Here is a 56,398-nt window from a genome sequence, read left to right as displayed (position 1 = left end):
GAAGTGTCTAACAACACTCCGCTCGATCATCAGCACCGCACAAGAGCGGGGGCTCGTCCAGCATAACGTCGCGCGAGATGTCAAACTACGACGAGCCGAACGTCACGACCCGGATCGAGTGTTCCCAACGAAAGATGAGATCAAAGCACTAATCTCCAAAGCGCCTGAGCGACACAAGCCTCTCATCATGACCGCGTTGCTCACAGGCATGCGTATGTCGGAGCTGCGCGGGCTCACCTGGGACGCGATCGACTTTCAGAGGAATATCATCACGGTGAGAAAGCGCGCCGATCGATATTGCGATATGGGTAACACCAAGAGCCGATCAGGTCGACGTGACATACCGATGGGGCCGCAGCTCTCGAAGGTTCTGAAGGCCTGGAAGATTGCATGCCCGAAGGGCGACCTTGAGCTGGTCTTTCCAAACGGCGCAGGCAATGTCGAGACGCACTCGAATATCTACAATCGCATTTTCAAACCGCTCATGGTGAAGTGTAAAATCGTGGACGGGGAAGGCGCGCCGCGGTTCTCATTGCACGCCATGCGGCATGCTGCCGCTTCGCTCTTCATTGAGCAGGGTTGGCCGCCGAAGAAGATTCAGACCATGCTAGGACACTCGTCGATCACAATGACCTATGACGTCTATGGTCACCTGTTTCATGATCCCGCAAAGGACGTGGACCTCATGAGCGAGATGGAGCGCGATCTTTTGGCTGCTTAACGTGTATGCACGGCAGAAGCCGACATTTCGCTACTGCCCCCGAAGGCGCACAAAGATAACTAAACGCCGACGGCAATTTTTCGCTGCGAATGCACGAGCGAGCCGATTGCGCAAGCAACGGCGTTCTCCGCGCCTTGCGGGTCTGGCAGACGACCAATCAAGGTAATTTTGAGGCGATACTTGCCGATCTCACTCGTTCCGAAGCTGATCCGGCAACGAGCACGTTGATTTCGGGAGGAGGCCACGACTCCTGTGTCTCCGTTTCTTTCGGCCAGCGCCATTTCCGCGGTTTCTAACAGTTTCTTGTTCATGGCGAAGATGTCGATATCAGGCTCGAAGGTCATCTCGAAGGCGTGCTCGATAATTCCCCCTGTGGGAGGAAGGACTTTTGCAGGCAGAGTGAACAGCAAGCTGTATGGAAGGGTAATCGTGCGGCCTGTCGGCACAATCGATCCGTCTTTGCTTTCGAATTCCTTCAGCCGCGTCGCCAGCAGGTTGAGATCGAGAACCTCGCCTTTCGTCGTGCCTACCTCAACCACGTCTCCCATCGAGAATGCGCGCGTGAAAGTACGAAGCGCCGCGCCGGAAAGGCAAAGGATCAGTTCCTTGGTTGCCACAACAATGGCAACTGCGACCGCCGTAAGCGACAGGGCGAAAGTTCGCAGCTGCGGTGCCCAGATCATGATGAGACCGATCACCGCGACGAGGATAAGCACGTTGCGGAAATTCGCTGTCCAGCGGCGCGCAACCTGCTCTGTGAGATCGTCTCTTCGCCGCAGAGCGCGGCCTGCGATCAGCCTCGCGACAAGCAGGACGAGGATAAGGGAACCCGACGCAAACACATCGGAAGTGTAGAGGCCTGAAGGAATCTCGAATTTCATTTGCTCTCCGTCGGGAAAACGTAGACCCACGCCTGTCTGCGGCTCTGTTCAAAATGTGAACTGGTCGACGGGGCAGCTCTTGTAAACCTTCGCGGCTCTCATATCTGACGCGGGTTACCGGGCCCCTCTGGCGATAGTTTCCCCTGCATCGCGATGTCGGAACAAGTGGTTTTCCAAAGTCATTTGCTCTGACAAGGTTCGAGATGAAATTTGCAAATATAGCTTTCCTTGCACAAATCCGTTGGTTCGGAGAGCTTCGATGGAGTTAGCGCTCTACGTGCTGGACGTGACCATTGTTGTGGCGGCGGTAATGTCGGCCTGGTTCTGGCTGCAAGCCGCAGGGAAGCCCCAGCGCAGAGTCAGCAAGTTTGAGGATTTCAACCATGCGGATCTGAATCGCCTAGTAACCGCGCTCAACCGCGCTCGCATCCTGAATGCTCGCGCTGCGGTGGCAACTGCTATTGCCGCCCTACTCGGAGGCATCCGTGTCGCATTGGACCTCCTGTTATGACATACCTGCTGCTTGCTGCCGGCCTTGTCCTGCTGATCGGGGGGGGGTGAACTCCTTGTGCGGGGCGCTGTACGGATTGCCGAACAGCTCGGTCTTTCGCCGATGCTCATTGGTCTCACGATCGTCGGAATGGGTACTTCCATGCCCGAGCTGGCGGCGAGCGTTCAGGCCGCACTGGCCGGTTCGCCGGGTATCGCTCTTGGCAATATTGTTGGCTCGAACATCGCCAATCTGCTTCTTATCCTTGGTCTGGCCGTTGTGCTTTCTCCATTCGCCGTGCCCCGCGGGGTTCTCTGGCGCGATGGCGGTGTCGGGTTGGTCTGCGCAGTGATGCTCATCGCAGCCGGGTACACACTCGGTCTTACCCGGGGCGTTGGCATGCTCCTAGTGATGGGGATGTTTGCCTACGTCTATCTTGCCTTTCGGCAAGAAAAGGCGGGGGCGGATCATGGGGCGGCTTACGACAAGGCTCTGGCACTCGAAGAGATTGATCCGGCTCTCGTTCCTTCTGCCAAGCCTCACGGATCAATTGTCATGGCGGCTCTGTTCTTGCTTGCGGGCATAGTTCTCATCATTTCGGGAGGCAGCTTGCTCGTCGATGCTGCTATCGCGATTTCGGCGAGACTCGGCGTTTCTGACGAGGTGATCGGCTTGACGGTTGTGGCCGTCGGAACATCCCTGCCGGAACTGGTGACGTCCGCAATTGCTGCGATAAAGCGCCAGGGAGAGATCGCTCTCGGTAACGTCCTTGGCTCAAACATCTACAACGTTCTCTTTATCGGCGGGGTGACAGGAATCGTGGCCCCAGCCAAAATTCCAGGGGGCATTCTCCAATTTGACCTATTGGTGCTGCTTGCCGTTTCCGCAATTGTGATGCTCTTCGCCTTTACCGGCGGCAGGCTCTCCCGTCTTGAGGGTTCCTTGCTGGTGGCTGTCTATGCAGGTTACACCTCGGTCACCGCCGACCTCATATGATCCACAGCTTAAGCAGCGGACCGGCGAGCGCCTGTTTTAAGACGACAAGCTAACAAATCGGCAGCGAGTTGGGCGGGTCTGCCTCAGGCGTTAAACTGACAAATACTAGTCTACGTAGACGCGTCTACATAGCACTTCCGTTGGAATCATAATCCGCGTGTCGGGGGTTCGAGTCCCTCCTCCGCTACCATTCTTCCGCGACATTGGTTCTCCTCGCGATCCGCCTGGCCATGCAGGTTGGTTCGGTCCCGGTTGCGAAACATCGTAATCTAGCTCACCATGTCGACGAGCGTAGCACGCCGATCCCGGCGAAAGCACGCATGGCGATAGGTGGCGCCGGGAAGCGGTGCGTGGGGGAGAGCGGAATGAGCACGAGAAGCGACTTGCTGGCGGGCAGGGTGATCATGGTAACCGGGGGCGGGAACGGCATTGGCCGCGCCAGCGCGCTGCGCTGCGCAGAGGCGGGTGCTGCCGTGGCCGTCACCGATCGCGACCTGGCATCGGCGGAGGCGGTAGCGCGCGAAATCGCCGATGCGGGAGGTATGGCATATGCATTCAGGCTCGACGTGACCCTCGAGGAGGAGGTTCGCGAAGCGGTCGAGAAAGCGGTATCGCGGTTCGGCAAGCTCGATGGCGCGTGCAATGCGGCAGGTGCGACTTTCAAGGGCGTCCCGATGCATGAGGTCGATACCGAGTTCTGGGACTTCGTCCACGCGGTCAACTTGCGCGGATTGTTTCTCTCGATGAAGTATCAGGTCGCGGCGATGCTGGACGCGGGCGCTGGTTCTGTCGTCAATATCGCATCGACCGCTGCCATCGCGGCGATCCCCTCCGGTTCGGAATACTGCTCGGCCAAGGCCGGCGTTGCAGGAATGACGCGGGCTGCGGCCATCGACTACGCGCGCAGCAATATCCGGGTCAACGCAGTGCTGCCGGGCGGAACGCGCACTGCGATGATGGAGCACGCATTCGACCTGATCGAGGAGCTGCGCGAAATGGTGCCGGAGGCCAATCCTATGGGCAGGCTCGCCGAGCCCGACGAAATGGCGATGGCCGTTCGCTGGCTGCTCTCTGACGAGGCGAGTTTCGTCAACGGGGTGCTGCTGCCGGTCGATGGCGGCCTGACGGCTCAGTAGGGAGAACGGCTCGTGACCGATGAATTGCGCTTCGACGGACAGGCGGCCGTCGTCACGGGTGCTACCAAGGGCATCGGCCGCGCCATTGCGCTGCTGCTTGCCGAGCGCGGGGCGATGGTCGTGGTGAACGGCAATGCGCGGCCCGGCGGGAAGGGGCCGGAAGAGGACGTCGTCGCCGAGATACGGGGCAAAGGCGGGACGGCGGTAGGTGTCAACGGCAGTGTCGCCGAGGACGCTGCCTGTCGCGCGATGGCGGACGCGGCGATCGCGAATTTCGGGCGGCTAGACATCATCGTCAACAACGCTGGCACTACCGACACCAAGTTGCGCATACAGGATGCCCCGAGCCCGGTGATCGACGAACAGTTCGCCATCCACGTGAAGGGTCCGCAGCAGCTATTTCGCGCAGCCTGGCCGCACCTGAGGGATTCGGGCCACGGGCGCGTCGTCAACCTGGGATCAGCCTCCTCGCTCGGCATCGAAAGCATGCACGGCTGGGGTGGATCGTACGCTATCGTGAAGTCGGCCCTGTACGGCATGACGCGACAGATGGCCGGTGCCGGGGCGGAGCATGGCATCAGCGCGAACCTCATCATGCCCTACGCCTATTCGACCATGGTCGAGACATCGTTCGGCGGCACCGATTTCGGCAACTGGATGGAAAGGCATTTCGATCCCTCGATGATCGCGGTCGCGGCGCTCTACCTGATGCATCGCGAGTGCCCCGTGAGCGGGCAATTCTTCTCGATGGGCGGAGGACGAATGGCGCGCGTGGTCTTCGCCTCGCGCGACGGAATCTTCGATCCCGACCTTTCGCCCGAAACCGTGCGGGAGCGCTGGGACGAGATCATGGGGCCGGAGGAGGCGGACCAGATGCTGGGCGACGGCTACTTCGAGCTTCCGTCGCAAAAGCGCGACGGCCTTGCATTCAGCAAGGTACTCGACAGGTAGTGATCCGCACGCCGTACATGGAATCATGGATCGTGTGTCGGGCGGGCATCCGTCCCGGGCATCCTCGTCGGCCGCCATATGGAAACGTCCGGTCCTGTCGCACGTTGTCGGGCACACGGTTGGAAAAAGTGGGGGGGTAAGCGAGATGTTTGACGGCGATACCGATCGAGCAGCGAGGCTTGTCGGGACGCCGCGTTTCGGCGGCTTGTTGATCGTCGCCGACCATGCATCGAACCGTGTGCCCGACGATATCGACCTCGGCATCGACGCCGGGCTGATGCGTGAACATATCGCCTACGACATCGGCGTCGCCGCAGTGGCGGAGCGGATGGCGCGCAAGGACGGCATTGCGGCATTCCTCGGCAACGTCAGCCGCCTGGTGTGCGATACCAACCGCCACGCCGACGATCCCGCCGCGATTCCCGAGCGCAGCGACGGTCGCACCATTCCTGGCAATGTCGGGATCGACCGGGAGGCGCGCCTCTCGCGGTTTCACGCGCCCTGGCACGAAGCGCTCGACCGGATGCTCGCCGAGCATCCGCCGATGCTGACGCTCATCCTGCACAGCTTCACGCCGCAACTGGCCAGCGATCCCGACAGCTCGCGCCCATGGCAGTGCGGGCTTCTATACGACCGCGACGCCCGCGGCGCGCGGCTTGCACAGCCGCTGCTCGAGGCCGACGGGCTCCACGTGGGCGACCAGCTTCCCTACTCGGGCAAGGACTACAATGCCGTCATCGCCCGCCATTTCGAGAACGAGGGCAGGCCTTATCTCTACCTCGAAATCCGGCAGGACCTGATCGCCGATGCACCCGGACACGACGAATGGGCCACGCGGCTTTCGCGGATTTGCAACGAAGTTGCGCTTTCGCTCACTTGACCGCACCCCTAAACCTCGCAAGAGCGGCGGCGAGGAAGGGGAAGTCACGTGACAGCCAAGTTCGACAAGTCGAAACTGCCCAGCCGCCATGTCTCGGTCGGGCCGGAGCGCGCGCCGCACCGCAGCTACTACTATGCGATGGGGATGACCGAGGAAGAGATCGCGCGCCCGTTCGTCGCGGTCGTCTCGGCAGGCAACGACAGCGCGCCGTGCAACACCACGCTCGATGCGCAGGCCGATATCGCGCGTGGCGGGGTGATAGAAGGCGGCGGCACTCCGCGCCGCTTCAACACGATCACCGTCACCGACGGCATCGCGATGGGCCATCAGGGCATGAAAAGCTCGCTGGTCAGCCGCGAAGTCATCGCCGATTCGGTCGAGCTTTCGGTTCGCGGCCATTGCTACGACGCGATCGTCGGCTTCGCCGGCTGCGACAAGTCGCTGCCGGGCATGATGATGTCCATGCTGCGACTGAACGTGCCTTCGATTTTCGTCTACGGCGGCTCCATCCTTCCCGGCCACTACAAGGACCGCGACGACCTTACCGTGCAGGACGTGTTCGAGGTCGTGGGGCGTTACGCAGCCGGCGGATGCCCGCTTTCGGAAGTGCACGCGATCGAGAAGGCGGCCTGCCCGGGCCACGGAGCCTGCGGCGGTCAGTTCACCGCGAACACGATGGCCTGCGTTGGCGAAGCGATCGGATTGTCGCTTCCCAACAGTAATATGGCCCCTGCTCCTTACAAGTCGCGTGAGGAAATCGCGGTTGCGGCGGGTCGGCAGGTCATGACCCTGCTCGAGCGCAACATCCGCCCGCGCGACATCTGCACGCCGGCTGCCTTCCGCAATGCGGCGCGCGTGGTCGCCGCGACCGGCGGGTCGACCAACGGGGCGCTGCATCTGCCCGCGATGGCAAGCGAATGCGGCATCGAATTCGACCTGTTCGACGTAGCCGAGATATTCAGGTCGACGCCCTATGTTGCCGACCTCAAGCCCGGCGGAAAGTACGTTGCCAAGGACATGCACGAAGCGGGCGGCGTCTACATGGTGATGAAGACCCTGCTCGACGGCGGGCTGATCGATCCCGAACCGATGACTGTCACCGGCAAGACGCTGGGCGAGAACATCGAGGAGATCACCTGGAACCCCGACCAGAAGGTAATCTACGACGTGAAGAGCCCGATCACGCCGACCGGCGGCGTCGTCGGCCTGCGCGGCTCGCTCGCTCCGGACGGGGCGATCGTGAAGGTCGCGGGCATGAAGACGCTTCAGTTCAGCGGCCCTGCGCGCGTGTTCGAATGCGAGGAGGACGCCTTCGCGGCAGTCGAGGCGCGTAACATCGTCGAAGGCTGCGTCATCGTGATCCGGAACGAAGGCCCGAAGGGCGGCCCGGGCATGCGCGAGATGCTAGCCACGACCGCGGCGCTATACGGGCAGGGCATGGGCGAGTCGGTCGCGCTCATCACCGACGGTCGCTTCTCGGGCGCGACACGCGGCTTCTGCATCGGCCATGTCGGCCCGGAAGCGGCGGTCGGCGGACCCATTGGCCTGATCGAAGACGGCGACGTGATCGCCATCGATGCCGAGGCCGGCACCATCGAGCTGGAGGTCGACGAAGCCACGCTTGCCGAGCGCCGCAAGGGCTGGAAGCCGCGCGGGACGGATTACAACTCGGGCGCGCTGTGGCGCTATGCTCAGAACGTCGGCCCCGCCAGCAAGGGCGCGGTGACCCATCCCGGCGCGAAGGCCGAGACCCATGTCTTCGCGGACATCTAGCCTCGCCCTCCTGTCGCTCGCGACGACGCTGGCTGTTGCCGGCTGTTCGTCCTCCGCAGACATTCCCGAAGTCGCGGAAGGCGACGAGCACATCGAGTGCGCGGTCGCGGGAGCGACCGATTTCGCGGAAGCCTGCGCCGTCGACCGGGTTTCGAGGGACGGCGCGCTTTCGCTGGTGGTCCGCCATCCCGACGGCGCGTTCCGGCGCTTCGATGTGGTCAGGGACGGGCGCGGCGTCACCGTGGCGGACGGGGCCGATCCGGCGCAGACGCAACTGGCGGACGGCAAGCTGGAAGTCGCGGTAGGCGAAGACCGCTATCGCTTTCCCGCGACCATGAGGTCGAATGAGCAGGAGTGACGCCCAGATCGTCACCGTCGCGCAGATGCAGGCGGCGGAACAGGCGTTGATGGATGCGGGCATCGATGTCCATGCGTTGATGCAGATCGCCGGGCGGGGCGCTGCGGACTTTGTCTGGCGACTGGCCGCGCATCGCCCGGTGACGGTCCTGTGCGGGCCGGGAAACAACGGCGGCGACGGGTATGTCATCGCGGAGGCGATCCGCGAGCGCGGCGGCAGTGCGCGCGTTATCGCGGCAATCGAGCCGAAAACCGACGCGGCCCTTCGCGCGCGATCGCTTTTCGGCGGCGAAGTGCTCGGCCCCGACGCCGACCCGCACGGCGAAGTGCTGGTCGATTGCCTTTTCGGTAGCGGTCTTGCCCGACCACTTGGCGACGATCTCGCGGCGTTGCTTTGCAGGCTTGCAAAGCATCATCGCCACTCGGTCGCCATAGACCTGCCCAGCGGGGTCCGGTCCGACAGCGGCATGCTGCTCGACGAGGGATTGCCGCGCTACGATCTCACCGTTGCTCTCGGGGCCTGGAAATACGCGCATTTCCTCATGCCGGCGAGCGCGAACATGGGCGAGACGCGGCTCGTGCCCATCGGGATCGAAGCGGTCTCCGGCGCGGCCCGGCGGATCGAAAGACCGCGCATCGCCGCGCCTGCCGCCGATGCGCACAAGTACAAGCGCGGGTTGCTCGCGGTCGTCGGCGGCGACATGCCCGGAGCCGCCGTGCTGGCATGCATCGCCGCGCAAGGAGCCGGGGCGGGCTACGTCAAGCTGTTCGGGCAGGGCGCGGCAGGCGCCTCTCCCGATCTGGTCGTTGATGGCGGCAAGCTGTCGAGCGTGCTTACCGACGACCGCAACACCGCCGTTCTCGTCGGTCCGGGCCTCGGGCGAAGCGGCACTGCGCGCGAGCGGCTCGCAACCGCGCTGGCCGATCCGGTGCCGGTGGTGCTCGATGCCGATGCGCTCGTGTTGCTGGGCGAACGGCAGCTTTCCGAACGGCAGGCAGCGACCGTCGCGACGCCTCACGAAGGCGAACTCGCCACGCTGGAGCGCAATTTCGGGCTCGAAGGCTCTGGCTCGAAAGTCGAGCGGGCGAGGGCGCTTGCAGCGGACAGCGGCATGGTGATCGTCGCCAAGGGGCCGGATACGGTTGTCGCGGCCCCCGATGGACGGATCGCTTGCGCCGGCCCGGCGACAAGCTGGCTTTCCACGGCCGGCACGGGCGACGTGCTGGCGGGCATTGTCGCCAGCCGCGTGGCGGCGGGTGCCGAGTCGTTCGAGGCGGCTTGCGAGGGCGTCTGGATCCATGCCGAAGCGGCGCGCGGGCTTGGACCCGCCTTCACCGCCGGCGAACTCGCGAACGCGGTCCCCACGGCGCTTGCCGCCTGCCTGTGACCGATTCCGGCACGATTGTTCGCGTCGCCGCCAGGGGCGACGGCGTAACCGGGGACGGCCGCCACGTGCCGGGCGCAGCTCCGGGCGACGTTCTTGAGGCGGATGGTTCGCTGCGACACGGCCCCCACCATGCCGAAGCGCCGTGTCGTCACTTCGGGAAATGCGGCGGCTGCCAGCTCCAGCATCTCGACGAGGAAACGCTTGTCGGTTTCGTGACCGACCGCGTTATCAACGCCGCACGGGGACAGGAGATCGAGCCGAGCGAACTGCTTCCATCGCATCTCTCGCCGCCTTTCTCGCGCCGCCGGGCGACGCTTCACGCGGCACGCGTCGGCGGTCGCATCGCCATCGGCTTTCGCGAGGGCGGCTCGCATCGCATCGTCGACATGGCCGAATGCCACGTACTGGACCCGCGCCTTTTCGCACTCGTGGATTCGTTGCGCCGCATGCTCGCCCGGCTTGACGGCCGGCTTGCCGTCGATGTCGATCTCGCGCTGACCGAACAGGGCGTCGATGTCGGACTGAAAGGCCTCACCGTCGAAGGGCTGGCCGCGACCGAAGCGATGCTCGATTTCGCCCGGGACAATGGCCTTGCGCGCCTCGTGCTCGACCAGGGATATGGCCCGGAAGCGATGTGGGAGCCGAACCCGGTCACCGTGTCGCTCGCCGGAACCAGCGTTCCGTACCCGCCGGGCGCGTTCCTCCAGGCGACCGCCGACGGCGAGGCCGCGCTGGCCGAAGCCGCGCGAGAATGGCTCGATGGCAGCGAGACTGTCGCCGACCTGTTTTCAGGACTGGGCACCTTCGCGTTCGCGCTGGCGGGCCCGGCGAAGGTGCTCGCCGCCGAAGCCGCGCGCGACGCGCATCTGGCCTGCAAGGCAGCAGCGGGAAGCTCCCGCAAGCCCGTCCATTCGCTTCACCGCGACCTTTTCCGCAACCCGTTGCAGGTGGACGAGCTAAACCGCTTCGCAGCCGTCCTGCTCGACCCGCCACGTGCTGGCGCGAAGGAACAGGTGAGCCTGATCGCGCAAAGCAAGGTGCCGCGCGTGGTCTACGTGAGCTGCAACCCGTCGAGCTGGGCGCGCGATGCCGCAGCGCTCGTCGAGGGCGGGTACGAACTTGCGGAACTGAGGCCCGTCGGCCAGTTCCGCTGGTCAACCCACGTCGAGATGGCAAGCCTTTTCGTCAAAAAACCGCCAGCAGCAACCTGATGATCAGGACCATCAGCACGAGGCTGGAGACGAGGAACAGCGTCGCGCGTACCGGGACGGTGTTGATCGAGGCCTGCCAGATCGAGTGGACGACGCGTAGCGCTACGTAGACCCAGGCAAGCATGATATCGAGCGGCGCGGCCCCGACGAGCGCGAATATGAGCACCGTCGGATAGAAGATCGTCGGCTGTTCCATTAGGTGCGCGTAGTTGTGGGCCGCCCAGTCCCGGAAGTCCGGGTTCTGCGCGGCGAAGTCGGGTCCGCGCGTTCCGGGCTTGGCGTTGGCGATGTCCACCTTTCCCTTCTTGAAGCCGCTCGCGCGCTGGACGGTCATCCAAAGCAGCACGAGCATGGTCCAGACCAGCAGCGCCGCCGCTGGCTGCAGGATTTCCAGTCCGATCATCGAATCTCTCCCCCTCGTCCGCACCGGGGCGGACATCGGCGCGGAGAGTGTTGGCGGGCAATGGCCTTGTCAATCGCGCTCGAACTTCACGCGCCGCTTGTGAGCACCTTGGCAAATGCCGAGGGATCCGTGTTGCCGCCAGACAGGATGACGACGGTCGCTTCGTCGGCGCGCTCCTTACCGGCCATCACCGCCGCGAGCGCTGCCGCACCGCCCGGTTCGACTACGAGCCGAAGACGCTGAAATGCCAGGCGCTGCGCTGCTTCGACTTCGCATGGCGAGACGGCAAGGCCATAGGCGCATCGCTCCTTGATGATCGCGAAGTTGATCTGCTGCGTGGCCATCGGTTGCAGCGAATCGCAGGCGGTCGGCGGAGGGTTAGGCCCGACGTCGACGATCTCGCCCGCCGCGATGCTGCGCTTTACGTCGTCCCAACCCTCGGGCTCGACCGGCACGATCTCGGCATCGGGGCAGGCGAGCGCCAGGCCTCCCGACAGCCCGCCACCGCCGCACGGCGCGACAATGCGACGCGGCTCGCCAAGCCCGCGTTCGGCCATCTGCCGGGCGATCTCGATGCCGGCGCTGCCCTGTCCCTCGATCACCCACGGATCCGCGAAGGCGTGGACGAGTGTCGCCCCGCGTTCCTCGGCAAGCGAACGCGCGATCTGCTCGCGGTTGCCGGTCAAGCGATCGTAGGTGACGATCTCCGCGCCGAGCGCCCTTGTCCCCTCGATCTTCACCGGAGGCGCATCGGAAGGCATCACGATGGTGGCCGCGATGCCCAGCTGGCGGGCGGCCCAGGCCACGCCCTGTGCGTGATTTCCGCTCGACACGCCGACGACGCCCGCCGCGCGCTCGGCTTTCGAAAGGTCGGTCAGACGGTGCCAGGCGCCCCTGATCTTGAAGGCGCCGACCGGCTGCAGGCATTCGGCCTTGCACCAGATCGTGGTCCCCGCAATTTCAAGCGGGAGCAGCGGAGTGGGTGGCAGGATCGCCGCGATCTTGTCCGCCGCGCGGCGAACGCCTTCGGCCGTCGGCGAGCGCATCGGTTGAGTTGTCATGGATGGGGCCTATATCGCCCGGCACGGTAATTCCGAAGGAGAATGGTGTGAGCAAGGTCCTTGTCATCGGCGCTGGCGGCGTCGGTTCGGTAGCGGTCCACAAGATGGCGATGAATCCGGACATCTTTTCCGAAGTGCACCTTGCCAGCCGTACCGTTTCCAAGTGCGACGCCATCGCCGCCTCGGTGAGGGAGCGCACCGGTGTGACCGTACCGACATACGCCGTCGACGCCGAGGAAATCGCCGAGATGACGAAGCTGATCGAGAAGGTCGACCCCAGGCTCGTCGTCAACCTCGCACTGCCTTACCAGGATCTCGCCATCATGGAGGCGTGCCTCAGGACCGGCGTCGACTACATGGACACCGCCAATTACGAACCGCGCGAGGAGGCGAAGTTCGAATACAGGTGGCAATGGGAATACCACGACCGCTTCAAGGCAAAGGGCCTGATGGCGCTGCTCGGCTCAGGCTTCGATCCCGGCGTCACCAGCGTGTTCGCGATGTGGCTCAAGAAGCACAGGCTGAAGACCATCCGCACGCTCGACATTCTCGATTGCAATGGGGGCGATCACGGACAGGCGTTCGCGACGAACTTCAACCCGGAGATCAATATCCGAGAAGTCACAGCACCCGCACGTCATTGGGAGAACGGCGAGTGGGTGGAAACGCCTGCCATGGCGGTGAAGCGAGAGTTCGACTTCGAGGCGGTCGGCCCAAAGAACATGTACATGATGTACCACGAGGAGCTCGAAAGCCTCGCCCGCTTCGTGCCCGAGATGGAACGCGCGCGGTTCTGGATGACCTTCGGCGACGAGTACATCAAGCACCTGACCGTGCTGCAGAACGTCGGGATGACCCGCATAGACCCGGTGATGTATCAGGGGCACGAAATCATCCCGCTGCAGTTCCTGAAGGCCGTTCTTCCCGAACCCGCCAGCCTCGGTTCGACGACGAAAGGCAAGACGAACATCGGCGATATCGCGACGGGAGAGGCGCTCGACGGATCGGGCGAGAAGACCTTCTACATACGTAACATCTGCGATCACGAGGACGCCTACGCGGAAACCGGGAACCAGGCGGTGAGTTACACCACCGGCGTGCCCGCGATGATCGGCGCGGCAATGATGCTTACCGGCAAGTGGAAGGGGGAGGGCGTCTTCAACATGGAACAGTTCGATCCCGATCCGTTCATGGACATGCTGAACGAACACGGACTGCCGTGGAAGGTCGAGGAACTCGACGGACCACTGCCGTTCTGATGGAAACCAGGGCTGGCGATCCGGGCGCATTCGCGCGTTTCGACCTGTCGCGCGTCGACAGTCCCGCGTTCGTGGTCGATGCCGCGAAGCTTCGGGACAATCTGCGGATGCTCGCCGACGTGCGCGACAGGGCCGGGATCAGGATGCTGTCCGCGCTCAAGGCCTTCTCGATGTGGTCGGTTGCGCCGATCATCGGCGAATACCTCGACGGGGTGTGCACCTCCGGCCTGTGGGAGGCGCGGCTTGCATCCGAATTCTACGACGGCGAAATCGCGACGTACTGTGCCGCGTACAAGCCCGACGAGCTCGTGGAAATCTGCCGCCTTTCGGATCACGTCATCTTCAATTCGCCGGCTCAGCTTTCCCGGTGCTGGGCGATCCTGGAGCAGGGCAGGGCAACCGGCGGCGACTTCGACCTGGGGCTGCGTGTGAATCCGCTCCATCCGGAAGGAGACGTGTCCCGCTACGATCCCTGCGCCCCGCATTCGCGACTGGGCTTCCCGGTCGACCAGCTCGACGACGAACATGTCGAACTGGTCGACGGCATCCACATGCACACGTTGTGCGAGCAGGACTTCGCGCCGCTCGAGCGCACGTGGGACGCACTCGTTCCGCACATCGAGCAGTGGTTCGGGCACTTCAAGTGGATCAACCTGGGCGGGGGGCACCACATCACCCGCAGCGACTACCAGCGCGACGAGCTGGTCGATTTCCTCCTGCGCATTCGCGAGGAAACGGGCGCGGAGATATACATGGAGCCGGGCGAGGCAGTGGCGCTCGATGCGGGAATCCTGGTCGGCACGATCCTCGACACGCACTGGAACGGCATGCCGCTTGCCATCACCGACATCTCCGCGACCTGTCACATGCCCGACGTGCTGGAAGCGCCCTATCGTCCCGCGATGCTCGGCGAGGAGCCGGTCGAGGGCACGTTCGCCGATGCGAGCGACGATTCCATCGACGCGGGCGCGGTCAGGCTCGGCGGGCCGTCGTGCCTGGCGGGCGATGTCATCGGCGACTACCGGCTTCCGGTTCCGGCGGAGCCGGGACGCCGCATCGCCTTTCTCGACCAGGCGCATTACTCGATGGTCAAGACGACGACCTTCAATGGTGTCCCGCTTCCGTCGATCTGGCTGTGGGATTCGGAGACCGACGCGCTCGAGTGCGTGAAGCGATTCGACTACCCGGACTTCCGCGACCGGCTCAGCTGAACTCGACCGGTTTCCGCCCCGCATCGTCGGATCGGGCGGTTCGGGTCGGAACTTGCGTCCGACACCGTGCGTTGCCCCCTCCAAGTCGCCGCCAGCGCGCCGATGCGTGGCTCGTCGGCATAGTGCGACGGTTGTCTGACAGCCCCGTGACGGAGGGGAGCGAAATTGTTGCAGTTTTGTGAAAACACGACCCCATTTTCGCTTGCGATTCACTCGCACGGCCCTATATCCGCCCTCCGCTGCCCCAAGGGGACTTCCAAACCGCAAGGCAGCCATTGTTGAACTTACCGTTGGGGGTCCCTTGAGTTGTACATCCATCCTGACGCATCGGCTGTAGTTGGCGCTGTAGCGCCCGATGAACCCGTAATCCTGAACCGCCCGCACGCTGCGGGTCGCGCCGCCCGATTCTTCGCGCAGAAGTTTCCGGGCAAGTCGCTCTATGCGGTAAAGGCCAATCCCTCGCCGGACCTGCTGCCCATCCTGTGGGCGGCGGGCATCACGCATTACGACGTCGCCTCGATCGCCGAAGTCAGGCTGGTCCGCGACGCGCTCCCCGAAGCGACGCTGTGCTTCATGCACCCGGTCAAGACCGCGAGTGCCATTCGCGAGGCGTACTTCAGGCACGGGGTCAGGACGTTCAGCCTCGACAGCACGGAAGAGCTTGCGAAGATCGTCGCTGCGACCACCGACGAGCAGGGCAACGAGGCTGCGGACCTGCGCCTGTGCGTTCGTTTGCGCGTGTCGTCCGAATATTCCGAACTGAGCCTCGCCTCCAAGTTTGGCGTCGACCTCGTCGATGCGCCGCCGCTTCTCCAGGAGACGCGGCAGGTGGCGGACTGGCTGGGCGTGTGCTTCCACGTCGGCAGCCAGGCGATGACGCCCTTTGCCTATGTCCAGGCGCTCGACCGCGTCCGCGCAGGGATTGCCGATGCGGGCGTCGTCATCGACATGATCGATGTCGGCGGAGGCTTTCCGTCTGTCTATCCGGGCATGGAACCGCCCCCGCTCGAAGACTACTTCGCGATCATTCACCGCCACTTCGAGGCGCTTCCCATCGCCTACAACGCCGAGCTCTGGTGCGAGCCGGGGCGCGCGCTGTGCGCCGAGTACAACTCGCTCATCGTCAGGGTGGAAAAGCGACGCGGCAACGAACTCTACATCAACGACGGCGCCTATGGCGCCTTGTTCGACGCAGCGCACGTCGGCTGGCGTTTTCCGGTTCGCTGCCTGGCCGAGGGCCGGGACGAGTCGGTGGAGGACTTCGCGTTCTACGGGCCGACCTGCGACGATGCGGACTACATGGAAGGTCCTTTCGTCCTGCCATCGGACATCCGCGCGGGCGACTACATCGAAATCGGCATGCTGGGCGCTTATGGTGCCGCGATGCGGACCGCGTTCAACGGTTTCGGCCAGGCCGAGGCCTTCGACGTCGCGGACGAGCCGATGGCCAGCCTTTATCGCGGCGACCGTCCCGATCCGCGCGCATCGGATAACGTCGTTTCGCTTCGCTGAGCTCGGATTCGGGCCTGTGCTTTCCGGAGAATTGCCGGAAAACGGTTGATTCCTGTTCCGATCCGGGCACCTTGCGGCCTGAACCGGAACAGGAGGACCGTCCATGACCGCAGGCCCGATCGTCGTTGCCACCGATCTTCATTCGCGAAGCGATCGCGCGGTCGACCGGGCGGTGCGACTGGGTCGCAAGACGGGGCGGCCGGTCAAGGTTGTCCATGTCGTCGATCCCGACAGCGCGTCGGCCGAGCACGAAGAACGGACCATCGCTCAGGTCCGTGATGCAATGCCGCTGGGCGAGGACGAGGTGGACATCATCCTGGCCCACGGATCGCCTCCCAAGGCTATCTGTCAGGCAGCCGACGATCAGGGTGCCTACGTGATCGTCGTCGCGGTGGCGCGCTACAACGACTTGCGTGACTATTTTCTCGGCACCGCCGTGGATCACGTCATCAGGAATGCCAAAGCACCGGTCATCGTCGTCAAGCAGCGCCCGCACGAGGACTATCGCAAGATTCTTGTGCCCAGCGACTTCTCGAAGCATTCCAAGGAGGCGCTGATCGCTGCTGCCAGGCTGTTCCCGAAGACGACGATCCACGTCCTCCACGCCTATCACGTGCCCTATGAAGGCTGGCAGACCGCCGACTACGTGAAGGACGATGCCAAGGAATCGAACCAGCGCGAACTCGATGAATTTCTCTCCGATCCGGACATCGTCGCGGCGCTTGGCGAGCGGATCACCGGGAAGATCGCCTACGGACCCGTGGACAAGGCCGTGGCCGATGCGGTGGAAGAGGACGAGTATGATCTCGTCGCGCTCAGCTCGCACGGGCAGGGCGGCCTGCGCGACCTTACGCTCGGCAGCACGGCAAGCACGCTGTTGCAGACGGTACCGGCCGATACGCTGATGGTGCCGGCCAGGGACTGATCGGACGCCGCCGTCAGGCGGCCAGCTTCATTTCCATCCGGTCCCAGATCTCGACGAGCGCTTCTGTCAGTTCCCGCATCATTTCCGGAGTGTGGGCCGGACCGGGCGTGAAGCGCAGGCGCTCGGTACCGCGCGGAACGGTCGGGAAGTTGATCGGCTGCACGTAGACGCCGTACTCGGCAAGCAGGATGTCGCTGATCCGCTTGGCCATGACCGGATCGCCGACCATCAACGGCACGATGTGTGTGGTCGAATCCGTCACCGGCAGGCCGGCTTCGCGGAACATCGCCTTCAGCGCCTTGGCCGCCGCCTGCTGCCCGTCGCGTTCCTCGCTCGATTGCTTGAGGTGGCGGACCGAGGCGAGCACGCCCGCGACGAGTACCGGCGAAAGCGAGGTGGTGAAGATGAACCCCGGCGCATAGGATCGGATGACGTCGATGATCCGCGTGTCGGCGGCGACGTAGCCGCCCATGACACCGAACGCCTTGCCCAGCGTACCCTCGATGATGTCGATGCGGTGCGCGGCCTCGTCGCGTTCGGAAATGCCGCCGCCGCGCGGGCCGTACATGCCGACCGCGTGGACCTCGTCAATATAGGTCAGCGCATTGTACTTGTCGGCAAGGTCGCAGATGTCGTGAATTGGTGCCACGTCGCCGTCCATCGAATAGACGCTCTCGAACGCGATCAGCTTGGGCCGGTCGGGATCCTCGGCGGCGAGCAATTCTTCGAGGTGTCCGACGTCGTTGTGACGGAACACGCGTTTCTCGCAACCCGAATTGCGGATGCCCGCGATCATCGACGCGTGGTTCAGCTCGTCGGAGAAGATGACGCAGCCCGGCAGCAGCTTGGCCAGCGTGGACAGGGTCGCGTCGTTCGAGACGTAGCCGCTGGTGAAGAGCAGCGCGCCCTGCTTGCCGTGCAGATCGGCAAGTTCGCGCTCCAGCTCGATGTGGTAGTGCGTGTTGCCGCCGATGTTGCGCGTTCCGCCCGATCCGGCGCCCACGTCGTGGAGCGCCTCTTCCATGGCGGCGACCACCTTCGGGTGCTGGCCCATCGCGAGGTAGTCGTTCGAACACCAGACGGTGATCGGTTTCGGCCCGTTGTGACCCGCAAAGCAGCGTGCATTGGGGAAAGCGCCCTTGTTGCGCAGGATGTCGATGAAGACGCGGTACCGTCCTTCGGCATGCAAGCGCTCGATGGCCTGGTCGAAAACCTGATCGTAATTCACTGTCGGCAGTCCATTGCTGTGCCTTCGCGCCCCGCGCGGCTGGCTCATCGGCTGCGCATTACCGGATCGCCTCGCGCATTTCCAGCGCCTTTTCCGATGCTTCCGGTTGCGGGAATGGATAGCCGATCCCGGTCTTCGTCTTCGGCGATACGACGCGTCCGAAATCGCGGCCGGCGATGATGCGGACCTGCGGGTTTTCGGCCTTCAGCCGCCTGATCCAGCGCAGCCATGCGAGCGTGGCAGAGCGGTCGATTTCCGAGCGGAACAGGTCGACGTACCGCGCCGGAGGACGCGCCTGCATCCAGCTTATCGACAGCGGCGCGACATCGCCTGCCAGGAGGTATTCGCGCCCGTCGCGAAGCCGCACGTATGCCATCGCGTTGCCTTGCGAGGGGGCATCCGTCCTGATCAGGACCACGCCGGGCGCCACGGCGTCGAGGCGATCGTCGGACTGCACGGAATCCAGGCGGAAAACTGCCTGCGACGACGCACGCGCGATCTCGAGGCGTTCGCGCGAAACCGGATTGCCCGGGTCGCCCGCCGCCTCGCCGCTGGTCTCGACGACGACGGGCGCGCGGTCCTCGAAGCTTGCCAGGAAGGCCATCTCGGACAGCTTGTCGAAACGCAAACCGGCTCCGGCAGCTACGATGTTTCCCATCTCGTTTTCGGTGCGGGTTCGTTCCACGCGCAGGGACACGGGCAGTTCGCCACCAGGAAGCGCTGCGACTTCGCGCAGATCGGCTAGCGTAATTCGCGGAAGTTCGACCTCGCTTGCGCGCTTGTCGAGAAACACGATAAAATATGCAGGAACGATTACGATCAGCGCCGCCAGAAGCCAGACGTTGAAGCGCTTGGTCAAATCGTTTCGGTCCTCTCCAAACCGTACCGCCTTGCGGTTTCGAGCAACGCGGATTCTTCTCCGCCGTCCGCCGTGAATACCAGCAAATCGGGCTTTTTGCGCGCGAAATCCTGTCCCTGCGTCAGCGAAGCGATCCGGCGGGCTATGCCCTTGGCACCATGCACGAACACGATGCCGTCGCCAAAGGCCGAGGCAAGCTGGCCCTCGACCAGCGGGAAGTGCGTGCAGGCGAGCACGACCGTATCGATCTCGTCCCCGCCAGGCTGGCTGCGCAGGCCTGCAACGGCTCGCTTGAATACGTCAGGATCGGCTTCGACCCCGCGCAGCGACGCTTCGGCCGCCTCGACAAGTTCGGGGGCTGCATGGCGAAGCAGCGATTTCCCTTGCGCAAATTCATGCTCGAGATTGTCGACGTAGGCTTGCCGGATCGTCGCCTCGGTGCCGAGCAGTCCTATCGTGCCGGAGCGCGTCAGGGCGGCGGCGGGCTTGATGGCGGGCACGGTTCCGACGATCGGCACGTGCAGCACCTCGCGCACCATCCCCAGCGCGATCGTCGATGCGGTGTTGCAGGCGATGCAGGCAAGGCGGGGGCGATAGCGCTCGGTCAGCCGTCCAAGCAGCCCCGCGACCCGGGCCGCGACCTGCGCTTCGGTCTTGGTGCCGTAGGGCAGGCCGCCGTTGTCCGCGACATAGATGACCGGGGCCTGCGGAATGAGGCTGCGAACTTCCGCGAGAACGGAAAGGCCACCGACACCGGAGTCGAACAGGAGGATAGGCGATGCGGGGTCAATGCTGTCGTTCAAGGGCCTGAAATTCCGTTCGCTCGCATCCTCCGTCGCCTCTTAGGGCCTCGATGCGCAAAAGGGAATCCGCAGGCTTCGCTATTCTCTTCGAATCGGTTTAGGGAATCGGAATGGACTGGCTCTTGGCCCTGCTCACCGGGTACGCACTCGGCTCGATCCCCTTCGGCTTGCTCCTCACCCGGATCACCGGCACGGGCGACCTGCGCAAGATCGGTTCGGGCAACATCGGCGCGACGAATGTGCTGCGGACGGGGCGCAAGGGCCTGGCCGCGGCCACCCTGCTGCTCGATCTCGCCAAGGGGTACTTCGCGGTGTTTCTTGCCTGGCAGTGGTTTCCCGAGTTCGTCTCATTCGCGGCGGGCGGTGCCTTCCTCGGCCATTGCTTTCCTGTGTGGCTGCGCCTTCGGGGAGGCAAGGGTGTTGCGACCACGGCGGGCATATCCCTCGGCCTCGCCTGGCCGGTGGGCATCGCCTACGCGCTCGTCTGGCTCGCGATGCTGGCGATTACGCGTATTTCCTCGCTGGCCGGGATGACCGCCGCGATCGTCGCGCCGCTTGCCGCTGCCGCGACCGGGCACGCCCGCTTCGTGTCGGTGCTCGCACTGATCGCGCTGGCCGTGGTCGTTCTTCATCGGGCCAACATCGCGCGTATTCGCGCCGGCACCGAGCCCCGCGTCGGAGGATCCGGACCTTGAGCGAGCAGACTACGATGACGCGCGACGAGGCCTTCGCCCGCATCCGGCTGCTGCGCTCGCCGAATATCGGGCCGGTAAGCTATCGACAGCTCCTTGCCCGCTTCGGAAACGCGGCGAACGCGCTCGATGCGTTGCCCGACCTCGCGGCGCGTGGCGGCAAGGCCTATCGCGCCGCGCCCGCCGACCGGATCGAGGACGAGATCGCTGCGGTGAAGAAAGCGGGAGCGCGCTACCTTTTCCTCGGTTCGCCCGAGTATCCTCCGCCGCTCGCTGAAATCGAGAGCGCTCCGCCGATCCTCACCGTGCGCGGCGACGTTTCGGTTGCGGGGAGGCCCGCCGTTGCGATGGTCGGTGCGCGGAACTGCTCGGCGGCGGCCGTCAAGCTGGCACGGGATTTGGCCACTGCGCTGGCCGAAGAGGGCTTCGCGGTCGTGTCGGGGCTCGCGCGCGGCATCGACGGTGCTGCGCATCGCGGCGCGCTGTCTGCGGGTTCGGGCGGTGGCGGCACCGTCGGCGTGATCGCCAGCGGCATCGACATCGCCTATCCTCCCGAGCACGCGGACTTGCAGGAACAGGTGGCGAGCGAAGGTCTGCTTGTCGCCGAACAACCCCCCGGCACCGAACCGCTTGCGCGCCATTTTCCTTCGCGCAACCGCATCATCGCCGGGCTCGCCGCGGGTACGCTCGTCGTCGAGGCCGCGCCCAAATCGGGCTCGCTCATTACCGCGCGGCTTGCCGGCGAGGCCGGGCGCGAGGTGATGGCGATACCCGGATCGCCGCTCGATTCGCGCAGCCGGGGGTGCAACCAGCTCATCCGCGACGGCGCGATCCTGGTACAGTCGCCCGAGGACGTCATCGAGTTGCTCACGGGCTTCGACGGGGCGCGGCGATCCACCTTTCGCGAAGCGGTGCCGACATGGATTCCGGAAGATGCACCCGTCGCGGACGAGGGGCCCGCCGATATTGCCGGGCTGCTCACCACCGCGCCCGTGTTCGTCGACGAGATCATCCGCCAGTCGGGCGAGGGCGCGGCGGCGGTCCAGCTTGCCCTGCTCGAACTCGAGATCGCCGGTCGCCTCGTGCGCCATGCCGGCGGTAGAGTTTCGCTCTCCTCTTGACGAAACGGGCGGTGCGTTCCCACCCTCGTACGTGCGTACACGCGTAAGGGATCTTTCCGGAACACAATGCAACTGGTCATCGTCGAATCGCCCGCGAAGGCGAAAACAATCGAGAAGTACCTCGGCAAGGACTACAAGGTCCTCGCTTCGTACGGTCACGTCCGCGACCTGCCGCCCAAGGACGGCTCGGTCCGCCCGGACGAGGACTTCGCGATGGACTGGGAGCTATACGGCGACAAGCAGAAGCAGGTCCGCGCGATCACCGACGCGGCCAAGAGCGCCGACAGCCTGATCCTCGCCACCGACCCCGACCGCGAGGGCGAGGCGATTTCGTGGCACGTTCAGGAACTGCTCGGCAAGCGCCGCGCGCTGCCCAAGGACGTGCGGCGCGTGACGTTCAACGCGATCACCAAGGATGCGGTCACGTCCGCGATGGCGAAGCCGCGCGAGCTCGATCAGGACCTGATCGATGCGTACCTGGCGCGCCGCGCGCTCGACTACCTGTTCGGCTTCACGCTTTCGCCGGTCCTGTGGCGCAAGCTTCCCGGTGCGAAGAGCGCGGGGCGGGTGCAGTCGGTGGCGCTGCGCCTGATCGTCGACCGCGAGCGCGAGATCGAGGCGTTCAGGCCGCAGGAATACTGGTCGGTGGTAGCCCATCTCGAACAGGACGGCACCGCGTTCGACGCGCGCCTCGTGCGCTTCGAGGGCGAGAAGCTCGAGCGGCTGAGCATCGGTGAGGAGGGCACGGCACAGCGCGCGAAGGCGGCCGTCGAGAGCGGCGCGTTCAAGGTCGAGGATGTCGAGACCAGGCCGACCCGGCGTAACCCGCAGCCGCCGTTCACCACCTCGACGCTGCAGCAGGAGGCTGCGCGCAAGCTCGGCTTTTCTGCAAGCCACACGATGCGCGTTGCCCAGACGCTCTACGAGGCGGGCGCGATCACCTACATGCGAACCGATGGCGTCCAGATGGACCCCTCGGCAATCTCGGCCGCGCGCAAGGCGATCAGCGACCGCTACGACGGGCACTACCTTCCCGAAAAACCGAGGCATTACAGCACCAAGGCGAAGAATGCCCAGGAAGCGCACGAGGCGATCCGGCCTACCGAATTCACCAAGGACCGTCACGGTTCGGGAGACGAGGCGCGGCTCTACGACCTGATCTTCAAGCGTGCGATGGCGAGCCAGATGGCATCCGCCAGCATCGAGCGCACCACCGTGACCATGCGCGATGGCACGGGCCGGCACGAATTGCGCGCGACCGGGCAGGTAGTGAAGTTCCCGGGCTTCCTCGCGGTCTACGAGGAGGGCCTGGACGACAAGGGTTCGGGCAAGGACGGCGATGAGGACAGCGGCCTGCTACCCGCGCTTTCGAAGGGCGATGCGCCGGCAAAGAAGGGCGTCGATGCCAACCAGCACTTTACCCAGCCGCCGCCGCGCTATTCGGAGGCCTCGCTGGTGAAGCGGCTCGAGGAGCTGGGCATCGGCCGGCCCTCGACCTATGCAGCCACGATCCAGGTCCTCAAGGACCGCGACTATGTACGCACCGAGAAAAACCGTTTCTTTGCAGAGGAATCGGGGCGACTGCTGACAGCATTTCTGGAGCGTTTCTTCCCCACCTACGTGGCTTACGACTTTACTGCGGGGCTGGAGGACGAACTCGACGACGTTTCGGGTGGCAGGGCCGCGTGGAAGGCTGTGCTCGATGCCTTCTGGCGCGATTTCAAGCCGAAGTCGGACGAGGTCATGGAGCGCATGCCCTCCGAAGTGACCGAGGCGCTCGACGAGTTCCTGTCCGAGTACCTGTTCCCGCCGAAGGACGACGGCACCGATCCTCGCGCCTGCCCGCAATGCGCCGATGGCAAGCTGTCGCTGCGCGGCGGACGGTACGGCGCGTTCATCGCCTGTTCGAACTATCCTGAGTGCAAGTACACTCGCAAGTTCGCACAGCCCGGAGGTCCGGAGGCAAGTGCCGACGATGGCGAAATCGGCAAGCACCCGGAAACGGGCGAGCCGATCATGCGCAAGACCGGGCGGTTCGGCCCCTACGTTCAGATGGGCGAGGGCAAGGAAGCGGCACGCTCCTCGATCCCGAAGGATATCGACGAGCTGACGCTCGACTGGGCGGTGAAGCTTCTCAGCCTGCCGCGCATCGTCGGGCAGCATCCGGAAACGGGCAGCGACATCGAAGCGAACATAGGGCGTTACGGCCCATACCTCAGGCACGATGGCAAGTATGCGCGTCTCCAGTCGACGCGCGACGTCTTCGATACCGGGATGAACGCGGCCGTAACCATGCTTGCGGAAGCGGCGCAGAAGGGCGGGCGCGGGCGGCAGAAGGCCGAGCCGATCAAGACCTTCGGTGCCCATCCGACCAGCGGCGGCGAGATCAGGCTGATGTCGGGCCGGTACGGGCCTTACGTGACCGACGGCAACGTCAACGCCACGCTGCCGCGAGACAGCAAGCCCGAAGACCTGACCGAGGAAGAGGCGGTCCGCCTGATCGACGAGAAGGCCGCAAAGGGGCCGGCGAAGAAAAAGCGCAAGAAGGCCGCTCCGAAGAAGACCGCCGCGAAAAAGGCTCCGGCCAAAAAGGAAGCGGCGACCAAGAAAGCGACGGACGGCGAATAGGGGCCGCGCCTACCTGACCCAGTCGAGCCCGATGTCCTCGTAGAGGTCGCGGGCCTCGGCCCAGTTCTCCTCGACCTTCACGTGGAGGAAGAGGTGTACCTTCTGGCCGAGCAGCTCGGACAGTTCCTTTCGCGCCGCCTCGCCGATCGCCTTGATCTTCTGCCCGCCCTTGCCGAGCACGATGGCGCGCTGGTTGTCGCGCACGACCACGATCTGCTGGCGGATCTCCACCGATCCGTCGCGCCGCTGCGTGTAGCTTTCGGGCCGCACCGCACTGTCGTAGGGCAGTTCCTCGTGAAGCTGGCGGTACAGCTGCTCACGGGTGATCTCGGCGGCCAGCAGCCGCTCGCTGGCATCGGAGACCTGGTCTTCCGGGTAGTGCCACGGGCCTTCGGGCATCATGGCGGCCAGACGGTCCCTGAGGTCGGCGATGCCGTCCCCGGTCAACGCAGATACGAAGAAAATCTCGTCGAAAGAGGCAAGTCCTGCCAGTTCCTGCGCCAGTTCGAGCAGCGGCTCCTTCGCGCTTGCATCGACCTTGTTGATAGCCAGCAGCTTGCGCTCGGGACGGTCCTTCAGCGCCTCGATCAGCGGCAGGAGTTCGTGGCGGCGCTGTTTCACCGGATCGACCACCAGCAGGATCGCATCGGCTTCCTGCGCGCCTTCCCACGCCGCCGAGACCATCGCGCGATCGAGCCTGCGCTTCGGCGCGAAGATGCCCGGCGTATCGACGAGGATCATCTGGGTTTCGCCGGCAAGCGCGATTCCCATCAGCCGCGCGCGCGTAGTCTGCGCCTTGGCCGAGACGATCGCGACCTTCTGGCCGACCAGTGCGTTGACGAGCGTCGACTTGCCTGCGTTGGGCGCGCCGATCACGGCGACGAGACCGCATCGTGTCATGCGAATTTCCTCATGAATTCGGCGGCGGCCTGGGTTTCGGCTTCCTGCTTGCTCGATGCGGTCGCCCGGGCATCGCCGACACCGTTCACCGCAACCTCAACGGTGAACTTCGAGGCATGGTCGGGGCCGGAGCGATCGACGAGACGATATTCGGGCATCCTGCGCCGGTTGCCTGCCGCCCACTCCTGCAACGCCGACTTGGGGTGCTTCGAACTTCCGGCCTTGCCCTCGACTTCCTCGTCCCAAAGCGCCCGGACCATCTCGCGCGCCGCTTCGAAGCCGTTCTCGACGAAGCAGGCGCCGATCAGGGCTTCCATCACGTCTCCCAGGATGTTCTCGCTGTCCTGCCCGCCGTCGTCGCGAGCCTGCTTGCCGAGGCGGATGTGCGGGCCGAGTTCGTGTGCGCGCGCGATCCTGGCGCACATGGCCCTGCTTACCAGCGCGTTCAGGCGCTGCGAGAGCTTTCCTTCCGCCGCGCCGCTTTTCTCGAACAGCCATTGTGCGACAACGAGGCCGAGGACACGATCGCCGAGAAATTCAAGCCGCTGGTAGTCGCGCGGCTCGCCGGTGCTGCCGTGGGTGAGCGCCTCGGCCCAGACGGCTTCGTCTTTCGGCTCCTGTCCGGCCAGTCGCACAAGAAAGTTGCGCGTCGCATCCTCGATCATGGTCGTCAGAACGTGCCGCCGATCCGGTTCCAGCGTGCCGCCGTGAACCATGTCCAGGGCAGCAGCCATTCGGCCGAACCGTCGGTGGAGAACATCATTACCGCCGCCTTGCCGACGAGATTGTCCTGCGGGACGATCCCGATGCCCTGGCCCGGAATTGCGGGGAACCGGCTGTCGAGCGAATTGTCGCGGTTGTCGCCCATCAGGAACATGTGGCCGGCGGGCACGACGAACGGGTCGAAATTGTCCTGCGGCGTCGTGCCGAGGTCGAGGATGTTGTAGCTCTTGCCTCCGGGCAGGGTCTCGCGGAACTGGGGGTAGCTGCATACTTCGGTACCGTCTGCGCTTCGCTCCTGAAACCGGGAGACGTAGCAGCGGGTGTTGGGCGATACCGGCACCTGGAAATTGCCGATGCGTTCGCGCGGGATCGCCTTGCCGTTGAGCCACAGCCGCCCCTCGCGCATGGCGACGGTATCGCCCGGAAGTCCGATCACGCGCTTGATGTAGTCGGTGTCGTTGCCCGGCGGGGCCTTGAAGATAACGACCTCGCCGCGATCGGGCTCGCTCGCGAAGATCCGGCCCGGGATCAGCGGCACACTGAACGGCAGCGAATAGCGCGAAAAGCCGTAGGACCATTTCGAGGCAAGCAGGTAATCGCCGTTGAGCAGCCGCGGCAGCATCGATTCGCTGGGAATGTTGAACGGCGAAAAGAAGAAGCTGCGGAAGATGATCACGATCAGCGCGAGCTTCAGCAGGTAGACGAAGAAGCTCTCCTCCTTCTTCTCCGGTTTCGCATCGGTATCTGGAGCCTCGGCAGGGGCGGTGTCGGTCATGGGCAGGTCCATGTTGGGCGCGGCTCCTTCCGTCAAGCCTTATGCCGGGAAAGGGCCGGCTTCTGTCCCACTGCGGCGCATTTGGCACCCGGGCGGTGAACCGGGCGTTAGCGATGAACTGGATGCGCCTTTGCCTTGCAACGCGCAACCTGCATATACCGCGACGCATCAAACTGGAGGACGACATGGCCCGACCCGCAAGCGAAATCTGGCAGGAGCTGGAGGAACTTCCCAAGCCCACGCTCACCATGCTCTTCGCTGGCGAGAGCGACCGGCTGGCCTCGCTGTGCTCGACGCTCGATGTGCCGGGGGGGTCGATTCGGTTCGACTGGGCCAAGACCCATCTCGACGAGGTGCACCTCAAGGCCTTTGCCGAGCTCGCCCGGACGATGGACTTCGCCGGCAAGCGCAAGGCGCTGCTGAGCGGAGAGGTCGTCAACGTGACCGAGGGCAGGGCTGCCGAACACACCGCGCAGCGTGGCCTCGGGGCCGAGGAGAGCGTCGCCGAGGCGCAGAACTTCCACCGGCGCATGGCGTCGCTCGTTTCGGCGATACACCAGGGCGCGCTCGGCGAGGTGAAGCACCTCATTCACGTCGGCATCGGCGGTTCGGCGCTCGGACCGGCGCTTGCGGTCGATGCGCTGGCGCGCGACGGCGCGATGGTCGACGTGCACGTCGTATCGAACATCGACGGTTGCGCTCTGGAGGAGGCTTTTGCCGCCTGCGATCCTGCAACCACGCTCGTCGCCGTGGCCTCGAAGACCTTCACGACAATCGAGACGATGACCAATGCGCGCAGCGCGCTGGCGTGGCTGGAGGAGAACGGCGTTTCGGACCCCTACGGACGCGTCGTCGCGCTCACCGCCTCGCCCGGAAAGGCAGTCGAATGGGGTGTCGACGAAACACGCATACTGCCGTTTCCGGAAAGCGTGGGCGGGCGCTATTCGCTGTGGTCGTCGATCGGTTTTCCTGTCGCGATCGCGCTGGGCTGGCCCGACTTCGCCGAAATGCTCGAAGGTGCGGCGGTCGTCGACCGGCACTTCGCCGAGACGGACGGCGCGGACAATCTGCCGCTGCGTGCGGCATTCGCGGACCAGTACTACACGCGTTTGCGCGGTTGCCAGACACGTGCGGTATTCGCCTACGACGAACGGCTGGCGCTGCTGCCCGACTACCTGCAGCAGCTCGAAATGGAATCGAACGGCAAGTCGGTGACCGCCGGGGGGGATGCCGTCGGCGGTCCAACCGCGCCGATTACCTGGGGCGGCGTCGGCACCGACGCCCAGCACGCGGTGTTCCAGCTACTCCATCAGGGTACGAACCTGGTCCCTGTCGATTTCATCGCGGCGATTGCGCCGGGCGACGAACTCGATACCGCCCATCACCGCATCCTTCTTTCGAACTGCTTCGCGCAGGGAGCGGCGCTGATGGCGGGCAAGGACAGCGACGATCCGGCACGCGCCTATCCGGGCGACAGGCCTTCGGCGACGATTCTGCTCGACGAACTCACTCCGGCCACGTTCGGCGCCATCGTCGCCTTTCACGAGCACCGGACGTTCGCCAACGCGGTTCTGATGGGCATCAACCCCTTCGACCAGTTCGGCGTCGAACTGGGCAAGGCCATTGCCAAGCAGATCGAGGCGGGCAACACCAGCTTCGATGCGTCGACCGAGGCGTTGCTCGAGGCGGCGGGAATCAAATAGCGCGCCGGTCCGTTCGAGGGCCGGACTTTCAGGCAATCAGGCAAGCAATCTGGAGCATTCGATGGCGGAATACGACTACGACCTCTTCGTGATCGGGGCAGGCTCGGGCGGCGTTCGCGCCAGCCGGGTCGCGGCCTCTCACGGCGCGAAGACGGCTGTGGCGGAAGAGCACAGGGTCGGCGGGACGTGCGTGATACGCGGCTGCGTGCCCAAGAAGATGCTCGTCTACGGCGCGCAGTTCGCCGAGGACCTCGAGGACGCGCGACAGTTCGGCTGGGACGTCGGAGAGTGTACGTTCGACTGGGTACGGTTGCGCGATCACGTGCTGGGCGACGTCGATCGCCTGAACGGCCTCTACACCCAGACGCTCGACAACCACGGGGTCGAGATCATCCACGAACGCGCCACGATCAGCGGGCCGAACGAGATCACGCTGGCCGGCGGCAAGACGGTTTCTGCCAAGTATATCCTGATCGCCACCGGCGCGCGACCGCACGTACCCGATTGCCCGGGACACGAACTGGGCATCACTTCGAACGAGGCGTTCCATCTCGACGCTCTTCCGCCGCGCATCCTGATCGCGGGGGCGGGCTACATCGCGAACGAGTTCGCCGGCATTTTCCACCAGTTCGGCAGCAAGGTCACGCTGATCAACCGTTCGGACCAGTTGCTTCGCGGCTATGACGAGAGCTTGCGCGACCGGTTGCTTCAGATTTCATTGATGAAGGGGATCCAGTTCCGCTTCAATGCCGAATTCCGCGGCATCGAGAAGACCGACAATGGTTGCCTGAAGGTCGAGATGACCAACCACGAGCCGCTGGAAGTCGATTGCGTCATGTTCGCGACAGGCCGCGTGCCCAACACCGAGGAACTCGGCCTCGAGAATGCCGGGGTCGAACTGGGCGACAAGGGCGAGATCAAGGTCGACAGGTTCTCGAAGACCAACGTCGAGAACATCTATGCGGTCGGAGACGTCACCGGTCGCGTCCAGCTGACCCCCGTCGCAATCCGCGAGGGGCAGGCCTTTGCCGATACGGTCTTCGGCAACAAGCCGACCAGCGTCGATTACGGATGTATCCCGTCCGCAGTATTCAGCCATCCTCCGCTTGCGGGCGTGGGCCTGACCGAGGGTGAGGCGCGCAACCAGTACGGTTCGATCAAGGTCTATGAAAGCGACTTCCGTCCCATGAAGCACGTGGTCGCGGGGCGGAACGAGCGCGGCCTCTACAAGATGGTATGCGACGCCGACACCGGCAAGATTGTCGGCCTGCACATGATCGGGCCGGAATCTCCCGAAGTCATGCAGGCTGCCGCCATCGCGGTGAAGGCCGGGCTAACCAAGGAGGATTTCGACGCCACCGTCGCCATCCACCCGACGATGGCCGAGGAACTCGTGCTGATGCGCTGAGGGCCGAATCGCGCAAATCAGGGCGAATATGGCCTTCAGGTTGCGGTTTTGCGTCGACAACCTGATCTTATGGCCGGGGCTAGGCTATTGACGGTCCCGCCCCAACCGTGCCTTAGGCGCACGTACTTTCAATCGCCGGGAGGATTCCGCACCCATGTCAGCCAACATCGCCGAAATGGAGAGGCGCCGCGATGCGGCCAAGATGGGCGGGGGACAGAAGCGGATCGACGCCCAGCACGCCAAGGGCAAGCTGACGGCGCGCGAAAGGCTGGAAATCCTGCTCGACGAGGGAAGCTTCGAGGAATTCGACCTTTACGTCGAGCACAACTGCATCGATTTCGGCATGCAGGAACAGCAGATTCCCGGCGACGGCGTGGTCACCGGATCGGGCACGATCAACGGGCGGCTGGTCTTCGTCTACAGCCAGGACTTCACCGTCTTCGGCGGCTCGCTTTCCGAACGGCACGCGCAGAAGATCTGCAAGATCATGGACATGGCGCTCAAGAACGGCGCGCCGGTCATAGGCCTCAACGATTCGGGAGGAGCGCGCATCCAGGAAGGCGTCGCCTCGCTTGCCGGATATGCCGAAGTGTTCCAGCGCAACGTCCTCGCCTCCGGCGTCATCCCGCAGATCAGCCTCATCATGGGGCCTTGCGCGGGCGGCGCGGTCTATTCTCCCGCTATCACCGACTTCATCTTCATGGTGAAGGACAGTTCGTACATGTTCGTGACCGGACCCGACGTCGTGAAGACCGTTACCAACGAGGTCGTCACGCAAGAGGAACTGGGCGGTGCGATCACGCACACAAGCAAGACCTCGGTCGCCGACCTCGCGCTCGAGAACGATATCGAGACGCTGCTCGCGGTACGCGACTTCTTCGATTACCTGCCGCTTTCGAACCGCGAGGAAGTGCCCGCGCGGCCCAGCGCGGACCCGTGGGACAGGCAGGAGACGAGCCTCGACACGCTGGTACCGGCCAACGCCAACCAGCCTTACGACATGCACGAACTCATCCGGAAGGTCGTGGACGAGGAGGACTTCTTCGAAATCCAGCCATCCTTCGCAGGCAACATCATCTGCGGCTTCGGCCGGGTCGAGGGCCGGACCGTCGGCGTCGTTGCCAACCAGCCGATGGTACTGGCAGGCGTGCTCGACATCAATGCCAGCCGCAAGGCAGCGCGGTTCGTGCGTTTCTGCGACGCATTCAACGTACCGATCCTGACTTTCGTCGACGTGCCGGGCTTCCTTCCGGGCACCGACCAGGAGCACAAGGGCATCATCAAGCACGGCGCGAAGCTGCTCTTCGCCTATGCCGAGGCTACCGTGCCCAAGATCACCGTCATTACCCGCAAGGCCTACGGCGGCGCCTACGACGTCATGGCTCCCAAGCACTTGCGCGGCGACCTCAACTACGCCTGGCCGACCGCCGAGATCGCGGTGATGGGCGCCAAGGGCGCGGTCGAGATCATCTTCCGCCGCGATGCCGACGATCCGGAAAAGATCGCGCAGCGCACGCAGGAATACGAAGACGCTTTCGCCAACCCCTTCGTCGCTGCAAGCCGCGGCTACATCGACGAAGTCATCTACCCGCATTCCACGCGCCGGCGTATCGCGCTCGGACTTCGCAAGCTGCGCAACAAGCAGCTCGAGAACCCGTGGAAGAAGCACGACAACATCCCGCTCTGAGGAAACAGCCATGAACGAAGTCGTCATCCTTTCCGGCGCCCGCCTTCCCATCGGAAGCTTCGGCGGATCGCTGAAAGGTTTTCGCCCCGCCGAACTCGGCGAAATCGCCATTCGCGAGGCGATCTCGCGCTCGGGCCTCGAGGCCTCCGACGTGCAGCAGGTCGTCGTCGGCAACGTCGTTCCCTCGCAACCGGCCGACGCCTACATCGCGCGTGTCGCTGCGGTAAAGGCCGGTATCCCGATCGAGGCGCCTGCGATGACCGTCAACCGCCTGTGCGGTTCGGGCCTGCAGGCCATCGTCTCGGCGGCGCAGTTCCTCAAGCTGGGCGAGGCACAGGTCGCTGTCGGCGCTGGCGCGGAGAGCATGTCCAATGCCCCGCACATGACATCTGCCGCGCGCTTCGGCAGCAAGATGGGCTCGATCGAGCTGACCGATGCGATGCTCGGCGCGCTGCACGATCCGTTCGAGAACATCCACATGGGCATTACGGCGGAAAACATCGCCGACCAGTGCCAGATCACGCGCGAGCAGCAGGACGAGCTGGCCGTCGAGAGCCAGAAGCGCGCCGCCAAGGCCGTGGCCGAGGGCTACTTCAAGGAACAGATCGTCCCGGTAGAGATCAAGTCGCGCAAGGGCACGACCGTCTTCGACCACGACGAGCACGTACGCGGCGATGCCACGATCGAGGCGATGGCCGGCCTGAAGCCCGTGTTCAAGAAGGACGGAACGGTCACGGCGGGGAATGCATCCGGTCTGAACGACGGCGGCGCGGCAGTCGTGCTCGCTACCGCCGAGGCGGCCGAGAAGCACGGGAAGAAGCCGCTGGCGCGCATCGTCTCGTGGGGCCACGCGGGCGTCGAACCTTCGGTCATGGGCCTCGGCCCGGTCAAGGCGGTGCCGATCGCGCTCGAGCGCGCCGGACTCTCGCTCGACCAGATGGACACGATCGAATCGAACGAGGCGTTCGCGGCGCAGGCCTGCGGCGTCGCCAAGCAGCTCGGTTTCGATCCGGCGAAGACCAATCCCAACGGTTCGGGCATCTCGCTCGGCCACCCGATCGGCGCGACCGGCGCTATCCTCACCGTCAAGGCGATGTACGAACTCAAGCGCATCGGTGGCCGCTACGGCCTCATCACCATGTGCATCGGCGGCGGCCAGGGCATCGCGATGGTGATCGAGAACGTCGAATGAAGCTTGGCAGGATGAACCACATCGGCGTCGCGACGCCGGACCTCGATGCGTCGATAGCGTTCTATCGCGACGTGATGGGCGCGACCGACATTACCGAGCCGTTCGTCCTCGAAAGCCAGAAAGTGCGCGTCTGCTTCGTCAACACGCCGGGCGAGAATGGCCCAAATGGCGAACCGACTGCCGGCACGCAGGTAGAGCTGCTCCAGCCGACCGAGGCCGACTCGGCGGTGGGCAAGTGGCTCGACAAGAACCCCTTGGGCGGCCAGCACCACGTCTGTTACGAAGTGCCCGACATCCACGAGGCGAAGGCATGGTTCGAAGGCCTTGGCAAGCGCGTACTCGGCGAGCCGCGCATCGGGGCTCACGGCACCCTCATCTTCTTCGTCCATCCCAGGGACATGGGCGGACAGCTGACCGAGATCATGGAAACCCCGAAAGAGGCGCACTGAGCCGAAACCGGCATCACGGGACGTGGATGCCGAAACGAGTTCAGCATGACAGTATTGCGAGTGTAGAGCGATGACCGACAAACCGACCACCGAAGACTGGAAAACCCTTGCCGACAAGGAGGTGAAGGGCCGCGACCTGACCTGGCACACGCCCGAAGGCTTCGCGATCAAACCGCTCTACACCGAAGAGGACTCAGCCGATCCGGGCCTGCCGGGCTTCGCGCCGTTCACGCGCGGCGTGAAGGCCAGCATGTACGCGGGCCGCCCATGGACGATCCGGCAGTACGCGGGTTTCTCGACCGCCGAGGAGTCGAATGCGTTCTATCGCCGCAACCTCGCCGCCGGGCAGAAGGGGCTTTCGGTCGCCTTCGACCTCGCGACGCACCGGGGCTACGATTCCGATCATCCGCGCGTCGTCGGGGACGTCGGCATGGCGGGTGTCGCGGTCGATACGGTCGAGGACATGAAAATCCTGTTCGACGGCATCCCGCTCCAGGACATGTCGGTATCGATGACGATGAACGGCGCGGTTATTCCCGTGCTCGCGTTCTTCATTGTCGCGGGCGAGGAGCAGGGCGTCGACCAGGCGCAGCTTTCGGGAACCATCCAGAACGACATTCTCAAGGAGTTCATGGTCCGCAACACTTACATCTATCCGCCCGAACCCTCGATGCGGATCGTGTCGGACATCATCGCCTACACGTCCGAGAACATGCCGCGCTTCAACTCGATCTCGATCTCGGGCTACCACATGCACGAGGCTGGCGCGACGGCGGTACAGGAGCTCGCCTACACCATCGCCGACGGCAAGGAGTACGTGCAGCGCGCGATGGCCGCGGGGCTCGACATTGACAAGTTCGCCGGCCGCCTCTCGTTCTTCTTCGGCATCGGCATGAATTTCTTCATGGAAGTCGCCAAGCTGCGTGCCGCGCGCAAGCTGTGGTACCACGTGATGGACGATCTCGGCGCGAAGCAGGATCGCTCCAAGATGCTGCGCACCCACTGCCAGACTTCGGGCGTCTCGCTACAGGAGCAGGATCCCTACAACAACGTCATCCGCACCACGATCGAGGCGATGGCCGCGACGCTGGGCGGTACGCAGTCGCTCCACACCAACGCCCTCGACGAGGCGATCGCGCTGCCGACCGACTTCTCTGCCCGGATCGCGCGCAACACCCAGATCGTGATTGCCGAGGAAAGCGGCATCGCCAACGTCGTCGATCCGCTGGGCGGCTCGTACTACGTCGAGGCGCTTACCCAGCAGCTTTTCGAGGACGCCTCGAAGCTCATCAAGGAAGTCGACGATCTCGGCGGTATGACCACGGCGGTGGCGAGCGGCCTTCCCAAGCAGCGGATCGAGGAAGCTGCCGCCGCCAAGCAGGCGCGTGTCGACAAGGGCGAGGACGTCATCGTCGGCGTCAACAAGTACCGCAAGGATGAGGAAGACCCGATCGACACACTCGAGGTCGACAACCACAAGGTCCGCGAATCGCAGATCGCCCGCATCAGGCGCAACCGCGAAGCCCGCGACGAGGCGAAGTGCCGCGCCGCGCTCGAAGCGCTGACCGAAGGTGCGAAGGCCGATGGCAACATGCTCGCGCTCGCGGTCGAGGCCGCGCGCCAGCGCGCGACGCTCGGCGAGATTTCGGACGCGATGGAAGCTGCGTTCGGGCGCTACGACACGGTCCCGACGCCGGTGAAGGGCATTTACGGCAAGGCCTACGCCGAGGATGATCGCTACCGCCAGGTCGTCGAGGGTGTCGAGGCCGTGGAGCGCCGTCTTGGCCGCAAGCCGCGCCTGTTCGTCGCCAAGATGGGCCAGGACGGACATGATCGCGGCGCCAACGTGATCGCGTCGGCCTTTACCGACATGGGCTTCGAAGTCGTCTCCGGTCCGCTGTTCCAGACGCCCGAAGAGGCGCAGAAGATGGCGATCGAGAACGACGTCGACGTGGTCGGTGCCTCCTCGCTCGCAGCCGGTCACAAGACCCTGATCCCCGAGCTGATCCAGCACCTGAAGGGTGCGGGGCGTGCCGATATCAAGGTCGTCGCGGGCGGCGTTATCCCGCCGCAGGACTACGAATTCCTCAAGAGCAAGGGCGTGCAGGGCATCTACGGCCCCGGCTCAAACGTGGTCGAGGCCGCCGCAGACGTGCTGCGCCTCCTTGGCCACAACATGCCGCCTGTCGGAGACGAGCTGGAAGCCGCCGAGTGACACTCGGCTTCGGCGCGGCGGCGCTGCTGCCCCGTGCCAGGGGCGGAGGCGTCCTGCGCATGGGGCTGTCACGGCTTTCCGAGGAGGGGTGGCTGGACCCCACACCCGATCTTTCGGTCCGGGCCGGCCATTTCGACGAGCACCCTGACAGCGTGGAAGTCCGTCCGGAGGGGGAAGACGCGGCGCGGGAAGTTGCCGAACTGCTTGGCGTCGCCGGTGGTCTCGAAGATGCGGCGCGCTCGGTCTGGGAAGACCTTTGCGTTCTCACGCGCGATGCCGGCGGGACCTATCGCCTGACCGGCGGCGCGGTCGCCTTTCCGACCGACTGGCGGCTAGGCGACAAGATGGGCCTGACGTTGCCCGAAGTTCACGCACCGATTCAGGGTTATGCCGAGCAACTTGCAGCGGGAGTCGACAGGTTTATCGAAAACCTCCGACCCGGCGAAATATGGGGGCGTGCGAACTGGTTCGTGGTTGCCTCCGACAACCTGCGCTACTTGCCGGCGGACGATCCCGCAGAGCGTTTTGTGCATGTCACGCCCGCGAATGCCGGCGATGCGCTTTTCCTGCGCTGCGAACGCCAGACGCTGCGTCGACTTCCCGCAACCGGTGCGGTCCTCTTCACCATTGGCGTCTATCGGTGCCCCTTGCGCGACCTCGACGACGCAGCGCTGAACCGAATCTGCGACGCATTCGCAAGTTTGATAGAAGGAGAGGGCGACAGGCGCGGGGTTCCGCACTATACCGAGGCCCTTCGGGGCCATGCCGCCGCCCGCTCGGGGCCGGCGCGCGCGAACAGGGAGGCGATTTCATGAGCGAGAAACCGGAAACCCTTGCCGTCCATGCAGGGTGCGAGCCCGATCCCACGACGAAGGCGCGGATTACCCCGATCTACCAGACCGCGTCCTACGTCTTCGACGATGTCCATCATGCCGCGCGGCTGTTCAATCTCGAGGAATTCGGGAACATCTATTCGCGGATCATGAACCCCACCAACGGCGCGCTCGAAATGAAGATCGCCGCTCTCGAGGGCGGTGTCGGCGCGCTGGCCGTCGCTTCCGGTCACGCCGCGCAACTCGTGGTCATGCACACGCTGATGGAGCCGGGCTGCGAGATCGTGGCGGCGAAGAAGCTGTACGGCGGCTCGCTCAACCAGATGGGCCACGCCTTCAAGCGCATGGGCTGGACCACGCATTTCGTCGATGCCGACGATCCCGCGAACGTCGCGGCCGCCATCAACGACAAGACCCGCGCGGTCTTCATCGAAAGTCTCGCCAATCCCGGCGGCATCGTCTCCGACATCGAGGCAATCGCGAAAGTCGCGCACGAGGCGAAGGTGCCGCTCGTGGTCGACAATACCATGGCAACGCCGTTCCTGTGCCGTCCGATCGACCATGGCGCCGACATCGTCGTCCATTCGGCGACCAAGTTCCTCAATGGCCACGGAAACGCCATCGGTGGCCTGATCGTCGATTCCGGCAAGTTCGACTGGAAGGGGGCGGGCAAGTACCCGTACCTGACGGAGCCGAACCCATCGTATCACGGCATGACCTTTACCGATGCGCTCGGCGAACTCGGCTTCATCGTCGCCTGCCGTGCGCTCGGCTTGCGCGATCTCGGGCCGGCGCTCTCGCCGATGAACGCGTTTCTCGCACTCACGGGTATGGAAACGCTGGCGCTGCGCATGGAACGGCACTGCATGAACGCGCTCATGCTCGCCTCCTGGCTCAAGGAGCACCCGAAAATCGAATGGGTGTCGTATGCCGGACTGCCGACCGATCCGTACAACGTGCTCGCTCAGAAGTACCTGGGCGGCAAGGGCGGGGCGGTGTTCACTTACGGCCTGAAGGGCGGGTACGATGCCGGCGTAAAGCTTGTCTCGGCGGTAGAGATGTTCAGCCATCTCGCCAACATCGGCGACACCCGCTCGCTCATCATCCATCCCAGCTCGACCACGCATCGCCAGCTTGAGGAAGGCGCGCAGATCGAGGCCGGAGCCGGGCCGGACGTAGTGCGCGTCTCGGTAGGGATCGAGCATATCGACGACATCATTGCCGACTTGTCGCAAGCCCTCGACCAGGTCTGACTGCAGTGCTGGTCGCTATCCTGCTTGTCGCGGCGCAGCCGCAATGGAATTGCGACGATCCGCAGGTGCAGCAGGAAATGAACTGGTGCGCCGCGAAGTCCTACGAAGCTGCCGACGCAGCACTCAACCGGCAGTGGCCGAGGACTGTCGCGGCGATGAAAGAGCGCGATGCGCGCCTCGATCGCGCATACGACGACCGTCCGGGCTACTTCGAAACGTTGCTTGAGGCGCAACGGGCCTGGCTAAAATATCGCGACGCCCATTGCGCCAGCGAAGGATTTTGGGCACGGGGCGGCTCTCTCGAGCCTCTTCTCGTCGCGACGTGCAAGCGCAAGCTGACCGAGGAGCGGACCCAGCAATTGCAATATCTGGTCGAACAATAGGAAGCCGATGTTCAAGAAGATCCTGATTGCCAACCGCGGCGAAATCGCATGTCGTGTCATCAAGACCGCCCGCCGCATGGGAATCCAGACCGTCGCAGTCTACTCGGACGCCGATGCGCGCGCGCCCTTCGTCGAAATGGCGGACGAGGCAGTGCACATCGGCCCGCCCCCGGCTTCCGAAAGCTATCTGATCGCCGACAAGATCATCGAGGCGTGCAAGCAGACCGGAGCCGAAGCGGTCCACCCCGGCTATGGCTTCCTGTCGGAGCGCACCAGCTTCGCCGAGGCTCTTGCCGAAGCGGGCATCGAATTCATCGGCCCGCCGGTGAAAGCGATCGCCGCGATGGGCGACAAGATCGAATCGAAGAAGCTGGCAAGGGAAGCCGGCGTCAACGTCGTGCCGGGCTTCGTCGGCGAAATCCGCGATACCGACCATGCGGTCGAGATATCGAACGACATCGGCTACCCGGTGATGATGAAGGCCAGCGCCGGCGGCGGCGGCAAGGGCATGCGCCTTGCCTATACCGAGAAGGATGTTCGCGAAGGTTTCGAGAGCGTGAAGCGCGAAGGGCTCAATTCCTTCGGTGACGACCGCGTCTTCATCGAGAAGTTCATCGAGGACCCGCGCCACATCGAAATCCAGATCCTCGGCGACAAGCACGGCAACATCCTTTACTTGAACGAGCGCGAATGCTCGATCCAGCGGCGCCACCAGAAGGTGGTCGAGGAAGCGCCATCGCCGTTCGTCACGCCGAAGATGCGCAAGGCGATGGGCGAGCAGTGCGTCGCGCTGGCCGAAGCGGTTGGCTATTACAGCGCGGGCACGGTCGAACTGATCGTGTCGGGCGCGGACAAGACGGGCGAGAGCTTCTACTTTCTCGAGATGAACACGCGCCTGCAGGTCGAACACCCGGTTACCGAGGCAATCACCGGCGTCGACCTCGTCGAGCAGATGATCCGCGTCGCCGCGGGCGAGAAGCTCGAAATGACGCAAGCCGACGTGAAGATCGACGGCTGGGCAATCGAGAACCGCGTCTACGCCGAAGACCCTTACCGCGGGTTCCTGCCGTCCACCGGGCGGCTTGTCCGCTACGGTCCTCCCGTTCCGGGCTGGGTCGACGATGGCGAGGACGACGATGCCTACAACGCGCGCGGCGTGGGCGGGGTGCGCGTGGACGACGGCGTCACGGAAGGCGGCGAAGTCTCGATGTTCTACGACCCGATGATCGCCAAGCTCGTTACCTGGGGCGAAACGCGCGACGAGGCGGCGGACCTGCAGGTCGCGGCGCTCGACGCCTTCGTGATCGAGGGGCTGGGCCACAACATCGATTTCCTCTCCGCGATCATGCAGCATCCCCGTTTCCGCGCGGGCGAGCTGACGACCGGGTTCATCGCCGAGGAGTATCCCGATGGTTTCCAGGGCGCCGAGGCGTCCGAGGACCTGCACGAGAAGATTGCCGCCGTCGCCGGCTTCATCGCCGCAGCGCGCTCGGACCGCGCGCGCCGGGTAAACGGCCAGCTTGCCGAGAACCTCGAGCCGACAGTTTCGTGGACCGCCACCCTTGCCGGAACGTCCTACCTCGTCGAGATCACCGACGAGGCGCTGCTCCTTGACGGGGAGCCGGTCGAACTGGCGATGGAATATTCGCCCGGCGACAAGCTGGTCGCGGCCGAAGTTGATGGCGAGCCGCTCGGCATCAAGATCGAGCCGACGCGCACGGGCCTCAGGATGACGACGCGCGGCGCGGTCCACAAGGTCGACCTCCTGCCGTCGACGGTGTCGCACCTTGCCGATCACATGATCGAGAAGATCCCGCCCGACATGTCGAAGTACCTCGTGTGCCCGATGCCGGGGCTGCTCGTCTCCCTCCACGTCGAGGAAGGCGACAGCGTCGAGGCAGGCCAGCCGCTTGCGGTCGTCGAGGCGATGAAGATGGAGAACATCCTGCGCGCCGAGAAGGCGGGCACGGTGAAGAGCCTGAGCGCCAAGGCGGGCGACAGCCTCGCCGTCGACGAGATCATCCTCGAACTCGAATAATGCATCTCGAACACGATCCCGAGGCCGAGGCGGCACCGGAGATAGGTTTCGACGATTTTCTGGCTGTGGACATCCGCGTCGGAACGATCGTCGAGGCCGAGCCCTATCCCGAGGCACGCAAACCGAGCGTCAGGCTGAAGATCGATTTCGGTCCGGCGATCGGCATCAGGAAAAGCTGTGCGCAGATCGCGGCTCTCTACGCGCCGGTCGAACTTGCCGGCAGGCAGGTTGCGGCGGTCGTTAACTTTCCGCCGCGCCAGATCGGCAAGGCGCTGTCCGAAGTCCTGACCCTCGGCTTCGCGGACGAGGAAGGGCGCGTCGTCCTCTTCGCGCCGGATCGCAAGGTTCCGAACGGCGCGCGCCTTTTCTGACGATCAGTCGTCGTCGACGTGCTCGGGTTTCCCCTTGCGCTCGGTCTCGGCAAAATCCTCGAGCTGGTCCTCGCTCATCGAATCGTACATTTCCTTCGAGGCGCCCTGAAGGTCGCTGACCTTGGTGTCGCCGCGCTTGGCGGAAAGTGCCGCCCCGGCGGCTTTTTGCTGTGCTTTCGATTTGGCCGGCATGGTCGGTCCTCTTTTGCGTTTCCCTTGCAAGGTCAACGCGCCGGCATGCTCTACCGTTCCTGCGGCTTCACTGCCGCGCCAGCTCCGCGTCGAGGAAGGCGGACACGTCGTCGAGGTCTACGTCGCGCGCCAGGAAGGCCTTTCCTATCCCGTTCATGAGCACGAACGGCAGGGTGCCCGCGTCCATCTTCTTGTCGTGAAGCATGTGGCCCACCAGGGTCCTGCCGTCGCAATCGAGGCCGAGCGACGTGAGTTCCGAGCGCAGTCCCGCTTCTGCCAGATGCGACGCGACATGCTCCGCGCTCGCATGCGCCATGTGTCCGCGCCGTGCGGAATAGCGTGCGGCCAGGACCATTCCGAGGGCCACCGCTTCGCCATGCAGCAGGATCGAGGAGAAACCGGTTTCCGCCTCCAGCGCATGTCCGAAAGTATGGCCGAGGTTGAGAAGTGCGCGCGTCCCGCTCGTCTCGCGCTCGTCCTCGGCCACGATGCGCGCTTTCGCCCTGACACTGGTGGCGACGGCGTATTCGCGCATCTCCGCCTCGCCGGAGAGCAGGGCATGACCGTTCGCGTCGCACCACGCGAAGAAATCGGGATCGCCGATGAGGCCGTACTTCACGACTTCGGCGTAGCCTGCCAGCAGTTCCCGATCCGGGAGGGTGTCAAGCACGGCAAGGTCCGCCAGCACGAGCGCGGGCTGGTGAAATGCGCCGACGAGGTTCTTGCCCGCGCCGGTATTGATCGCGGTCTTGCCGCCTACGCTCGAATCGACCTGAGCGAGCAGGGTGGTGGGCAGCTGGATGAAGTTGCAGCCTCGTTTAAGGATCGCCGCCGCGAATCCGGTAAGGTCACCGATGACGCCGCCCCCGAGTGCGAGGACGTGGTCGCCCCGCTCGACACCCAGATCGAGAAGCCAGTCGACGAGGCTCGACAGGTGGTGCCAGCTCTTGCTTTCCTCGCCCGCCGGGAGGATGCGCCAGCGCGGTTCGTGCCCTGCCGCGCGCAGCGCGCCGTCGACCATGTCGCCCCAGGCGTTGTGCACGTTGCGGTCGGTTACGATCGGGACGTCGCGCTTGCGCAGCAGGACCTTGCAATGCGGCACGAGTTCGGCAAGCAACCCCGCCTCGATCCTGACCTCGTAGGGTCGGGCCGCGATATCGACGGGCACTACAGCCATTGCGCGATCCCCTTCAGGACCTTCGCGACGGTATGGGCATGCGGCCCGCTTTCGCTGATGACGTGGATCGGCGCGCGCGAATAGAAGGGCTCACGTTCGCTGCGCAGCCTTGTGAGAATCTCGCGCGGGTCGCCTTCCTTCAGCAGCGGGCGATTGTCCTTGCGCGATGTGCGTTCGACCAGCGTATCGATATCGCTGTCGAGCCATACGGGGATCGCCTTGTCGAGGATCAGCGCCCGGGTCTCCTCGTTGCAAAAAGCCCCGCCGCCCGTTGCGATCACGATGGCGCCATCGGCTTCCTCGATAAGGCGGGCGATCACGCGCCTTTCGCCGTCGCGGAAATAGTCCTCGCCGAAGTTCTCGAAAATCTCGGGGATAGTCATCTGCGCGGATCGCTCGATCTCCTCGTCGGCATCGACGAAATCGCATCCGATCGCACCGGCGACACGCTTGCCCACGCTCGATTTACCCACGCCCATCATGCCGACCAGCACTATCGGCCTGTCCATGCCGCCGTTGATCTTCGCCAGTTCCTCTGCCGAGAGCGTCTTGTCTGTCGTGTCCATTGCGCGGGTGCCTATAGAACGCGCGTTGCGTGCAATCCAGCACGAACCCGAAGGCCGGTGCTGCGGCCTTCCCATGCCCGGATGCGTTTGCTAACCGGATCGCCTGACTGCCGGCGGGCGACAAGGAATGAGTGGGTGACGGAAACTATGCGCTGGGGGTGGATCGCGACCGGGCTTGCGGCCCTCCTGATCCTTCTCATCGTACTGGCATGGCACGATGCCGGTCGCGAACCGGTAGCGCCGATCGTCGAGCCGGTACCCGTTCCGGATCTGCCCGCATGAACAAGGCGAGATTCCTGGGAGGTGCCGCGCTGGCGATGACCTCGGCGTGGGCGATGGCGCAGGACGCGCCCGAATCGCTGCTGCCTCCCGGCTTCGAAAACCCGGCCCCGGCGCCCGCTCCGGCACCTGCGCCGGCCCCCACGCCGGCCCCGCGCGCGACAGGCAATTCAGGCGGCTCGGGCCCGGCGACGGTTTCGAACCCGGTCGTGCAGCCGATCCCGGGAGGTTCCACGGGTTCGTCGGCGCAATCTTCGCAATCGGCCCCGTCGTCCACTGCGTCGAGCGACTACCTCGACCGGCTGCCGACGCTCGAAGAGCTCGAGACGCTTTCGCCCGAGGAGCTCGAGGACGCGCTGGGCCTGAAACCCAAGTTCGACATCCCGCCCGCTGCCCGCCGTTCGCTTTCAAACGTGGGCATCGTGGGCGAGGCCGAGGGCGGCTTTTCCGCAGGTTCGGTTGCCGGGCAGGATGCTTCGCTGGTCCGCGCCACGCTGGCCGGCAATCGCGGCATGATGGTGTCGCGCTGGGGACATATCCTGCTGCGCCGTGCGCTTGCTTCGCGGCTAGCCGCACCTGCCAACATGGACCCCGTCGAGTTCGCCGCGCTGCGCGCCCGCCTTCTCCTGCGCATGGGCGAGGCCGAAGCCGCTCGGGCGATGGTCCAGGATATCGACACCGGCAGCTATTCTCCGCAACTGCGCGACGCCGCTTTCGACGCCTATGTCGCGACGGCCGACTTCACGGGCGTCTGCCCTTCCATATCCACGCAAGGGCAGAGCCGAGACGATCCGCAATGGGAAGTCGCGCGCCAGATCTGCAATGCCTTCAAGGGCGAGAGCCGCAGCGCGCTGTCGCGCCTCGATCGACAACTCGCGCGGGAATCGATGCCACGCGTCGATCTCCTGCTCGCCCAGAAGTACGTCGGTGCTGCCGGCAAGGCGCGGCGCGCCGTGACCATCGAGTGGGACGAAGTCACCGAGATGACGCCCTGGCGATACGGCCTGACCGTCGCCACCGGTCTTCACCCCCCCGACAGGCTGATGGACGAGGCCTCTCCCCGCTATGCCTACATGGCCGCGCTCGCGCCGATGCTCGGGCTTTCGCGTCGTGCGCAGGCTGCCGATCGCGCCGCCGGAGCGGGCGTGCTCTCGAGCACGGCGATGATCGATCTCTACGGCCAGCTCTACGCAGATCCGGATATCGACGACGAGTGGTCGGCTCGCGCGGAAAATCTGCGCGATGCCTACGTCGCGGCCAGTCCCGCTGCCCGGTTCGCGGCCATACAGGGTCTGTGGAACAGCACTGCCGGCGAGCCGGAACGCTATTCGCGCCAGGTCCTGACATCGCATGCCGCCGCTCGCCTGCCGGTCAGCGAGGATTTCGCCGATGCCGCGCCGGACCTTATCGCGTCGATGCTGACGGCGGGCCTGGACAGGAACGCGATGCGCTGGGCGTCGCTAGCCGAGAACGGCAGCCAGGCTTGGGCGCTGCTGGCGCTGGCCGCGCCGTCATCGTCGAACGCGGTGGATCGCGGCGCGCTGGACACTTTCTTCGACAACGATGACAGCGAAGACGCGCGCAAGTCGGCATTCCTGCTTGCCGCTTTGGCGGGTCTTGGGCGCGTGAGCGACGACACGGCGACCGATTTCGCGCAGCGTCTGGAAATCGGCCTCTCGCACAACTCGCGCTGGAGCCAGGCCATCGATCGCGCCGCCGAGGTAAACAACCCGACACTCGTCGCATTGCTGGCGGGGCTGGGGATGCAGGGCTCGGGCTGGGACAAGATGACACCGCGCTATCTCTATCACATCGTTTCCGCGCTGCGCCGGGTCGGCCTCGAGGCGGAAGCGCGGATGATCGCGACCGAGGCGGTCGCGCGCGCCTGAGGATGCGGGCATGAGCGGCGAGGTGGAGGGCTTCCTCGCGATGCTGGCCGCCGAACGCGGAGCCGCCGCTAATACGCTCGACGCCTACCGCCGCGACCTTGCTGCGGCGAGCGAGGCGATCGGAGACCTTGCCAATGCCGGTGCCGGCGATCTCGCCTCGCTGGGGCAGGCGTGGTCGGGCCTTGCCGCGTCGAGCCTTGCGCGGCGCTGTTCGGCCTTGCGGCAGTTCTACGGCTACCTGGCGGACGAGGGTCTGCGTGACGACGATCCCTCGGCGGCATTGCCGAGGCCCGCGCAGCGACGCCCGCTTCCCAGGCTGCTCGCCCATCAGGAAGTCGAGGCCCTGCTGGCATGCGCGGAGGACGAGGCGGCAAGCGGCAAGCCCGAAGCGGTCCGGATGCTTGCACTGCTGGAACTTCTCTATGGATCGGGCCTGCGCGCCAGCGAGCTCGTATCGCTACCCCTGTCGGCCATCCCGCGCGATGCCCCGTTCCTCTCGATAACCGGCAAGGGGGGGCAGCAGCGACTCGTGCCGGTCAGCGGGCGTGCCGGCGAAGCGCTGTCGCGCTGGCTCATCGTCAGGCCGAAGGGCGGACGGTACCTGTTCCCATCGCGTGGCAAGGCCGGGCATCTCAGCCGGGTGCGCCTGTTTCAGCTGCTCCGCGATCTGGCTGTCAGGGGCGGACTGGCGCCGGAAAAGGTATCGCCTCACGTGTTGCGCCATGCCTTTGCCACCCACCTGCTGGAGGGCGGGGCGGACTTGCGCGTGCTGCAGACGCTGCTCGGACACAGCGATATCTCTACCACGCAAATCTACACTCACGTCGACAGCGCGCGGCTCGTGGCGCTCGTCAACGCGCGGCATCCGCTTGCGCGACGAGTGCGGGAACAGCACTAGCAAAAAAGCGTTCACTGGGACACGTACGGGAACAGCAAGGCCGATCCTTGGGAGAAACCTGAAATGCCATCTTCGCTAATCCGCCGTCGCAGATACGCCGCATTAACCTCGGTCGCAGCCTTCGCGCTTGCGCTGACCGGCTGCTCCACCATGGGCGGCGGCGGCGGGGAAGGGACCGCTGGCGTCCCGACCACCGCCGACTCGATCAGCGCCTCGGACAAGCGGCAGGGGGCAGAAGCCCATCCGCAACTCATCGCGCAATTCGGTGGCGCAGTCACCGGCCCGCAAGCCCAGTACGTCGAGCGTGTCGGCAAGACGATCGCGGTGCAGTCGGGCCTGAGCGATGCGCGAAGCGATTTCACGGTCACATTGCTCAACTCGCAGATCAACAATGCCTTCGCGGTACCCGGCGGGTACGTTTACGTGACGCGCCAGCTTGCCGCGCTGATGGACAACGAGGCGGAGCTTGCCGCCGTGCTCGGCCACGAAGTCGGCCATGTGGCGGCACGTCACGCGGCCAAGCGGCAGAAGGCGGCGACCCGTAATTCGATTATCGGTGTGCTCGGGTCCGTCCTATCAGGCGTGCTCCTTGGCGATTCCGGGCTCGGCCAGCTGGGCCAGCGGGTGTTTTCGCAAGGTTCGCAGCTCCTCACGCTGCAATACTCGCGTGGACAGGAGCTCGAATCGGACAATCTCGGAATCCTGTACCTCAACCGCGCCGGTTACGATCCGCGAGCGATGGGCACGGTGTTGCAGAGCCTCGCGGAACAGAACGCCCTCGAGGCACGTCTGCGCGGGACGAACAACCAGGTCCCCGAGTGGGCGTCGACTCACCCCGATCCGGCATCGCGAGTCCGCGACGCGCTGGCCAGGGCAGGCGCGAATGCCGCCGGCATGACCAACCGCGACCAGTTTCTCACCAACATCGACGGGGTGATCTACGGTGACGACCCGGCGCAAGGCGTGGTCGACGGGCGCAGCTTCGTGCATCCGAACCTCAAGCTGGCCTTCCAGGCGCCCGACGGTTTCTACATGGTCAACGGCACGCGCTCCGTTTCGATCAACGGCCAGAGCGGGAAGGCGGAGTTCACTACCGGCCCGTACAGCGGCGATCTCAATGCCTACGTGCGCTCGGCCTTCGCTTCACTGACCGAGCAGGGGCAGCAGCAGGTCGTGCCCCAGGAGATCCGGCGCACGACGGTCAACGGCATTCCCGCCGCTTTCGGAACCGCGCGGGTGCAGAGCGGGAACGGCACCGTCGACGTGACGGTCTTCGCCTACGAGTTCGCTCGCGACCAGGCGTTCCATTTCGTCGCGATCAGCCAGGCCGGCAATGCGTCGACGTTCAATTCGATGTTCGGTTCAATGCGGCGCGTATCGGCGAGCGAGGCGTCTTCGATCCGTCCGCGCAAGCTCAACGTCGTCACCGTGCGGCCGGGCGAATCGGTACGTTCGCTGGCGTCGCGGATGGCGTACGACAATGCTCAGCTCGAACGGTTTCTGGTGCTCAATTCGCTCGATGCGAATTCCACGCTATCGCCGGGGCAGAAGGTGAAGATCGTCACCTACTAGGCACGAGCGCCGCGAAGACGCGTGTCGCGCGCGCAAAAAGAAAGGGCGGCAGGTTTCCCTGCCGCCCTCGCTTCACGTTCGGCCAGCTATATTAGCTGTTGCCTTCCTTCATCGCCGACGAGGTCGTGTTGAAGGTGGTTTCGAGCTCGTCGCCCAGGCCCTGCATGGCGCTGATGGCGGCAACCGCGATCAGAGCGGCGATGAGGCCGTATTCAATGGCGGTCGCGCCCTCTTCCTTGCGAAGAAACTTCTTGATGAACTTCATGGTCAGTCTCCTGGTATGCAGTCTTTCGGTACCCGGTCCGAAACGCGTTTTTGGTCGCGGACAACCTCTGACTAGGAGATATTTCTTGATAAAAAGTTTATCGTGACGGCGGTTTTGTGTTGCCTGAAATCAGCGAGTCTTCGCGATCGCCTCGCTCGATTTGGTGGCGACGTCCTGCCACATCTTGGTGTTTTCGTCCGCCACGCCCTGGATGGCGCTGAGCATGGCAAGAACGACGAGACCCAGCAGCAGGCCCATCTCGACCGCGCTGGTGCCCTTACGGTCCGCCAGTAATTGCTTCAGTGTCTCGCGCATGCCCATGATCGTCCTGCAGCCTTGGCAAATCATGCCACTTGAATTTCAAACCAGCCTTAAAATCTGATTTTCCGGAATGCCTAACGTGCAAAAAAAGCCGACATCTCTCCTGGTCAGCGCCGCCGCGCTTATCGGCCGCGACAACACGGTGCTTATGCAAAGGAGGTCTTTAAAAGGCGTGCATGCCGGACTGTGGGAATTCCCCGGGGGCAAAGTGGAGCCGGCGGAAACCCCGGAATCCGCGCTGATCCGGGAACTTGCCGAAGAACTGGAGATCGTTGTCGGCCCGAAATCAATAGAGCCGGTGGCATTCGCCAGCGGCCCGGCGAGCGCCGCACCCGAAGCACCGCATATCGTGATCCTGCTCTATGCCTGCACGCGCTGGTCGGGGGAGCCGCGATGCCTTCAGGCAGAGGAAATCGGCTGGTTTCCGATGGATACGTTGGTTAACTTGGAGATGCCAAGGCTCGATTACCCGCTCGCGCACGCCCTGAAATCCTTCATATGAGCGCTTGCATTGCCGGAACATGCTATCTAAGAGCGCCTCTCCCGCGCCCGTAGCTCAGCTGGATAGAGTACCTGACTACGAATCAGGTGGTCGGAGGTTCGAATCCTTCCGGGCGCGCCACTTTTCCGACGCCGTCCCTTGCCACACCGCAAGGGGCGGCGTTTTCGTTGGCGCGGCAGCCTTCGTCAGGCATGAAAAAGCCGACCGGAACTGACGTGCTCCGGCCGGCTTTTTTCGATGTGGCTGTAAGGATTACGATGCGGGGGTCATATCCTCGGCAGCAGCCGGAGCGGCTTCACCCGACGCAGCGGCGGCAGCGGCGTTGAATTCGGCTTCGCTCATGTAGAGCTTGAGGCCATCGGCATCGGCGGTGAGCATGTCCTTGGTCAGCGCGACCGGACCAGCTTCACGTTCGACCGTGACGTTGTTGCCGTCGATCTCGCCGACCGTACCGACCATCACGCCGTCGGAGCTGTAGACTTCGGCATCGGGAACCAGAGCCTGCGCCATGGCGGCGTCGGCCTGCGCGGCAGCCTGCGTCACGAAGGCATCGAGCTGTTCCTTGGTCACCGCGAGCAGCAGGCCCTTGTCGTTCTTGCCGAGCGAGTTGGCGGGCAGGGTAGCGCGGTTGTTGCCGGTGAAGATCACGACATTGCCGTCCGCAATGTTCTCCACCGTACCCACTTCGTTGCCGTTCGGCCCGAAGACGGTGGCGCCGACGGTCAGCGCGGCAGCAACTTCGGGGGCGAGATCCTGCGCCATGACGGTCGCGGGCGAAAGGCTGGCGGCCATGAGGGCAGCGGCGAAAAGGGTCTTTTTCATGTACAACTCCTGAGTCTCTCAAGGCCCTCGCAGGCCCCTAGATTGCGCGGCCTCCCATCCACTAATGCAGCGGAAGCCGGATAGGTTTTATCGGCGACATCGGCCAGCCGAAGTGAAGGCCGGCGGCGAAGCCAGGCTGGCCTTTCGAAACGGTGTCATCCAAGCTTCGTCGGACAACGGTGGCTATAATAGCCATGCCCGCTGAATACGCAGTGAATTCAACGGTTGACAGGCAATAGTCGGACCGGGGACGTTTTTGCAAGTGCGGGTTCGTCCCGGACGTGGCCCGCAAACGGGAACTTCGCGAACCGTGAGCGCTTGCATTCGGTGCCGGGATCGGACGAGGGGAACTGTGCATGTCGGATGTCGCGGTAAACGACTTGGATAAGGCGGAGTCCGCTTCCGTATGGCGTTATGCCAGGGCGAGGCGCGCGCGCGTGCTCATCGATGCCGACGATTACTTCAAGGCCGTGCGCGAAGCGATGACCCATGCGCAACAGCGCATCTTCCTGATCGGCTGGGATTTCGATTCGCGCATTCTGCTGTCGGGTGGGCGCCGATGGTGGCACAAGCCGCATCGCGGGAAGTACCCGGCACGGCTCGGCTCCTTCATCGTGTGGCTGGTCAAGCGAACGCCGGGGCTCGACGTCAAGATCCTGAAATGGAACTTCGGCGTCTTCTCTCTGATGAAGCGCGGCTCGATGATCTGGGACCTGGCACGCTGGGCCAAGCACCAGTCGATCAAGTTCAAGTTCGATACGGCGCACCCGATCGGGTGCAGCCACCACCAGAAGATCGTGGTGATCGACGATTGTGTCGCCGTGTGCGGCGGCATCGACATGACGTCCGACCGCTGGGACACGCGCGACCACGTCGACGAGGACGAACGCCGCCGCTTGCCGAGCGGCGAACTCTACACGCCCTGGCACGACCTCACGATGATGATGGAGGGCGAGATCGCCGGAGACCTCGCCGAACTTGGCCGAGCACGGTGGATGCAGGCCGGCGGCGAGGACCTTGGCGAATGCGAACCGCAGGACGAGAGCCCCTGGCCCGAAGAACTCGATGCCGATTTCGAGGACGTGGAGATCGGCATCGCCAGGACGCGCGCGCAATACGACGGGGTCTGCGCGATCCGCGAGATCGAGGCGCTGTTCGTCGAGCAGATCGCCAGGGCAAGGCGCTTCGTCTACGCCGAAACGCAGTACTTCGCCTCCCGCAAGATTGCCGAGGCCATCACGAAACGGCTGGAGGAACCCGAACCGCCCGAATTCGTGATCCTGAATCCGCGACACGCGGACGGCTGGCTCGAGCAGACGGCGATGGACACGGCGCGTATCCGGCTGATGCGATCGATGCGCCAGCACGACCATGCCGGGCGGTTCCACCTCTATCATCCATACACCGCCGAAGGGACGCCGATCTATGTCCACGCCAAGCTGACCATCATCGACGACGAGATCATTCGCATCGGTTCGGCCAACATGAACAACCGTTCGCTCGGTCTCGACAGCGAGTGCGACGTGTTCATCGATGCCGACCGGCCCGCGAACAAGGGGATCGGGCCGACGATAACGCGGATACGCCACTCGCTGCTGGCAGAGCACTGCAATATCAGCGTGGAGGAAGTTGCCGCCGGGATCGAGGAGCACGGCTCGATGGCGGCGATGATCGACAGCTTGCCGAAGGAAGGAAAGCGCCTGCGGCCGTTCCACGACGAAGACCTGTCCGACATCGAAAGGGCCTTGGCCGACAACGAAATACTCGATCCCGAAAGTCCCGACGAGTTTCTCGAACCCATCTCGAAGCGCGGCCTGTTTCGAAGGGGTGGCCTAAGCCGCCCGCGTCGGGCATGGAGGCGGATCAAGCGGAAGGTCGGGAAGGGGAAGGGATGAGCAGTATCGTTGGGCCGGACGAGGACCAGCCGGCGGGGAAGATTCCCGTGCCCGACGACGTCCAGGAAGCCGTCCGCACGCTGATTCGCTGGGCAGGCGACAATCCCGAGCGCGAAGGACTGGTCGATACGCCGAGCCGGGTGGCGCGGGCATGGAAGGAATACTGCCTCGGTTACGAGGAAGACCCGGCAGTCCACCTGTCGCGCATCTTCGAGGAGGTCGGAGGGTACGACGAAGTCGTGCTGTTGAAGGACATTCCGTTCCAGTCACACTGCGAGCACCACATGGCGCCGATCATCGGCAAGGCTGCGATCGCCTACCTGCCGAAGAACCATGTCGTCGGCATCTCGAAGCTGGCCCGCGTCCTTCACGGGTTTGCGCGGCGCTTGCAGATCCAGGAACGCCTCACCGCCGAGGTTGCCAAGTGCATCTGGGACCACCTGCAGCCGCAGGGCGTGGCCGTCGTCATCGAAGCGAGCCATGCCTGCATGACCGCCCGCGGCGTGCGCACCCCCGGTGTCGAGATGGTGACCAGCCAGATGATGGGGGTGTTCCTCGAGGACGAACGCAGCCGCAAGGAAGTGCTGAGCCTGATGGGCTATTGATGCGGCGTCTCAGACCGGATTGACCGATCTGTCGGGGTAGTCCTCCGGTTTTGCCCGGCCTGAATTCTTGAGCTTTTGCTTGCTCTCGTGCTCGAGTTCAGGATTGACCGTGTCGTCGGCGAATAGGCGATCCTGCTGCTTTGCGCCGCCCTCGTCCAGGCCTTGCTTTTTGCTGTCGCTCATGTCGGTTCCTCGTGGTTCAGCCAGGGAAACGCGCGACGGCTGCGACATGTTTCGTATGAGTTCGCCCCTTGCGCCGGGCCGTGCAGGGAACTGGACACAGAGACGGTAAGAGGGAAGCCCACCGCCGCGGGCGGGCTCCCCTTGCACCTTACATCTGCGAGAGCATGTGCTCGGCGCTGCTCACCTTGAAATCGCCGCCATCCTCGACGTTGAGCTGCTGGACGGTGCCGTCGTCTACCACCATCGACCAGCGCGAGCCGCGCTGTCCGAGGCCGAAGCCCGAACCGTCCATGGTCAGGCCAAGCGCCTGCGCGAATTCGCCGTTGCCGTCCGCCAGCATGGTGACGTCTTCCGAACCGTCACGTTCTTTCCAGGCCTGCATCACGAACGGATCGTTGACTGCCGTGCAGGCAATCTCGTCGACGCCCTTGCCCTTCAGATCGCCGGACTTGTCGACGAAACCGGGCAGGTGCTTGGCCGAGCAAGTCGGCGTGAATGCGCCGGGGACCGAAAACAGCGCGACCTTGCGGCCCTTGAAGTAATCGCTCGACTGAACCTTTTCCGGTCCTTCCGCCGTCGCCTTGATCAGCGTCACGTCGGGGAGCTTGTCGCCTACCGAAATCGTCATGTCCTGCATCCTTTCCTGCAAATGAACGGGATTGTCGCTGGCGATATAGGCGCGCGATGCGTCGGAACAATGTCGCGGGTTGCCGCATGGCGAGAGTGACAAGCATATAAAGATATCTTTATATTTGCTTCATCCGCCGCGAATCGGTAAGCAGCGGGCAGTTCATGCGCCCGCTTTGGGTGCCGTATCGCCGGCCCGCCGCTGCCGCGCCAACATGCAAAGCAATCTCAGGAGAAGTCCAACCGTGGCCACTGCCATCGAAGCCGAGCAAGATTACGCCATCGCCGACATCGGTCTTGCCGATTACGGGCGCGACGAAATCGCCATCGCCGAAACCGAGATGCCGGGCCTGATGGCCACGCGCGAAGAGTATGGCGCGTCCAAGCCGCTCAAGGGTGCGCGCATCACCGGTTCGCTCCACATGACGATCCAGACCGCCGTCCTGATCGAGACGCTGGTAGAACTCGGTGCCGAAGTGCGCTGGGCGACCTGCAACATCTTCTCGACGCAGGATCACGCCGCCGCCGCGATGGCGGCCGCGGGTGTCCCCGTGTTCGCGATCAAGGGCGAGAGCCTTGCCGACTACTGGGACTACGTCGGGCGTATCTTCGACTGGGGCGAGGACACGACCTGCAACATGATCCTCGACGATGGCGGCGATGCCACGATGTTCGCGCTGTGGGGTGCTCGTCTCGAAGCGGGCGAGGAAATGCCCGCCCCTGAAAACGCCGAAGAGATCGAGATGCAGCGCGCGCTCAAGGCCTTCATCAAGAAGCGCCCCGGCTACCTCACCAAGACCGTCGAGACGATCGAGGGCGTGTCAGAGGAAACGACGACCGGCGTCCACCGGCTTTATCACCTCGAGAAGAAGGGCAAGCTGCCTTTCCCCGCAATCAACGTGAACGATTCGGTGACCAAGTCGAAGTTCGACAACCTTTACGGCTGCCGCGAAAGCCTCGTCGACGCGATCCGTCGCGCCACCGACGTGATGCTGTCGGGCAAGGTTGCCTGCGTCGCCGGCTTCGGCGACGTCGGCAAGGGCTCCGCCGCTTCGCTCCGCCAGGGTGGCGCGCGTGTCCTCGTGACCGAGATCGACCCGATCTGCGCGCTGCAGGCGGCGATGGAAGGCTACGAAGTCGTGACGATGGAAGAAGCGGTCGAGCGCTGCGACATCTTCGTGACCGCCACCGGGAACGAGGGCGTGATCACCGGCGAACACATGAAGGCGATGAAGAACATGGCCATCGTGTGCAATATCGGTCACTTCGATTCCGAGATCCAGATTTCCGCGCTCGACAACTACGAGCAGAAGGAAATCAAGCCGGGCACGGACGTCGTGACCATGCCCGACGGCAAGCAGCTTATCGTTCTTGCCAAGGGTCGCCTCGTGAACCTGGGCTGCGCCACCGGCCACCCGAGCTTCGTGATGAGTTCCTCCTTCACCAACCAGGTCCTTGCGCAGATCGAACTGTTCACCAAGGCCGACGAGTACGAGAACAGGGTCTACGTCCTGCCCAAGCACCTCGACGAAAAGGTCGCCGCGCTGCACCTCGACAAGCTCGGCGTGAAGCTTACCAAGCTTTCTCAGCGGCAGGCCGACTACATCGGCGTGCCGAAGGACGGGCCGTTCAAGCCCGACCACTACCGGTACTGATCCGGCTGCGAGCCTGCCCCCAGTGCGGGAAAGGCGAGAATACGAAGGCTCCTTCCGTCCCGGCGGAAGGGGCCTTTCGTCGATCTGGGCAACGTCCCGGCGGACAGCGACGGTGCAGACCATTGTAATCGCAGGGCCGGCAACGCATAGCCGGGCGCGATGAATCTCGACGAGACGGCCATAGTCCTGATCGGCCTGCTGCTGGCGGCCTGGACGCTTGCGGCGGCCTGGGCCTTCCTCGCCGCGCGCCGCCGCGAGCGGCGTACCGAGGCCATGCAGCGCCATGCCCGGCGCCTTGGCCGGATGGTCGACGAATCGCCCGCGATCCCGCTGCTCGTGCGCGCAGACGGGCGTATCGAAGCGCCTCAGAGACTCGCCAACTGGCTGGGGCTCGACAACGTGCCCGGCTACCTGAGCGAACTCGACGACGGCAAGCGCGGCCTCGACGCCGCGCAGCTTGCCGAGCTTTCCGAGAATGTGCGCCGTACCCAGCGGACTGCGGCGCCGTTCCGCATGGTGGCGACGCCGCGCGGCTCGCGCCGCAGCCTTGCATTGCGCGGGCACCTGGCCGACCCGCAGGTCTCGCCGGGCGGGGCCGCGCTCGTCTGGGTCTTCGACTTCAGCGACAGCGAAAGCGAATTGGTCAAGCTGCGCGAGGAGGCGGCGCGGGCGCGAGGCGACTTCACCGCGCTCGTCTCCCTGATAGAGGCTGCACCGCTGCCGATGTGGTTCCGGGCGCCGGACGGTGCCTTGCGGCTCGTGAACAGCGCCTACGTCGCGGCGGTCGCGGGCGACGGTGCCGAAGATGTTGTCGCGGCGCAGACCGAACTCGTCGAAAGCGTCGACGGCCTGACCGCGCGCCAGGTCGCCGTGCAGGCATCGGAGCAGAAGCAGCCCATCGAGCGGATCGTCAGCGTGACGATCGATGGCCAGCGCCGCGCCATGCGGGTGAGCGACTTGCCGCTGGGCGACGACGGGATCGCCGGATACGCGGTGGACATCGAGGATTTGGAGGAACTGGGCCGCTCGTTCCGCGCATTCCGCGATGCCCAGCGCTCGATGCTCGACCAGCTATCGGCGGGCGTCGCGCAGTTCGATGCCAAGCGGCAACTGATCTTCGCCAACCGCCCGTTCCAGCGCATCTTCGGCCTGACCCCCGCTGCCATGCTCGACCCGCCGCAATTCGCACGCTTCCTCGACATCGCGCGCGACGAAGGCCGGGTTCCCGAAGCGCGCGACTTTCCCGAATGGCGGCGCGAGAAGGCCGGCTGGTTTTCCTCGAGCGAAACCCGGGAGGAAGCGTGGCCGCTCCCCGACGGGACGCACCTGCGCATCGTCGCGCAGCCGGTGCCCGACGGGGGATTGCTCCTCATCGCCGAGGACCGGACCGAGCAGCTGCGGCTGTCCGCCATGCGCGACACGCTCCTGCGCACGCGCACGGCGACGTTCGACAGCCTGTTCGAATCGGTCGCCGTCTTTGCGCCCGATGGCAGGATGCAGCTCTGGAACCGGCGCTTCGCCGCGGACTGGGGCCTCGACGAGGAATTTCTCGACACGCATCCGCACGTCGAGGACCTGCTCGCCAAGATCGCCGCGCGCGTTGCCGAAGGCGAGCCGGCCAGGGGCGTGGGCGATGCCGTCCGCGCCGCTACACTCGACCGCAAGCAGACCAGCGGCCGGATCGGCCTTGCGGACGGACGGACGCTGGAGTTCGCGGGCGTTCCGCTACCCGATGGAAACGGCCTGCTCACCGTCCTCGACATTACCGATTCGCAAAAGGCGGAGTCCGCCCTTCGCGAACGTAACGCGGCCCTGATGGAAGCCGACGCGGTAAAGACGCGCTTCCTTGCGAACATGAGCTACGAATTGCGCACGCCGCTCACTTCGATCGGCGGCTTCGCGGAACTGCTGCAAGGCGGTATCGGCGGCGAGCTCGACGAAAGCGGCCGGGAATATGTCGGCGCGATCCTCTCGTCGGTCGATCGTCTCGGCGAACAGATCGAAAGCCTGCTCGACCTGTCGCAAAGCGAGGCGGGAATGTTGCCGCTGGCCAAGGACAGGATCGAACTGATGCCCTTTGCCGAAAGCCTCGCTCGCGAGCGGGCGAAGCGCATAGGGGAGGCAGGCCTGACGCTCGACTTGCGCGGCGACAAGTCCGCAGGGGCGATCGCCGGAGACAGGCGGCGGCTTGCGCGGGCCATCGGCCACCTGCTCGACAACGCCATTGCGGCGACGCCAAAGGGCGGGCGCATCCTGCTCGACGTATCGCGCCAAAATACCGGGGAAGGCGAGGTCGCGCGCATCGTCGTCTCAGACAACGGGCGCGGGATGGACGAACAGACGCTGGCGCGCGCTCTCGACGGGCTGAAGGTCGCCTCGGACGGCCACACCGTCGAACGGAGGCAGGGCCTCGGCCTGCCGCTTGCGCGCCAGCTCGTCGAGGCACATGGCGGGACGCTCGAACTTCTGTCCGAGCCGGGCGAGGGCACCGCCGCGATCGTCGAATTGCCGTGAAGGTCTCGCTGCCCGACCTT

General features: G+C 64.6%; 55 protein-coding genes and 1 tRNA gene (2 of these 56 running past the window's edge). 39 read left to right on the top strand and 17 right to left on the bottom strand.

Annotated features, from left to right (window positions below):
- Positions 1-721 carry the 3' portion of a tyrosine-type recombinase/integrase gene (locus FHS75_RS04630; RefSeq protein ID WP_179406507.1) on the top strand. It extends 227 nt beyond the left edge of the window, so only the last 721 of its 948 coding nucleotides appear in the window; the start codon falls outside the window, past its left edge; the stop codon is at positions 719-721.
- 59 nt (positions 722-780) lie between these two features.
- On the opposite strand, the gene FHS75_RS04625 is transcribed toward FHS75_RS04630, so the two are convergent.
- A complete protein-coding gene (locus FHS75_RS04625; protein WP_179406506.1) occupies positions 781-1,602 on the bottom strand; it encodes a mechanosensitive ion channel domain-containing protein in 822 nt (273 codons plus the stop codon).
- 259 nt (positions 1,603-1,861) lie between these two features.
- Between FHS75_RS04625 and FHS75_RS04620 the strand changes: the two genes are divergently transcribed.
- From FHS75_RS04620 to FHS75_RS04580, 9 genes are all read left to right on the top strand, one after another.
- Positions 1,862-2,113: a hypothetical protein gene (locus FHS75_RS04620; RefSeq protein ID WP_179406505.1), complete on the top strand. Its 252-nt coding sequence runs from the start codon at positions 1,862-1,864 to the stop codon at positions 2,111-2,113.
- Between the two features lie 57 nt (positions 2,114-2,170).
- The gene (locus FHS75_RS04615; RefSeq protein WP_373284968.1) at positions 2,171-3,088 is read left to right on the top strand and encodes a calcium/sodium antiporter; all 918 of its coding nucleotides are present in this window, start codon (positions 2,171-2,173) and stop codon (positions 3,086-3,088) included.
- A gap of 365 nt (positions 3,089-3,453) precedes the next feature.
- The gene (locus tag FHS75_RS04610; RefSeq protein ID WP_179406504.1) at positions 3,454-4,224 is read left to right on the top strand and encodes an SDR family NAD(P)-dependent oxidoreductase; all 771 of its coding nucleotides are present in this window, start codon (positions 3,454-3,456) and stop codon (positions 4,222-4,224) included.
- Between the two features lie 12 nt (positions 4,225-4,236).
- A complete protein-coding gene (locus tag FHS75_RS04605) occupies positions 4,237-5,175 on the top strand; it encodes an SDR family NAD(P)-dependent oxidoreductase (protein ID WP_179406503.1) in 939 nt (312 codons plus the stop codon).
- Between the two features lie 145 nt (positions 5,176-5,320).
- The gene (locus FHS75_RS04600; RefSeq protein ID WP_179406502.1) at positions 5,321-6,055 is read left to right on the top strand and encodes an N-formylglutamate amidohydrolase; all 735 of its coding nucleotides are present in this window, start codon (positions 5,321-5,323) and stop codon (positions 6,053-6,055) included.
- Between the two features lie 48 nt (positions 6,056-6,103).
- Positions 6,104-7,828 (top strand): dihydroxy-acid dehydratase, encoded by a 1,725-nt coding sequence (ilvD, locus tag FHS75_RS04595; protein ID WP_179406501.1) that lies wholly within the window; start codon positions 6,104-6,106, stop codon positions 7,826-7,828.
- Positions 7,809-8,186: a hypothetical protein gene (locus FHS75_RS04590; protein ID WP_179406500.1), complete on the top strand. Its 378-nt coding sequence runs from the start codon at positions 7,809-7,811 to the stop codon at positions 8,184-8,186. The genes ilvD and FHS75_RS04590 overlap by 20 nt, the downstream gene beginning before the upstream one ends.
- Entirely contained in the window at positions 8,173-9,573 is a 1,401-nt protein-coding gene (locus FHS75_RS04585; RefSeq protein ID WP_179406499.1) for an NAD(P)H-hydrate epimerase, read from the top strand. The genes FHS75_RS04590 and FHS75_RS04585 overlap by 14 nt, the downstream gene beginning before the upstream one ends.
- The gene (locus tag FHS75_RS04580; protein WP_179406498.1) at positions 9,570-10,784 is read left to right on the top strand and encodes a class I SAM-dependent RNA methyltransferase; all 1,215 of its coding nucleotides are present in this window, start codon (positions 9,570-9,572) and stop codon (positions 10,782-10,784) included. Before FHS75_RS04585 ends, FHS75_RS04580 begins: the two co-directional genes overlap by 4 nt.
- On the opposite strand, the gene FHS75_RS04575 is transcribed toward FHS75_RS04580, so the two are convergent.
- Positions 10,759-11,187 carry an MAPEG family protein gene (locus FHS75_RS04575; RefSeq protein WP_179406497.1) on the bottom strand — a complete coding sequence of 143 codons (429 nt, stop codon included), beginning with the start codon at positions 11,185-11,187 and terminating at the stop codon, positions 10,759-10,761. The genes FHS75_RS04580 and FHS75_RS04575 overlap by 26 nt on opposite strands.
- A gap of 86 nt (positions 11,188-11,273) precedes the next feature.
- On the bottom strand, positions 11,274-12,248 hold the full coding sequence (locus tag FHS75_RS04570) for a threonine ammonia-lyase (RefSeq protein ID WP_179406496.1): 975 nt from the start codon (positions 12,246-12,248) through the stop codon (positions 11,274-11,276).
- A 47-nt stretch (positions 12,249-12,295) separates the two neighbouring features.
- Between FHS75_RS04570 and FHS75_RS04565 the strand changes: the two genes are divergently transcribed.
- From FHS75_RS04565 to FHS75_RS04550, 4 genes are all read left to right on the top strand, one after another.
- Entirely contained in the window at positions 12,296-13,507 is a 1,212-nt protein-coding gene (locus FHS75_RS04565) for a saccharopine dehydrogenase family protein (protein WP_179406495.1), read from the top strand.
- On the top strand, positions 13,507-14,718 hold the full coding sequence (locus FHS75_RS04560) for a carboxynorspermidine decarboxylase (RefSeq protein WP_179406494.1): 1,212 nt from the start codon (positions 13,507-13,509) through the stop codon (positions 14,716-14,718). The genes FHS75_RS04565 and FHS75_RS04560 overlap by 1 nt, the downstream gene beginning before the upstream one ends.
- A 306-nt stretch (positions 14,719-15,024) precedes the next feature.
- Entirely contained in the window at positions 15,025-16,230 is a 1,206-nt protein-coding gene (locus tag FHS75_RS04555) for a type III PLP-dependent enzyme domain-containing protein (protein WP_179406493.1), read from the top strand.
- Between the two features lie 103 nt (positions 16,231-16,333).
- Positions 16,334-17,155 (top strand): universal stress protein, encoded by an 822-nt coding sequence (locus FHS75_RS04550; protein ID WP_179406492.1) that lies wholly within the window; start codon positions 16,334-16,336, stop codon positions 17,153-17,155.
- Positions 17,156-17,168: 13 nt separating this feature from the next.
- Here FHS75_RS04550 and hemA read toward each other — a convergent pair whose 3' ends face one another.
- Genes hemA through murI form a run of 3 tightly spaced genes read right to left on the bottom strand, consistent with a single transcriptional unit; the run spans position 17,169 to position 20,045 of the window.
- Complete coding sequence (gene hemA / locus FHS75_RS04545) at positions 17,169-18,383, bottom strand: 5-aminolevulinate synthase (protein WP_179406584.1); 1,215 nt, start codon at positions 18,381-18,383, stop codon at positions 17,169-17,171.
- Positions 18,384-18,441: 58 nt separating this feature from the next.
- Complete coding sequence (locus FHS75_RS04540) at positions 18,442-19,242, bottom strand: hypothetical protein (RefSeq protein ID WP_179406491.1); 801 nt, start codon at positions 19,240-19,242, stop codon at positions 18,442-18,444.
- Positions 19,239-20,045 (bottom strand): glutamate racemase, encoded by an 807-nt coding sequence (murI, locus tag FHS75_RS04535; RefSeq protein ID WP_218845099.1) that lies wholly within the window; start codon positions 20,043-20,045, stop codon positions 19,239-19,241. Before murI ends, FHS75_RS04540 begins: the two co-directional genes overlap by 4 nt.
- A gap of 110 nt (positions 20,046-20,155) precedes the next feature.
- Between murI and plsY the strand changes: the two genes are divergently transcribed.
- From plsY to topA, 3 genes are all read left to right on the top strand, one after another.
- Positions 20,156-20,740, top strand: a complete 585-nt coding sequence (gene plsY / locus FHS75_RS04530; protein WP_179406490.1) for a glycerol-3-phosphate 1-O-acyltransferase PlsY — start codon at positions 20,156-20,158, stop codon at positions 20,738-20,740.
- A 14-nt stretch (positions 20,741-20,754) separates the two neighbouring features.
- Positions 20,755-21,858 carry a DNA-processing protein DprA gene (dprA, locus tag FHS75_RS04525; protein ID WP_179406582.1) on the top strand — a complete coding sequence of 368 codons (1,104 nt, stop codon included), beginning with the start codon at positions 20,755-20,757 and terminating at the stop codon, positions 21,856-21,858.
- A gap of 66 nt (positions 21,859-21,924) precedes the next feature.
- Positions 21,925-24,486 (top strand): type I DNA topoisomerase, encoded by a 2,562-nt coding sequence (gene topA, locus FHS75_RS04520; protein WP_179406489.1) that lies wholly within the window; start codon positions 21,925-21,927, stop codon positions 24,484-24,486.
- Positions 24,487-24,495: 9 nt separating this feature from the next.
- Here topA and era read toward each other — a convergent pair whose 3' ends face one another.
- The 3 genes from era to lepB are packed head-to-tail and all read right to left on the bottom strand — an operon-like array spanning position 24,496 to position 26,884.
- A complete protein-coding gene (era, locus tag FHS75_RS04515; RefSeq protein ID WP_179406488.1) occupies positions 24,496-25,386 on the bottom strand; it encodes a GTPase Era in 891 nt (296 codons plus the stop codon).
- Complete coding sequence (gene rnc, locus FHS75_RS04510; RefSeq protein ID WP_179406581.1) at positions 25,383-26,051, bottom strand: ribonuclease III; 669 nt, start codon at positions 26,049-26,051, stop codon at positions 25,383-25,385. The genes era and rnc overlap by 4 nt, the downstream gene beginning before the upstream one ends.
- Before the next feature lie 5 nt (positions 26,052-26,056).
- Entirely contained in the window at positions 26,057-26,884 is an 828-nt protein-coding gene (gene lepB, locus FHS75_RS04505; RefSeq protein ID WP_179406487.1) for a signal peptidase I, read from the bottom strand.
- Positions 26,885-27,069: 185 nt separating this feature from the next.
- On the opposite strand from lepB, the gene pgi reads away from it, so the two are divergent.
- The 11 genes from pgi to FHS75_RS04450 all read left to right on the top strand — a co-directional run bounded on the left by pgi (position 27,070) and on the right by FHS75_RS04450 (position 40,416).
- Entirely contained in the window at positions 27,070-28,587 is a 1,518-nt protein-coding gene (pgi, locus tag FHS75_RS04500; protein WP_179406486.1) for a glucose-6-phosphate isomerase, read from the top strand.
- Between the two features lie 61 nt (positions 28,588-28,648).
- Positions 28,649-29,995 (top strand): glutathione-disulfide reductase, encoded by a 1,347-nt coding sequence (gene gor, locus FHS75_RS04495; protein WP_179406485.1) that lies wholly within the window; start codon positions 28,649-28,651, stop codon positions 29,993-29,995.
- A 154-nt stretch (positions 29,996-30,149) separates the two neighbouring features.
- Positions 30,150-31,682: an acyl-CoA carboxylase subunit beta gene (locus FHS75_RS04490; RefSeq protein ID WP_179406484.1), complete on the top strand. Its 1,533-nt coding sequence runs from the start codon at positions 30,150-30,152 to the stop codon at positions 31,680-31,682.
- A gap of 10 nt (positions 31,683-31,692) precedes the next feature.
- Complete coding sequence (locus FHS75_RS04485) at positions 31,693-32,874, top strand: acetyl-CoA C-acyltransferase family protein (RefSeq protein ID WP_179406483.1); 1,182 nt, start codon at positions 31,693-31,695, stop codon at positions 32,872-32,874.
- On the top strand, positions 32,871-33,323 hold the full coding sequence (gene mce / locus FHS75_RS04480) for a methylmalonyl-CoA epimerase (RefSeq protein WP_179406482.1): 453 nt from the start codon (positions 32,871-32,873) through the stop codon (positions 33,321-33,323). Before FHS75_RS04485 ends, mce begins: the two co-directional genes overlap by 4 nt.
- 70 nt (positions 33,324-33,393) lie before the next feature.
- Positions 33,394-35,538 carry a methylmalonyl-CoA mutase gene (scpA, locus tag FHS75_RS04475; RefSeq protein WP_179406481.1) on the top strand — a complete coding sequence of 715 codons (2,145 nt, stop codon included), beginning with the start codon at positions 33,394-33,396 and terminating at the stop codon, positions 35,536-35,538.
- Positions 35,535-36,353, top strand: a complete 819-nt coding sequence (locus FHS75_RS04470; RefSeq protein ID WP_179406480.1) for a heme-dependent oxidative N-demethylase family protein — start codon at positions 35,535-35,537, stop codon at positions 36,351-36,353. Before scpA ends, FHS75_RS04470 begins: the two co-directional genes overlap by 4 nt.
- Positions 36,350-37,624 carry an O-acetylhomoserine aminocarboxypropyltransferase gene (locus FHS75_RS04465; protein WP_179406479.1) on the top strand — a complete coding sequence of 425 codons (1,275 nt, stop codon included), beginning with the start codon at positions 36,350-36,352 and terminating at the stop codon, positions 37,622-37,624. Before FHS75_RS04470 ends, FHS75_RS04465 begins: the two co-directional genes overlap by 4 nt.
- 5 nt (positions 37,625-37,629) lie before the next feature.
- Positions 37,630-38,007 (top strand): lysozyme inhibitor LprI family protein, encoded by a 378-nt coding sequence (locus tag FHS75_RS04460; protein WP_229735492.1) that lies wholly within the window; start codon positions 37,630-37,632, stop codon positions 38,005-38,007.
- 7 nt (positions 38,008-38,014) lie between these two features.
- A complete protein-coding gene (locus FHS75_RS04455) occupies positions 38,015-40,045 on the top strand; it encodes an acetyl-CoA carboxylase biotin carboxylase subunit (RefSeq protein ID WP_179406478.1) in 2,031 nt (676 codons plus the stop codon).
- Positions 40,045-40,416 (top strand): tRNA-binding protein, encoded by a 372-nt coding sequence (locus FHS75_RS04450; protein WP_179406477.1) that lies wholly within the window; start codon positions 40,045-40,047, stop codon positions 40,414-40,416. The genes FHS75_RS04455 and FHS75_RS04450 overlap by 1 nt, the downstream gene beginning before the upstream one ends.
- Before the next feature lie 3 nt (positions 40,417-40,419).
- Here the strand turns inward: FHS75_RS04450 and FHS75_RS04445 are convergent, their stop codons facing one another.
- The 3 genes from FHS75_RS04445 to FHS75_RS04435 form a co-directional block, all read right to left on the bottom strand.
- Positions 40,420-40,608 carry a DUF3008 family protein gene (locus FHS75_RS04445; protein WP_179406476.1) on the bottom strand — a complete coding sequence of 63 codons (189 nt, stop codon included), beginning with the start codon at positions 40,606-40,608 and terminating at the stop codon, positions 40,420-40,422.
- 67 nt (positions 40,609-40,675) lie between these two features.
- The gene (gene aroB / locus FHS75_RS04440; RefSeq protein WP_179406475.1) at positions 40,676-41,785 is read right to left on the bottom strand and encodes a 3-dehydroquinate synthase; all 1,110 of its coding nucleotides are present in this window, start codon (positions 41,783-41,785) and stop codon (positions 40,676-40,678) included.
- Positions 41,776-42,351 (bottom strand): shikimate kinase, encoded by a 576-nt coding sequence (locus FHS75_RS04435; RefSeq protein ID WP_179406474.1) that lies wholly within the window; start codon positions 42,349-42,351, stop codon positions 41,776-41,778. Before FHS75_RS04435 ends, aroB begins: the two co-directional genes overlap by 10 nt.
- 135 nt (positions 42,352-42,486) lie before the next feature.
- On the opposite strand from FHS75_RS04435, the gene FHS75_RS04430 reads away from it, so the two are divergent.
- From FHS75_RS04430 to FHS75_RS04415, 4 genes are all read left to right on the top strand, one after another.
- A complete protein-coding gene (locus tag FHS75_RS04430) occupies positions 42,487-42,633 on the top strand; it encodes a hypothetical protein (RefSeq protein WP_179406473.1) in 147 nt (48 codons plus the stop codon).
- The gene (locus FHS75_RS04425; RefSeq protein ID WP_179406472.1) at positions 42,630-44,519 is read left to right on the top strand and encodes a hypothetical protein; all 1,890 of its coding nucleotides are present in this window, start codon (positions 42,630-42,632) and stop codon (positions 44,517-44,519) included. The genes FHS75_RS04430 and FHS75_RS04425 overlap by 4 nt, the downstream gene beginning before the upstream one ends.
- A 10-nt stretch (positions 44,520-44,529) precedes the next feature.
- Positions 44,530-45,417 carry a tyrosine recombinase gene (locus FHS75_RS04420; protein ID WP_179406471.1) on the top strand — a complete coding sequence of 296 codons (888 nt, stop codon included), beginning with the start codon at positions 44,530-44,532 and terminating at the stop codon, positions 45,415-45,417.
- A gap of 63 nt (positions 45,418-45,480) precedes the next feature.
- Positions 45,481-46,989, top strand: a complete 1,509-nt coding sequence (locus tag FHS75_RS04415) for a M48 family metalloprotease (RefSeq protein ID WP_179406470.1) — start codon at positions 45,481-45,483, stop codon at positions 46,987-46,989.
- 91 nt (positions 46,990-47,080) lie between these two features.
- Here the strand turns inward: FHS75_RS04415 and FHS75_RS04410 are convergent, their stop codons facing one another.
- Together FHS75_RS04410 and FHS75_RS04405 are read right to left on the bottom strand one after the other, a co-directional pair.
- Entirely contained in the window at positions 47,081-47,254 is a 174-nt protein-coding gene (locus FHS75_RS04410) for a Flp family type IVb pilin (protein ID WP_179406469.1), read from the bottom strand.
- A gap of 129 nt (positions 47,255-47,383) precedes the next feature.
- Positions 47,384-47,569: a Flp family type IVb pilin gene (locus tag FHS75_RS04405; RefSeq protein WP_179406468.1), complete on the bottom strand. Its 186-nt coding sequence runs from the start codon at positions 47,567-47,569 to the stop codon at positions 47,384-47,386.
- Positions 47,570-47,645: 76 nt separating this feature from the next.
- Here FHS75_RS04405 and FHS75_RS04400 point away from each other — a divergent pair, with 76 nt between their 5' ends.
- Positions 47,646-48,077, top strand: a complete 432-nt coding sequence (locus tag FHS75_RS04400) for a (deoxy)nucleoside triphosphate pyrophosphohydrolase (RefSeq protein WP_179406467.1) — start codon at positions 47,646-47,648, stop codon at positions 48,075-48,077.
- A 43-nt stretch (positions 48,078-48,120) separates the two neighbouring features.
- Positions 48,121-48,197: transfer RNA gene (locus FHS75_RS04395), tRNA-Arg, on the top strand.
- Positions 48,198-48,329: 132 nt separating this feature from the next.
- On the opposite strand, the gene FHS75_RS04390 is transcribed toward FHS75_RS04395, so the two are convergent.
- Positions 48,330-48,899 (bottom strand): hypothetical protein, encoded by a 570-nt coding sequence (locus FHS75_RS04390; protein ID WP_179406466.1) that lies wholly within the window; start codon positions 48,897-48,899, stop codon positions 48,330-48,332.
- Positions 48,900-49,336: 437 nt separating this feature from the next.
- Between FHS75_RS04390 and FHS75_RS04385 the strand changes: the two genes are divergently transcribed.
- Both FHS75_RS04385 and folE read left to right on the top strand, forming a co-directional pair.
- A complete protein-coding gene (locus FHS75_RS04385; RefSeq protein WP_308420074.1) occupies positions 49,337-50,794 on the top strand; it encodes a phospholipase D-like domain-containing protein in 1,458 nt (485 codons plus the stop codon).
- A complete protein-coding gene (gene folE, locus FHS75_RS04380; protein ID WP_179406464.1) occupies positions 50,791-51,399 on the top strand; it encodes a GTP cyclohydrolase I FolE in 609 nt (202 codons plus the stop codon). The genes FHS75_RS04385 and folE overlap by 4 nt, the downstream gene beginning before the upstream one ends.
- Before the next feature lie 9 nt (positions 51,400-51,408).
- On the opposite strand, the gene FHS75_RS04375 is transcribed toward folE, so the two are convergent.
- Both FHS75_RS04375 and FHS75_RS04370 read right to left on the bottom strand, forming a co-directional pair.
- Positions 51,409-51,582, bottom strand: a complete 174-nt coding sequence (locus FHS75_RS04375; RefSeq protein WP_179406463.1) for a hypothetical protein — start codon at positions 51,580-51,582, stop codon at positions 51,409-51,411.
- Between the two features lie 148 nt (positions 51,583-51,730).
- Entirely contained in the window at positions 51,731-52,210 is a 480-nt protein-coding gene (locus FHS75_RS04370; protein ID WP_179406462.1) for a peroxiredoxin, read from the bottom strand.
- Positions 52,211-52,454: 244 nt separating this feature from the next.
- Between FHS75_RS04370 and ahcY the strand changes: the two genes are divergently transcribed.
- The 3 genes from ahcY to tsaE form a co-directional block, all read left to right on the top strand.
- A complete protein-coding gene (gene ahcY, locus FHS75_RS04365; RefSeq protein WP_373284967.1) occupies positions 52,455-53,864 on the top strand; it encodes an adenosylhomocysteinase in 1,410 nt (469 codons plus the stop codon).
- A 159-nt stretch (positions 53,865-54,023) separates the two neighbouring features.
- Positions 54,024-56,378 (top strand): PAS domain-containing sensor histidine kinase, encoded by a 2,355-nt coding sequence (locus tag FHS75_RS04360; RefSeq protein ID WP_179406460.1) that lies wholly within the window; start codon positions 54,024-54,026, stop codon positions 56,376-56,378.
- On the top strand, positions 56,375-56,398 hold the 5' end (the start) of the coding sequence (gene tsaE, locus FHS75_RS04355) for a tRNA (adenosine(37)-N6)-threonylcarbamoyltransferase complex ATPase subunit type 1 TsaE (protein ID WP_179406459.1). Its footprint extends 438 nt past the window's final position; only the first 24 of its 462 coding nucleotides appear in the window; it begins with the start codon at positions 56,375-56,377; its stop codon lies off the right edge, out of view. Before FHS75_RS04360 ends, tsaE begins: the two co-directional genes overlap by 4 nt.

This window comes from Novosphingobium marinum, from assembly GCF_013408095.1.
GTDB classification, from domain to species: Bacteria; Pseudomonadota; Alphaproteobacteria; order Sphingomonadales; family Sphingomonadaceae; genus Novosphingobium; species Novosphingobium marinum.
Note: the sequence above shows the minus strand (reverse complement) of the source record. Positions and strands in the feature narration are given on the sequence as shown.

What these genes read in the sequence shown, in the direction of transcription:
- FHS75_RS04620 (WP_179406505.1), top strand. Translation starts at nt 1,862, where the DNA reads ATGGAGTTAGCGCTCTACGTGCTGGACGTGACCATTGTTGTGGCGGCG.
- aroB (WP_179406475.1), bottom strand. Translation starts at nt 41,785, where the DNA reads ATGGCTGTAGTGCCCGTCGATATCGCGGCCCGACCCTACGAGGTCAGG.
- lepB (WP_179406487.1), bottom strand. Translation starts at nt 26,884, where the DNA reads ATGACCGACACCGCCCCTGCCGAGGCTCCAGATACCGATGCGAAACCG.
- FHS75_RS04450 (WP_179406477.1), top strand. Translation starts at nt 40,045, where the DNA reads ATGCATCTCGAACACGATCCCGAGGCCGAGGCGGCACCGGAGATAGGT.
- scpA (WP_179406481.1), top strand. Translation starts at nt 33,394, where the DNA reads ATGACCGACAAACCGACCACCGAAGACTGGAAAACCCTTGCCGACAAG.
- FHS75_RS04610 (WP_179406504.1), top strand. Translation starts at nt 3,454, where the DNA reads ATGAGCACGAGAAGCGACTTGCTGGCGGGCAGGGTGATCATGGTAACC.
- FHS75_RS04455 (WP_179406478.1), top strand. Translation starts at nt 38,015, where the DNA reads ATGTTCAAGAAGATCCTGATTGCCAACCGCGGCGAAATCGCATGTCGT.
- plsY (WP_179406490.1), top strand. Translation starts at nt 20,156, where the DNA reads ATGGACTGGCTCTTGGCCCTGCTCACCGGGTACGCACTCGGCTCGATC.
- FHS75_RS04415 (WP_179406470.1), top strand. Translation starts at nt 45,481, where the DNA reads ATGCCATCTTCGCTAATCCGCCGTCGCAGATACGCCGCATTAACCTCG.
- era (WP_179406488.1), bottom strand. Translation starts at nt 25,386, where the DNA reads ATGACACGATGCGGTCTCGTCGCCGTGATCGGCGCGCCCAACGCAGGC.
- FHS75_RS04370 (WP_179406462.1), bottom strand. Translation starts at nt 52,210, where the DNA reads ATGACGATTTCGGTAGGCGACAAGCTCCCCGACGTGACGCTGATCAAG.
- FHS75_RS04585 (WP_179406499.1), top strand. Translation starts at nt 8,173, where the DNA reads ATGAGCAGGAGTGACGCCCAGATCGTCACCGTCGCGCAGATGCAGGCG.
- FHS75_RS04435 (WP_179406474.1), bottom strand. Translation starts at nt 42,351, where the DNA reads ATGGACACGACAGACAAGACGCTCTCGGCAGAGGAACTGGCGAAGATC.
- FHS75_RS04425 (WP_179406472.1), top strand. Translation starts at nt 42,630, where the DNA reads ATGAACAAGGCGAGATTCCTGGGAGGTGCCGCGCTGGCGATGACCTCG.
- FHS75_RS04400 (WP_179406467.1), top strand. Translation starts at nt 47,646, where the DNA reads ATGCCTAACGTGCAAAAAAAGCCGACATCTCTCCTGGTCAGCGCCGCC.
- FHS75_RS04625 (WP_179406506.1), bottom strand. Translation starts at nt 1,602, where the DNA reads ATGAAATTCGAGATTCCTTCAGGCCTCTACACTTCCGATGTGTTTGCG.
- FHS75_RS04390 (WP_179406466.1), bottom strand. Translation starts at nt 48,899, where the DNA reads ATGAAAAAGACCCTTTTCGCCGCTGCCCTCATGGCCGCCAGCCTTTCG.
- FHS75_RS04590 (WP_179406500.1), top strand. Translation starts at nt 7,809, where the DNA reads ATGTCTTCGCGGACATCTAGCCTCGCCCTCCTGTCGCTCGCGACGACG.
- FHS75_RS04405 (WP_179406468.1), bottom strand. Translation starts at nt 47,569, where the DNA reads ATGCGCGAGACACTGAAGCAATTACTGGCGGACCGTAAGGGCACCAGC.
- FHS75_RS04375 (WP_179406463.1), bottom strand. Translation starts at nt 51,582, where the DNA reads ATGAGCGACAGCAAAAAGCAAGGCCTGGACGAGGGCGGCGCAAAGCAG.
- FHS75_RS04560 (WP_179406494.1), top strand. Translation starts at nt 13,507, where the DNA reads ATGGAAACCAGGGCTGGCGATCCGGGCGCATTCGCGCGTTTCGACCTG.
- FHS75_RS04570 (WP_179406496.1), bottom strand. Translation starts at nt 12,248, where the DNA reads ATGACAACTCAACCGATGCGCTCGCCGACGGCCGAAGGCGTTCGCCGC.
- FHS75_RS04600 (WP_179406502.1), top strand. Translation starts at nt 5,321, where the DNA reads ATGTTTGACGGCGATACCGATCGAGCAGCGAGGCTTGTCGGGACGCCG.
- FHS75_RS04465 (WP_179406479.1), top strand. Translation starts at nt 36,350, where the DNA reads ATGAGCGAGAAACCGGAAACCCTTGCCGTCCATGCAGGGTGCGAGCCC.
- FHS75_RS04360 (WP_179406460.1), top strand. Translation starts at nt 54,024, where the DNA reads ATGAATCTCGACGAGACGGCCATAGTCCTGATCGGCCTGCTGCTGGCG.
- dprA (WP_179406582.1), top strand. Translation starts at nt 20,755, where the DNA reads ATGACGCGCGACGAGGCCTTCGCCCGCATCCGGCTGCTGCGCTCGCCG.
- FHS75_RS04550 (WP_179406492.1), top strand. Translation starts at nt 16,334, where the DNA reads ATGACCGCAGGCCCGATCGTCGTTGCCACCGATCTTCATTCGCGAAGC.
- FHS75_RS04485 (WP_179406483.1), top strand. Translation starts at nt 31,693, where the DNA reads ATGAACGAAGTCGTCATCCTTTCCGGCGCCCGCCTTCCCATCGGAAGC.
- gor (WP_179406485.1), top strand. Translation starts at nt 28,649, where the DNA reads ATGGCGGAATACGACTACGACCTCTTCGTGATCGGGGCAGGCTCGGGC.
- FHS75_RS04420 (WP_179406471.1), top strand. Translation starts at nt 44,530, where the DNA reads ATGAGCGGCGAGGTGGAGGGCTTCCTCGCGATGCTGGCCGCCGAACGC.
- mce (WP_179406482.1), top strand. Translation starts at nt 32,871, where the DNA reads ATGAAGCTTGGCAGGATGAACCACATCGGCGTCGCGACGCCGGACCTC.
- topA (WP_179406489.1), top strand. Translation starts at nt 21,925, where the DNA reads ATGCAACTGGTCATCGTCGAATCGCCCGCGAAGGCGAAAACAATCGAG.
- FHS75_RS04490 (WP_179406484.1), top strand. Translation starts at nt 30,150, where the DNA reads ATGTCAGCCAACATCGCCGAAATGGAGAGGCGCCGCGATGCGGCCAAG.
- FHS75_RS04410 (WP_179406469.1), bottom strand. Translation starts at nt 47,254, where the DNA reads ATGAAGTTCATCAAGAAGTTTCTTCGCAAGGAAGAGGGCGCGACCGCC.
- pgi (WP_179406486.1), top strand. Translation starts at nt 27,070, where the DNA reads ATGGCCCGACCCGCAAGCGAAATCTGGCAGGAGCTGGAGGAACTTCCC.
- FHS75_RS04445 (WP_179406476.1), bottom strand. Translation starts at nt 40,608, where the DNA reads ATGCCGGCCAAATCGAAAGCACAGCAAAAAGCCGCCGGGGCGGCACTT.
- rnc (WP_179406581.1), bottom strand. Translation starts at nt 26,051, where the DNA reads ATGATCGAGGATGCGACGCGCAACTTTCTTGTGCGACTGGCCGGACAG.
- FHS75_RS04575 (WP_179406497.1), bottom strand. Translation starts at nt 11,187, where the DNA reads ATGATCGGACTGGAAATCCTGCAGCCAGCGGCGGCGCTGCTGGTCTGG.
- folE (WP_179406464.1), top strand. Translation starts at nt 50,791, where the DNA reads ATGAGCAGTATCGTTGGGCCGGACGAGGACCAGCCGGCGGGGAAGATT.